This window comes from Pseudomonas sp. Irchel 3A7 (genome assembly GCF_900187565.1).
Lineage (GTDB): Bacteria > Pseudomonadota > Gammaproteobacteria > Pseudomonadales > Pseudomonadaceae > Aquipseudomonas.
The window spans coordinates 1-56230 of record NZ_FYED01000010.1; the positions used below are offsets into that span (position 1 = coordinate 1).

General features: G+C 60.0%; 54 protein-coding genes and 1 pseudogene (1 of these 55 cut by a window edge). 32 read left to right on the forward strand and 23 right to left on the reverse strand.

Going from position 1 to position 56230, the window contains the following annotated elements:
• Positions 1-290: 290 nt before the first annotated feature.
• Positions 291-1355 carry an alpha/beta fold hydrolase gene (locus CKW21_RS17100; RefSeq protein WP_095195129.1) on the reverse strand — a complete coding sequence of 355 codons (1065 nt, stop codon included), beginning with the start codon at positions 1353-1355 and terminating at the stop codon, positions 291-293.
• A gap of 370 nt (positions 1356-1725) precedes the next feature.
• Here CKW21_RS17100 and CKW21_RS17105 point away from each other — a divergent pair, with 370 nt between their 5' ends.
• From CKW21_RS17105 to CKW21_RS17120, 4 genes are all read left to right on the forward strand, one after another.
• Positions 1726-2724: a bile acid:sodium symporter family protein gene (locus CKW21_RS17105; protein ID WP_095195357.1), complete on the forward strand. Its 999-nt coding sequence runs from the start codon at positions 1726-1728 to the stop codon at positions 2722-2724.
• A 115-nt stretch (positions 2725-2839) separates the two neighbouring features.
• Entirely contained in the window at positions 2840-3934 is a 1095-nt protein-coding gene (locus CKW21_RS17110) for an alpha/beta fold hydrolase (protein ID WP_095195130.1), read from the forward strand.
• A 59-nt stretch (positions 3935-3993) separates the two neighbouring features.
• Positions 3994-5049 (forward strand): alpha/beta hydrolase, encoded by a 1056-nt coding sequence (locus CKW21_RS17115; RefSeq protein ID WP_095195131.1) that lies wholly within the window; start codon positions 3994-3996, stop codon positions 5047-5049.
• Between the two features lie 18 nt (positions 5050-5067).
• Positions 5068-6243: a carboxymuconolactone decarboxylase family protein gene (locus CKW21_RS17120; RefSeq protein WP_095195132.1), complete on the forward strand. Its 1176-nt coding sequence runs from the start codon at positions 5068-5070 to the stop codon at positions 6241-6243.
• Here the strand turns inward: CKW21_RS17120 and CKW21_RS17125 are convergent.
• A complete protein-coding gene (locus CKW21_RS17125) occupies positions 6231-7124 on the reverse strand; it encodes a LysR family transcriptional regulator (RefSeq protein ID WP_095195133.1) in 894 nt (297 codons plus the stop codon). The two genes, CKW21_RS17120 and CKW21_RS17125, sit on opposite strands and share 13 nt — an antisense overlap.
• A 251-nt stretch (positions 7125-7375) precedes the next feature.
• On the opposite strand from CKW21_RS17125, the gene CKW21_RS17130 reads away from it, so the two are divergent.
• Positions 7376-8311 (forward strand): phosphatase, encoded by a 936-nt coding sequence (locus CKW21_RS17130; protein WP_095195134.1) that lies wholly within the window; start codon positions 7376-7378, stop codon positions 8309-8311.
• A gap of 538 nt (positions 8312-8849) precedes the next feature.
• On the opposite strand, the gene CKW21_RS17135 is transcribed toward CKW21_RS17130, so the two are convergent.
• From CKW21_RS17135 to CKW21_RS17155, 5 genes are all read right to left on the reverse strand, one after another.
• Entirely contained in the window at positions 8850-9416 is a 567-nt protein-coding gene (locus tag CKW21_RS17135) for an SCO family protein (protein ID WP_095195135.1), read from the reverse strand.
• 3 nt (positions 9417-9419) lie between these two features.
• Entirely contained in the window at positions 9420-10556 is a 1137-nt protein-coding gene (locus CKW21_RS17140; protein WP_095195136.1) for a hypothetical protein, read from the reverse strand.
• A gap of 13 nt (positions 10557-10569) precedes the next feature.
• Positions 10570-12111 (reverse strand): multicopper oxidase family protein, encoded by a 1542-nt coding sequence (locus tag CKW21_RS17145; protein WP_095195137.1) that lies wholly within the window; start codon positions 12109-12111, stop codon positions 10570-10572.
• A 325-nt stretch (positions 12112-12436) separates the two neighbouring features.
• Positions 12437-12673 (reverse strand): hypothetical protein, encoded by a 237-nt coding sequence (locus CKW21_RS17150; RefSeq protein ID WP_170948683.1) that lies wholly within the window; start codon positions 12671-12673, stop codon positions 12437-12439.
• Between the two features lie 121 nt (positions 12674-12794).
• On the reverse strand, positions 12795-13649 hold the full coding sequence (locus CKW21_RS17155; protein ID WP_095195138.1) for a LysR substrate-binding domain-containing protein: 855 nt from the start codon (positions 13647-13649) through the stop codon (positions 12795-12797).
• Positions 13650-13785: 136 nt separating this feature from the next.
• On the opposite strand from CKW21_RS17155, the gene CKW21_RS17160 reads away from it, so the two are divergent.
• The 7 genes from CKW21_RS17160 (at position 13786) to CKW21_RS17200 (ending at position 22499) form a co-directional block, all read left to right on the forward strand.
• Positions 13786-14838 carry an agmatine/peptidylarginine deiminase gene (locus CKW21_RS17160; RefSeq protein WP_095195139.1) on the forward strand — a complete coding sequence of 351 codons (1053 nt, stop codon included), beginning with the start codon at positions 13786-13788 and terminating at the stop codon, positions 14836-14838.
• Positions 14839-14842: 4 nt separating this feature from the next.
• Positions 14843-15751, forward strand: a complete 909-nt coding sequence (aguB, locus tag CKW21_RS17165) for an N-carbamoylputrescine amidase (protein WP_095195140.1) — start codon at positions 14843-14845, stop codon at positions 15749-15751.
• A 1-nt stretch (position 15752) separates the two neighbouring features.
• Positions 15753-16856 (forward strand): extracellular solute-binding protein, encoded by a 1104-nt coding sequence (locus tag CKW21_RS17170; RefSeq protein ID WP_095195141.1) that lies wholly within the window; start codon positions 15753-15755, stop codon positions 16854-16856.
• 167 nt (positions 16857-17023) lie between these two features.
• Positions 17024-18145, forward strand: a complete 1122-nt coding sequence (locus tag CKW21_RS17175; RefSeq protein WP_095195142.1) for an agmatine/peptidylarginine deiminase — start codon at positions 17024-17026, stop codon at positions 18143-18145.
• Positions 18146-18224: 79 nt separating this feature from the next.
• Entirely contained in the window at positions 18225-18605 is a 381-nt protein-coding gene (locus tag CKW21_RS17180; RefSeq protein WP_095195143.1) for a RidA family protein, read from the forward strand.
• 261 nt (positions 18606-18866) lie between these two features.
• The gene (locus CKW21_RS17190) at positions 18867-20864 is read left to right on the forward strand and encodes a U32 family peptidase (protein WP_095195145.1); all 1998 of its coding nucleotides are present in this window, start codon (positions 18867-18869) and stop codon (positions 20862-20864) included.
• A gap of 762 nt (positions 20865-21626) precedes the next feature.
• Entirely contained in the window at positions 21627-22499 is an 873-nt protein-coding gene (locus CKW21_RS17200; protein WP_095195147.1) for a mechanosensitive ion channel family protein, read from the forward strand.
• A 7-nt stretch (positions 22500-22506) separates the two neighbouring features.
• On the opposite strand, the gene CKW21_RS17205 is transcribed toward CKW21_RS17200, so the two are convergent.
• Positions 22507-22911 carry a RidA family protein gene (locus CKW21_RS17205; RefSeq protein ID WP_095195148.1) on the reverse strand — a complete coding sequence of 135 codons (405 nt, stop codon included), beginning with the start codon at positions 22909-22911 and terminating at the stop codon, positions 22507-22509.
• Between the two features lie 141 nt (positions 22912-23052).
• Here CKW21_RS17205 and CKW21_RS17210 point away from each other — a divergent pair, with 141 nt between their 5' ends.
• Positions 23053-23985 carry a LysR family transcriptional regulator gene (locus CKW21_RS17210; protein WP_095195149.1) on the forward strand — a complete coding sequence of 311 codons (933 nt, stop codon included), beginning with the start codon at positions 23053-23055 and terminating at the stop codon, positions 23983-23985.
• On the opposite strand, the gene CKW21_RS17215 is transcribed toward CKW21_RS17210, so the two are convergent.
• Positions 23974-24432, reverse strand: coding sequence for a short chain dehydrogenase (locus CKW21_RS17215; RefSeq protein ID WP_095195150.1), 459 nt, complete (start codon positions 24430-24432; stop codon positions 23974-23976). The two genes, CKW21_RS17210 and CKW21_RS17215, sit on opposite strands and share 12 nt — an antisense overlap.
• Positions 24433-24539: 107 nt before the next feature.
• Entirely contained in the window at positions 24540-25016 is a 477-nt protein-coding gene (locus CKW21_RS17220) for a hemerythrin domain-containing protein (RefSeq protein WP_095195151.1), read from the reverse strand.
• A gap of 350 nt (positions 25017-25366) precedes the next feature.
• Between CKW21_RS17220 and CKW21_RS17225 the strand changes: the two genes are divergently transcribed.
• Genes CKW21_RS17225 through CKW21_RS17235 form a run of 3 tightly spaced genes read left to right on the forward strand, consistent with a single transcriptional unit; the run spans position 25367 to position 27951 of the window.
• Positions 25367-25606: a hypothetical protein gene (locus CKW21_RS17225; protein WP_095195152.1), complete on the forward strand. Its 240-nt coding sequence runs from the start codon at positions 25367-25369 to the stop codon at positions 25604-25606.
• A gap of 11 nt (positions 25607-25617) precedes the next feature.
• A complete protein-coding gene (locus CKW21_RS17230) occupies positions 25618-26991 on the forward strand; it encodes an iron-containing redox enzyme family protein (RefSeq protein WP_095195153.1) in 1374 nt (457 codons plus the stop codon).
• Positions 26992-27006: 15 nt separating this feature from the next.
• Complete coding sequence (locus tag CKW21_RS17235) at positions 27007-27951, forward strand: class I SAM-dependent methyltransferase (RefSeq protein ID WP_095195154.1); 945 nt, start codon at positions 27007-27009, stop codon at positions 27949-27951.
• A 123-nt stretch (positions 27952-28074) separates the two neighbouring features.
• Here CKW21_RS17235 and CKW21_RS31525 read toward each other — a convergent pair whose 3' ends face one another.
• Positions 28075-28230: a hypothetical protein gene (locus CKW21_RS31525; RefSeq protein ID WP_170948684.1), complete on the reverse strand. Its 156-nt coding sequence runs from the start codon at positions 28228-28230 to the stop codon at positions 28075-28077.
• Positions 28231-28321: 91 nt separating this feature from the next.
• Entirely contained in the window at positions 28322-28906 is a 585-nt protein-coding gene (locus CKW21_RS17240) for a hypothetical protein (protein ID WP_095195155.1), read from the reverse strand.
• 197 nt (positions 28907-29103) lie between these two features.
• On the opposite strand from CKW21_RS17240, the gene CKW21_RS17245 reads away from it, so the two are divergent.
• Both CKW21_RS17245 and CKW21_RS17250 read left to right on the forward strand, forming a co-directional pair.
• Positions 29104-29700, forward strand: a complete 597-nt coding sequence (locus CKW21_RS17245; protein WP_095195156.1) for a hypothetical protein — start codon at positions 29104-29106, stop codon at positions 29698-29700.
• Positions 29681-30085 carry a DUF1801 domain-containing protein gene (locus CKW21_RS17250; protein WP_095195157.1) on the forward strand — a complete coding sequence of 135 codons (405 nt, stop codon included), beginning with the start codon at positions 29681-29683 and terminating at the stop codon, positions 30083-30085. Before CKW21_RS17245 ends, CKW21_RS17250 begins: the two co-directional genes overlap by 20 nt.
• 169 nt (positions 30086-30254) lie before the next feature.
• Here CKW21_RS17250 and msrA read toward each other — a convergent pair whose 3' ends face one another.
• The 3 genes from msrA to CKW21_RS17265 are packed head-to-tail and all read right to left on the reverse strand — an operon-like array spanning position 30255 to position 31907.
• On the reverse strand, positions 30255-30761 hold the full coding sequence (msrA, locus tag CKW21_RS17255) for a peptide-methionine (S)-S-oxide reductase MsrA (RefSeq protein ID WP_095195158.1): 507 nt from the start codon (positions 30759-30761) through the stop codon (positions 30255-30257).
• A 52-nt stretch (positions 30762-30813) separates the two neighbouring features.
• Positions 30814-31302: a copper chaperone PCu(A)C gene (locus tag CKW21_RS17260; protein WP_095195159.1), complete on the reverse strand. Its 489-nt coding sequence runs from the start codon at positions 31300-31302 to the stop codon at positions 30814-30816.
• Complete coding sequence (locus tag CKW21_RS17265; protein ID WP_095195160.1) at positions 31302-31907, reverse strand: SCO family protein; 606 nt, start codon at positions 31905-31907, stop codon at positions 31302-31304. Before CKW21_RS17265 ends, CKW21_RS17260 begins: the two co-directional genes overlap by 1 nt.
• 242 nt (positions 31908-32149) lie before the next feature.
• Between CKW21_RS17265 and CKW21_RS17270 the strand changes: the two genes are divergently transcribed.
• The 3 genes from CKW21_RS17270 to nirD all read left to right on the forward strand — a co-directional run bounded on the left by CKW21_RS17270 (position 32150) and on the right by nirD (position 35830).
• Positions 32150-32350 (forward strand): YbdD/YjiX family protein, encoded by a 201-nt coding sequence (locus CKW21_RS17270; RefSeq protein ID WP_095195161.1) that lies wholly within the window; start codon positions 32150-32152, stop codon positions 32348-32350.
• 544 nt (positions 32351-32894) lie between these two features.
• Positions 32895-35456: a nitrite reductase large subunit NirB gene (gene nirB / locus CKW21_RS17275; protein ID WP_095195162.1), complete on the forward strand. Its 2562-nt coding sequence runs from the start codon at positions 32895-32897 to the stop codon at positions 35454-35456.
• Positions 35456-35830: a nitrite reductase small subunit NirD gene (nirD, locus tag CKW21_RS17280; protein ID WP_095195163.1), complete on the forward strand. Its 375-nt coding sequence runs from the start codon at positions 35456-35458 to the stop codon at positions 35828-35830. The genes nirB and nirD overlap by 1 nt, the downstream gene beginning before the upstream one ends.
• Before the next feature lie 149 nt (positions 35831-35979).
• Here nirD and CKW21_RS17285 read toward each other — a convergent pair whose 3' ends face one another.
• Positions 35980-36411 carry a nuclear transport factor 2 family protein gene (locus CKW21_RS17285; RefSeq protein WP_095195164.1) on the reverse strand — a complete coding sequence of 144 codons (432 nt, stop codon included), beginning with the start codon at positions 36409-36411 and terminating at the stop codon, positions 35980-35982.
• 192 nt (positions 36412-36603) lie between these two features.
• Between CKW21_RS17285 and CKW21_RS32335 the strand changes: the two are divergent.
• Both CKW21_RS32335 and CKW21_RS32340 read left to right on the forward strand, forming a co-directional pair.
• Positions 36604-37404: pseudogene (locus CKW21_RS32335) on the forward strand (MCP four helix bundle domain-containing protein); the annotation flags it as partial.
• A gap of 132 nt (positions 37405-37536) precedes the next feature.
• On the forward strand, positions 37537-38262 hold the full coding sequence (locus CKW21_RS32340; protein WP_371917529.1) for a methyl-accepting chemotaxis protein: 726 nt from the start codon (positions 37537-37539) through the stop codon (positions 38260-38262).
• Positions 38263-38394: 132 nt separating this feature from the next.
• On the opposite strand, the gene ilvD is transcribed toward CKW21_RS32340, so the two are convergent.
• Positions 38395-40077 carry a dihydroxy-acid dehydratase gene (gene ilvD / locus CKW21_RS17295; protein WP_095195166.1) on the reverse strand — a complete coding sequence of 561 codons (1683 nt, stop codon included), beginning with the start codon at positions 40075-40077 and terminating at the stop codon, positions 38395-38397.
• A gap of 503 nt (positions 40078-40580) precedes the next feature.
• Between ilvD and mqo the strand changes: the two genes are divergently transcribed.
• Entirely contained in the window at positions 40581-42221 is a 1641-nt protein-coding gene (gene mqo, locus CKW21_RS17300; protein ID WP_095195167.1) for a malate dehydrogenase (quinone), read from the forward strand.
• 1603 nt (positions 42222-43824) lie between these two features.
• Positions 43825-44238, forward strand: coding sequence for a glyoxalase/bleomycin resistance/extradiol dioxygenase family protein (locus tag CKW21_RS17305; RefSeq protein WP_256590261.1), 414 nt, complete (start codon positions 43825-43827; stop codon positions 44236-44238).
• A gap of 316 nt (positions 44239-44554) precedes the next feature.
• Here the strand turns inward: CKW21_RS17305 and CKW21_RS17315 are convergent, their stop codons facing one another.
• The 3 genes from CKW21_RS17315 to CKW21_RS17325 form a co-directional block, all read right to left on the reverse strand.
• Positions 44555-44941 (reverse strand): VOC family protein, encoded by a 387-nt coding sequence (locus CKW21_RS17315; RefSeq protein WP_095195170.1) that lies wholly within the window; start codon positions 44939-44941, stop codon positions 44555-44557.
• 83 nt (positions 44942-45024) lie between these two features.
• A complete protein-coding gene (locus CKW21_RS17320) occupies positions 45025-45447 on the reverse strand; it encodes an MAPEG family protein (protein ID WP_095195171.1) in 423 nt (140 codons plus the stop codon).
• 15 nt (positions 45448-45462) lie between these two features.
• On the reverse strand, positions 45463-46413 hold the full coding sequence (locus CKW21_RS17325; protein ID WP_095195172.1) for a diiron oxygenase: 951 nt from the start codon (positions 46411-46413) through the stop codon (positions 45463-45465).
• 199 nt (positions 46414-46612) lie between these two features.
• Between CKW21_RS17325 and CKW21_RS17330 the strand changes: the two genes are divergently transcribed.
• Positions 46613-47569 carry an AraC family transcriptional regulator gene (locus CKW21_RS17330; protein ID WP_095195173.1) on the forward strand — a complete coding sequence of 319 codons (957 nt, stop codon included), beginning with the start codon at positions 46613-46615 and terminating at the stop codon, positions 47567-47569.
• A 52-nt stretch (positions 47570-47621) separates the two neighbouring features.
• Here CKW21_RS17330 and CKW21_RS17335 read toward each other — a convergent pair whose 3' ends face one another.
• Together CKW21_RS17335 and chrA are read right to left on the reverse strand one after the other, a co-directional pair.
• Positions 47622-49091, reverse strand: coding sequence for a HAMP domain-containing sensor histidine kinase (locus CKW21_RS17335; protein WP_095195174.1), 1470 nt, complete (start codon positions 49089-49091; stop codon positions 47622-47624).
• Positions 49092-49219: 128 nt separating this feature from the next.
• Positions 49220-50425: a chromate efflux transporter gene (gene chrA / locus CKW21_RS17340; protein WP_095195175.1), complete on the reverse strand. Its 1206-nt coding sequence runs from the start codon at positions 50423-50425 to the stop codon at positions 49220-49222.
• A 144-nt stretch (positions 50426-50569) separates the two neighbouring features.
• On the opposite strand from chrA, the gene CKW21_RS17345 reads away from it, so the two are divergent.
• Genes CKW21_RS17345 through arsJ form a run of 4 tightly spaced genes read left to right on the forward strand, consistent with a single transcriptional unit; the run spans position 50570 to position 53984 of the window.
• Positions 50570-50926, forward strand: a complete 357-nt coding sequence (locus CKW21_RS17345) for a metalloregulator ArsR/SmtB family transcription factor (RefSeq protein WP_095195359.1) — start codon at positions 50570-50572, stop codon at positions 50924-50926.
• Between the two features lie 58 nt (positions 50927-50984).
• The gene (gene arsH, locus CKW21_RS17350) at positions 50985-51701 is read left to right on the forward strand and encodes an arsenical resistance protein ArsH (protein WP_095195176.1); all 717 of its coding nucleotides are present in this window, start codon (positions 50985-50987) and stop codon (positions 51699-51701) included.
• Between the two features lie 51 nt (positions 51702-51752).
• Positions 51753-52757: an ArsJ-associated glyceraldehyde-3-phosphate dehydrogenase gene (locus CKW21_RS17355; protein WP_095195177.1), complete on the forward strand. Its 1005-nt coding sequence runs from the start codon at positions 51753-51755 to the stop codon at positions 52755-52757.
• Positions 52758-52766: 9 nt separating this feature from the next.
• Entirely contained in the window at positions 52767-53984 is a 1218-nt protein-coding gene (arsJ, locus tag CKW21_RS17360) for an organoarsenical effux MFS transporter ArsJ (RefSeq protein ID WP_095195178.1), read from the forward strand.
• Positions 53985-54014: 30 nt separating this feature from the next.
• Here arsJ and CKW21_RS17365 read toward each other — a convergent pair whose 3' ends face one another.
• The gene (locus CKW21_RS17365) at positions 54015-54377 is read right to left on the reverse strand and encodes a type 1 fimbrial protein (RefSeq protein WP_170948685.1); all 363 of its coding nucleotides are present in this window, start codon (positions 54375-54377) and stop codon (positions 54015-54017) included.
• Positions 54378-54568: 191 nt separating this feature from the next.
• Here CKW21_RS17365 and CKW21_RS17370 point away from each other — a divergent pair, with 191 nt between their 5' ends.
• Positions 54569-55480: a LysR family transcriptional regulator gene (locus tag CKW21_RS17370; RefSeq protein ID WP_095195179.1), complete on the forward strand. Its 912-nt coding sequence runs from the start codon at positions 54569-54571 to the stop codon at positions 55478-55480.
• Positions 55481-55586: 106 nt separating this feature from the next.
• On the forward strand, positions 55587-56230 hold the 5' portion of the coding sequence (locus CKW21_RS17375) for an LLM class oxidoreductase (RefSeq protein ID WP_095195180.1). Its footprint extends 379 nt past the window's final position; the window shows 644 of its 1023 coding nt (coding positions 1-644); it begins with the start codon at positions 55587-55589; its stop codon lies off the right edge, out of view.

Here is a 56230-nt window from a genome sequence, read left to right on the forward strand (position 1 = left end):
CTGGAGCACGATCTACATCACAGGCAAAAAGCCTAAGGAGCTGCACGGCTTCCAAGTCCCTCCCTCGATGATCAGTCGAGAACTATCGCTCCTGATGGAGCGATAGTCGAGATACAAGGAGCTGCCGCAAGCTGCGATCTTTCGATCTGCCCAAGTGCTTGCCAGACATGGTGTCAAGGTAGTGTCGAGAGGGTGTTTGGAAAACTGAATAATTCAGAAGCTTTTGTTCTTTTTTAGAGAAGATCTCCCGGAATCACCCGTGGCGACTCCGGCAGCAGCAGGCGACGACCTTACAGGTTGTCGGCGTCGATGATGGCCTTGGCAAAGGCTTGCGGATCTTCTTGCGGCAGGTTGTGACCAATGCCGCCGGTGATCAGCCGGTATTCGTACTTGCCGGTGAAACGCTGGCGGTAGTCCTCGGCTTTCGGATGCGGTGCGCCGTTGGCGTCGCCTTCCATGGTGATGGTCGGCACGCTGATGGACGGGGCCTTGGCCAGTTTCTGTTCCAGGGGGTCGTATTTCGTTTCGCCTGGAACCATGCCCAGGCGCCAGCGGTAGTTGTAGATCGTGATGTCGACGTGATCGGGGTTGTCCAGGGCGGCGGCGCTGCGGTTGAACGTGGCGTCATCGAACGCCCATTGCGGCGAAGCCAACTGCCAGATCAACTTGGCAAACTCATGGGTATTCTTTTCATAACCCGCACGACCACGCTCGGTGGCGAAGTAGAACTGGTACCACCACTGCAATTCAGCTTTGGGCGGCAAGGGATTCTTGCCGGCGGCCTGGTTGCCGATCAGGTAGCCGCTGACCGAAACCAGCGCCTTCACCCGCTCAGGCCAGAGCGCCGAGACGATACCCGCCGTACGGGCACCCCAGTCGTAGCCGCCGAGTACGGCTTGTTTGATTTTCAACGCGTCCATGAAATCGATGACATCGCTGGCCAGGGCGGCGGGTTGGCCATTGCGAAGGGTTTTTTCGGACAGGAAATGCGTATCGCCATAGCCCCGTGCATACGGCATCAGTACCCGGTAACCCTTCGCCGCGAGCAGTGGCGCGACCTCGTCATAGCTGTGGATGTCGTAAGGCCAGCCGTGCAGGAGAATGACCACCGGGCCATTGGCCGGGCCGGTTTCGGCATACGCCACGCTCAGCAAGCCGGCATTGACGTGTTTGAGCGGGCCGAACGGGGTGTCGGCGGTGGTTGACGCACTGACGGGTGCAGGTGCTGCGGTGGCAGGGGTACTGGCCTGAGCGTTGACTGCTCCCAGCACACCCAATGTCAGAGCAAGAACGGTGGAACCCACCAGATGGCGGCGATTTTTGTCGGCGTGTTTGTTCAACAAATGCACTTTCATGGTGGAGCTCCTTTTTAAATGTAGGTCGGGCAGGGGAGGCCGTGGTTCACATTTAAGAGCAGGCAGGTATCCGGGCTATTTCAGAAAGGCGTGCGGGTGAAGCGTTTTGTATCGTGGGGAAGTGTAGATACATTTCGATACAGGGCGGGGAAGGTTGTAGGAGCGAGCTCTGCTCGCGATGGACGTTAACGAAAACGCGGGCTGCCTGGATGATCGCGTTGCCTGGACGTTTATCGCGAGCAAGCTCGCTCCTACAGAGGAATGTCGGGTTTGTCCGTTAGGCGCTATCTACTGGCTTACTAGCGTTAGCCGGCAACCGTGTGGCGGAGTAGAGTCGTGGCCACACCCCTGGCAAACCCGGATGATCCCGATGACTCGCCCTCGCTTCCTGCCCGACAACTTCACCCTGACCCTGATCGGCGTGGTGCTTCTCGCCAGTTTGCTGCCTGCCAGCGGGCAGGTGGCGGTGGGCTTTGGCTGGCTGACCAACGTCGCCATTGCGCTGCTGTTTTTCCTGCATGGCGCCAAGCTGTCCCGCGAATCGATCATCGCCGGCGCCGGCCACTGGCGCTTGCATCTGCTGGTGTTCAGCCTGACCTTCTTGCTGTTCCCGCTGATCGGGCTGGCGCTCAAGCCGGTGCTGTCACCGATGATCGGCGCCGACCTGTACATGGGCATGCTCTACCTCTGCGCGCTGCCCGCCACGGTGCAGTCGGCGATTGCCTTCACGTCCCTGGCCCGGGGCAACGTGCCGGCGGCGATTTGTAGCGCGGCAGCCTCCAGTCTGTTCGGTATTTTTCTCACGCCGCTGCTGGTGACCCTGCTGCTGAATGTGCACGGCGAAGGCGGTTCGACCCTCGATGCCATCGTGAAAATCAGCGTGCAGTTGTTGCTGCCGTTCATTGCCGGGCAGATCGCGCGACGCTGGATCGGCGCGTGGGTGGGGCGTAACAAGAATTGGCTGAAGTTCGTTGATCAGGGGTCGATTCTGCTGGTGGTCTATGGCGCGTTCAGCGAAGCGGTGAACGAAGGCATCTGGCACCAGATTCCGTTGCGGGACCTGGCGGGGCTGGTAGTCGCCTGCTGCGTGGTACTGGGTCTGGTATTGGTGGCCTCCACCGTGCTGGGCAAACTCTTCGGCTTCAATCAGGAAGACCGCATCACCATTCTGTTCTGCGGTTCGAAGAAAAGCCTGGCCACGGGTGTGCCGATGGCCCAGGTACTGTTCGCCGGCAGCACCATCGGCGTGTTGATCCTGCCGCTGATGCTGTTCCATCAGATTCAGTTGATGGTGTGTGCAGTGTTGGCGCAGCGCTATGCAAAACGCCAGGAAACGGTGGCGCAATTGATGGGGCAGGTGGACCCTTGATGGCTGTTCATTGGATTTATGCAAACCTGGTATCGGTGCTATCCAATTAGTGCCATTTATCAATCAATCTCGAAGGGTAAGTTGCCGCTCGACGATTTCGAATCGAGAGCAACCCATGCCCCGGAACCTTCTGCGCAAGTACGTCCCCGCCGCCGCGAGGATGAGCACCCTCTGTTTCGCGCTCAGCACCTGTGCGATCGCCAGTGCCAGCGAGCGCGCTCCGCTGGTCATCAAGGATCAGGGAAGCCTGTTCGCCGGCGGTGGGTTGTTCACTCAGCCGGGCACCTTTGATCCCTATAAACCGTTGCGCCCTGACGGCCAGAGCTACCACGGCGACCACGTCTATGCGTTCTACCAGATTCCGGTTGACGCCCGTCCGCTGCCAATCGTTATGTGGCACGGCGCGGGCCAATCGGCGAAATCCTGGGAAACCACGGCCGATGGCAGGGAAGGGTTCCAGAACATTTTCCTGCGTCGCGGTTTCTCCACGTACCTGATCGACCAACCACGCCGTGGCGATGCGGGGCGCAGCCTGGTTGAGGCGACGGTCAAGCCGGCACCGGATGAGCAACTGTGGTTCAACCAGTTTCGCATCGGCCTGTGGCCCTCGACCTTCGAGGGCAGCCAGTTTCCCCGTGGGCCGCAGTCGCTTGAGCAATTCTTGCGTTCAATGACGCCCAACACCGGTCCTTTTGACATCGAGGTGGTATCCGATGGCGTGTCCGCGCTATTGGACAAGACAGGGCCGGCCATCCTGTTCACCCATTCGCAAGGTGGCGGGCCCGGTTGGCTGACGGCGATCAAGAACCGCAATGTGCGGGCCATCGTCGCGTTCGAGCCTGGCAGCAGCTTCGTGTTCCCGGAAGGCGAGGTTCCCGCGCCGATTCCCAGCGCGTTCGACACGCTCTCGGCACATGTCGTATCGAAGGCGCAGTTTGAAGCCCTGACCCGCATCCCCATCCTGATCTTTTACGGCGACAACATCCCCGATAAACCCGTTCGGCTACCGGCACAGGACAGCTGGCGTGCCCGGCTGGAGATGGCGCGGCTGTGGCGGGATGCGGTCAATCGTCATGGCGGTGACGTCAGGCTGATTCACTTGCCGGAGATCGGGATCAAGGGCAATAGCCACTTCCCGTTCTCGGACATGAACAACATCGAGATCGCGGATCTGGTTTCGGCCTTCCTCGCGGAAAAAGATCTGGATTGATCACAAGCACGGCCATGGTTGCCGTGCACCTTGCAAACAGAAGGGGCAGGAATACTCATATGACGCGAACCACGCTGAGGGCCACTTTTCTGGCCGCCATGATCGGGATGTCGGGAGCCGAAGTTAAGGCCGAGGATTACCAGCAGAATCCCTTCACATTGACCTACGGTGGCGCGCTCACCAGGAACGAGCCAGGCAAGGTCAACATTCATCCTGTCACTTACAAACTCAATGGCCTGGATATATCCGCCAACGTTTACACCCCCGCAAACTATGACTCCGCCAAGCAATATCCGGTGGTCGTCGTGGCCCACCCCAATGGCGGGGTGAAGGAGCAGGTCGCAGGCCTGTATGCCCAGCGTCTGGCCGATCAGGGCTACATCACGATCACTGCCGATGCTGCGTTTCAGGGGGCCAGTGGCGGTCAGCCGCGCAACGTCGACAAACCTGCATACCGCATAGAGGATATCCATGGCATGGCGGATTTTATCGCCGGCTACCCGGGCGTCGATCGTTCGCGCCTGGGCTTGCTCGGCATCTGCGGCGGTGGCGGTTATTCATTGAAGGCGGCGCAAACCGACAAGCGCTTCCAGTCCATCGCAACCCTGAGCATGTTCAACTCCGGACTGGTGCGGCGCAATGGCTACCGGGATTCGCAATTGGCCACGATCCAGCAACGCCTGGAGCAGGCATCGGCGGCCCGAGCTCAGGAGGCGGCCGGCGGGGAAATTCTCTATACCGGGGATGCCAAGCTGACGGATGAGCAAATTGCCAAGTTGCCATTTGATCTGTATCGGCAAGGTTTCGAGTACTACGGCAAGACCCATGCTCATCCCAACTCCACGTTCCGATACACCTTGAGCAGCCTTCTGGACCTGATGAGTTTCGATGCCACGGATCAGATCGAACTGATCGACAAGCCCTTGCTGATGATTGCCGGCAGCAAGGCCGACAGCCTGTACATGTCGGAGCAGGCCTTTGCCAAGGCCACAGGCACCCAGGACAAGAAACTGTTCCTGATCGATGGCGCGACGCATATCGAAACCTACTGGGTGCCTGAGTATGTGGACGTCGCCATTGGCCAGTTGAACGCGTTTTACGCCAGAACGCTCTGACTTGAAGGAACCGAGATCATGAAAAACACCCTTCTGGGTATCGCGGTGTGCGCTGCGGCGCCCTTCGCCAGTGCCGCCGGGGCTGAAGCGGGGGCCAGTGAATCCCGGGTCGCCCAGCAGATCAGCCGTGCAGGCACCCAGGCGTCGGCGGCGGGGCCGGCGGATTATTTCACCGGGCGGGTGCGGGTCGATCCCTTGTTTCCCGCCACCCGTGAAGTCAATGCATCGGGCGCTTACGTCACCTTCGAACCGGGGGCGCGTTCGGCCTGGCACACCCATCCCGCCGGCCAGCGGCTCGTAGTGGTTTCCGGTACCGGGCTGACACAGGAGTGGGGCAAGCCCGTGCAGGAAATCCGTCCGGGAGACGTGATCGTTTGTCCACCCGGGGTGAAGCATTGGCACGGTGCCGCACCCACGAGCCCCATGACTCATCTGGCCGTAACCGGTGTGATGGAAGGCAAGAGCGTCCAATGGCTTGAGAAAGTCAGCGATGATCAATACAACGCGCGCAATACCGTGGTGCCGCCTTCAATGCCAGCCGAACACCCCGTGTCCGAGGTGCTGTCCACCAAACAGCAGGCCATTCCATTGATTGCAGCCAGCATGGCCACCAGCAACCTGCCGGGGCTCAATGCTGCCTTGAATCAGGGTTTGGACGCGGGCCTGACCGTCAGCGAGGCAAAGGAAATACTGGTGCAGCTTTACGCCTACAGCGGTTTTCCACGCAGCCTCAACGCGCTCGGCGAGCTGATGAAAGTGGTGCAAACGCGCAAACACAACGGCATTGAGGACGATCCGGGGCGCGAGCCCGGGCGCGTCATTCCCACCGGTAGTGAACTGCTGGCGGTGGGCAAGGCCAACCAGACCCGCATTGCCGGCGCGCCGGTGCAGGGTCCGCTGTTCGACTTCGCCCCCGTCATCAATCAGTACCTGCAAGCGCATTTGTTCGGCGACATTTTCGAGCGCGATAACCTTGACTGGCAAAGTCGTGAATTGGCCACGGTTGCGGCGCTGGCCGTCACCCCCGGTGTGGAATCGCAACTGCGCTCGCACATGGCCGCCAGCCTGAGGGTCGGCCTGAGCCCCGGGCAATTGCGCGAACTGGCCCGGTTGCTGGCTGACCAAGGCCATACCGATGCGGCCAGGCGTGCCGGTGAGGCACTGCAAGCAACTCAGGCAAATCAATCCAAATAGCGCAAGGCTTCACGCAGCAGCGTGAAGGCCGGTGAACTCTGGCGCCGGCTCGGATAGTAGAGATGGTAGCCAGAGAACGGTTCGCACCAATCCGCCAGCACGCGAATCAATCGACCCTGGGCGACGTATTCCTGCACCAGATCTTCCGGCATATAGGCCAGCCCCAACCCCTTGAGGGCGGCCTCCAGACGCATGGCAATGTTGTTGAACACCAGTTGGCCTTCGACGCGGACTTTCAGCTCTTGCCCGTTTTTCTCGAACTCCCAGAGGAAGAGCCCACCGTAGGTGGGCATGCGCAGGGTGATGCAGTTGTGCTGCATCAGATCGCCCGGCACGACGGGTTTCGAATACCGGGCGAAATACGCTGGCGAGCCGACCACCGCCATTCGCATGTCAGGGCCAATGCGCATCGCGATCATGTCTTTGGCGACCTGCTCACCCAAACGGACGCCGGCGTCGAAGCCTTCGGCCACGATGTCGGTCAGTCCATAGTCGACGATGATTTCGATGCTGAGGTCGGGGTTGTCGGGCAGTAGCTTCCCGAGTACGGGTTGCAGGATGGTGATCGCAGAGTGCTCGCCGGCGGTGATGCGCAGTTTGCCCGCCGGCTTGTCTCGGAATTCGCTGAGCAAGGCCAGTTCTATATCGATTTCTTCGAACCTGGGAGCGATCACCCGCAGCAGCTGTTCGCCCGCTTCAGTGGCGGATACGCTGCGGGTAGTGCGTGAAAGCAACCTGACGCCCAGCCGATCTTCCAGTTGACGCATGGCCCGGCTCAAGGCGGGTTGCGACATGCCGAGTCTGGCAGCGGCGCGAGTGAAACTGCGCTCCTGTGCTACAGCGGCGAAGATCGCGAGTTGGTCGTAGCTTTCAGCAGTCATTTATTCGATCCTGGTATGAACCAGTGGCGATTATGCCGATAAAGCAGGAGGTAAGCTGCCGCAAGAAACATCATTTAAAAAATCGCGCCGCCAGGTTCGTGTGTGACGAAAGGGTGGCGTCTCTGATATGGCGAAATTCACCTGTCTGTCATCGTGATGTCACCAACGTCGTGGCAGGATCCTCGCAAACCGCCCTGAGCGACCGGTGCAACGCCGTTCGCGGGCCGATGCAACTGCCAGGAATCCCTCCCATGAAAGATGACGCCTCCCTGTTTGCGGCCATTGACCTGGGCTCCAATGCGTTTCGCCTGATGATTGGCCAGTCGGTCAAACGCAACCAACAACTCATGATTCAGGAAGTGAAAACCCTGCGTGAGCCCGTGCGTTTGGCCGAGGGGTTTCAAGGCGGGGCACTGGACGAATTGGCGCTGGATCGGGGATGGCAGGCGCTGGCGCGCTTCGGCAAGAAGTTGCGCGGATTCGAAGCCGGGCGAGTGCGGGCGGTGGCGACCAGCGCCGTGCGTGAAGCCGACAATGCTCAATTATTCCTGGCCAGTGCGGAGCGCCATCTGGGGTTTCGAATCGATGTCATCTCCGGCCAGGAAGAAGCGCATCTGGTCTACGCCGGTGTTGCCCATACGATTCCGTGTCAGCAGAGCATGCGCCTGGTGGTGGATATTGGTGGCGGATCCACCGAGTTGATTCTGGGGCGCGGCGCCCGGCCACTGGTCACCGAGAGCATTGCCATCGGCAGCGGCACCTGGGGGGCGCGCTACTTTGCGGGCGGCGGTATTACCGCCCAGGCGCTGCTCGAAGCCGAGCGCGTCGCCATGCTTGAGTTTGAAAAGGTAGCCCGCCGTTATCGCACCCAGGGCTGGCAGCAGACCATCGGCTCTTCAGGCACGGCGCGCCTGCTGGCCAAAATACTCAATGCCAACGCGCTCAATGACTTCGGCCAGCGCGGAATTACCTACAGCGGCCTGCTGCGATTGTCGCTACGTCTGCTGGAAGTCGGGCATGTCAAAAAGCTGCGGCTGGCGGGCGTGCAACCCCATCGCCTGAGCATCCTGCCGGGCGGTCTGGTGCTGATGCTGGCGGCGTTCAAGGTCTTCGGCATTTCCCACATGACACCTTCGGAACCGGGGTTGCGGTTCGGCGTATTGCACGGCCTGATGTCCCGGCACTGAACTGCAAAAAACTGCGGGAGCGGGCTTGCTCGCGAAGGCGTCGTGCCAGACGACATCAATGTTGAATGACCCACCGCTTTCGCGAGCAGGCTCGCTCCCACAGGAGGATTGGGTGTGCGCATGTATTTTTGCTTCGACAGATGAACAGTGTGGGAGCGAGCCTGCTCGCGAAGACGTCGTGCCAGACGACGTCAATGTTGAATGACCCACCGCTTTCGCGAGCAGGCTCGTTCCCACAGGAGGATTGGGTGTGCGCATGTATTTTTGCTTCGACAGATGATCAGTGTGGGAGCGAGCCTGCTCGCGAAGACGTCGTGCCAGACGACATCAATGTTGAATGACCCACCGCTTTCGCGAGCAGGCTCGCTCCCACAGGAGGATTGGGTGTGCGCATGTATTTTTGCTTCGACAGATGAACAGTGTGGGAGCGGGGTTGCTCGCGAAGGCGTCGTGCCAGACGACATCAATGTTGAATGACCCACCGCTTTCGCGAGCAGGCTCGCTCCCACATTAGGTTGTGATGTTCAGGAATTTGCTTTCAGCGTCCGGCCGCTGCGTCCGCCAATGCAGCAACCACCTGTTTCTCGATTTCCTTTTCATCCAGTCCGCGCCCGAAATGTTTTAGGTAGCGGCCCTGGCTGTCGAGCAGGAACAGAATTGTCGAGTGGTCCATCATGTACTGCCCTGGTTGATCGCCGGTCGGCACTTTCTTGTAATACACATGGTAGGCGTCGGTGATGCGGGCGATCTCTTGCGCCGAGCCGGTCAAACCAACGAAGTCGCTGGCGAAGTAGTTCACGTACGCCTTCAGCTTTTTCGGCGTGTCACGTTCCGGGTCGATGGTGACGAAGATCGGTCGCACCGTGATGCCTTGCTGCTGTTGCAGTTGCCGACTGATGCGGGCCATTTTCGCCAGGTCCGTGGGGCAAATGGCAGGGCAGGTCATGAAGCCGAAGTACAGCAACGCCGGTTCGCCAAAACTGCGTTCGGTGACGCGCTGGCCATTCTGATTGGTCAACTGGAACGGCCCGCCGATATCGTTACGGGGCGCGGCTGGCGTACTGGCTGCCATTGCCGCCAGAAGCAGCGCCATTAGCCATTTCATTGCTCAATACCCTCCCGAATAGGTCAGCGCCAGGCCCACCAGCTCCGACATTTGACCGTCCTGTTTCTGAGTGCCGGCGGACAGCCCGAGCGTGATCTGACCGGTGATGTTGTAGGTCAGGCTCAGCTCGTTGAGGTAATCCTGGCGATCCGCACCCCCCGTCGATTCGCGATGCTTGTCTGTCCGGGTCGCGCCCAGGGCCCAGTCACCGAAATCGAAGGTCAGCGAGGTGGTCAGGTAACGGGTGTCGTTGCCCTTGATGCCGTCTTCATTGTCGACATCGGCGAATTCGACGAAGGGCACGATATCGAAGTAGCGCCCGGCCAGCGTCGGCTCAAGATCCGTACTCGGTTCATAAGCCCAGATGTAGCGGGCGGAGGCGATCTTGATGGTTTCGTCGTCTTCGCCAGGCGGACTGGGTTGCGTCTGGTCCTCGGCCTTCTTGTTGAACATGTAGCCGGCCTGCATCTCCAGATAAGGCACTGCCGGGATTGCAATCCAGTTCACCGTCACCGCGTAGGAGTCGAGTTTGCCGGTGTTCGAGGGACCGCCGTCGCTGCGTTGCAGTTTTTCGCCATGGCGCAGATAGGGGTGACCGAGAAACGAATTGTCTGCGGTGTACAGGCTCAGGTTGGGCTCGATCATGCCCAGCTTCTGGTCGAAAAAACGATACGCCACCGTGCCGCCGAGCATGCCGTCGAGGTCGTAGGTGCTGACGAAATCCTCGGTATAGAGGCCCGGCGCCTGGTCCTGCGCGCGACCGAATGGCACATGGTACTTGCCGACCGAGAACGCTGAGTTGGCGTTGTTCTGGTAATAGTTCAGGTCGTTGATCACCAGCCCAACGTCTTCGAAAAAACGTTTTTGACCCGGCTCCGGCCCGTCGATGGGATTGATCTCGGTGGACAGCTGAATCTGCTGGTCGTGGGTGAAGCGAAAGTAAAAAGTGGTGTTGATGTCCGGGTAGGCATCGGTGCTGTTGCGATTGCCGCCCTGGGGCACGTCGGCATGCACGTGGTCATATTGAAAGGTCGCGTCGTAATCCATGCCGACGTTGGGGTACTGACCGTCATCGGCCAGGGTCGCTTCGACACCGCACACCGATCCCATCAACAACATTGCCAGGCGATAGTTGTTCATATCGCGCCCACCCTTATTTGATCAACGTCGTCATCGGGCTGGACGCTTTCGGGTCCTGTCCGGTGTTGCGCAGCCAGGAGCACAACTGGTTGTTTTCACCGTACAGCCCGCCCAGGGGTTCGAGCTTGACGGCCTGCTCGTAGTCCTCGGGCTTGACCACCTGGATCGCCTGCATCATGCCGCCGTCCTCGTGTTCGAGGATGTGGCAGTGGTAGACGAACTTGCCGAGGATCACCGGATCGCGAAACGGAATGCGCACGGTGATCGAACCCGTGGCGGGAATGAACACATTGTCCCGATAGCCGCTGAACGGCACCGGTTTGCCGTTGAGTTCGGTGACCTGGAAATCCACTTGGTGAATATGAAACTGGTGCAGTTCCTGGGACGGGTTGAACAGCCGCCACTCTTCCACGTCACCGAGCTTGACCGTGGTGTTGACCCGGTCCAGTTCGAAGCGGGTGCCATTGATCAAGAACGCATTGGAGTCAGTGTCCGAATCCTGGAAGGCGAACTGCCGGGTCTTGTTCACCGCGATCTTGCTGAAGTCCTCGGCCGGTGGATAGGCGCTGGTGATCTGCCGCGTCGCGACCTGCGCACCGCTGGAGCGCAGGACCGCCAGCTTGGCCCCCGGGTAGTCATCGCCCGCCGGCCCGGTATTGCCCGAGCCGGTTTCGACGACGTAGGAGCCGGCCGGTGGCCCGACCACCAACACGCTGAAGCGCGCCGATGGTCCGATCAGCACCTGGTCCGTATCAACGCGGCGGGTCACGGTATTGCCGTCGCGGGACAGCACCTGCATCGACTGGCCGTTGATGCGAATCCGGAAGTACTGGTTGGCGGCGATGTTGATGAAATGCCAGAGCTGGGTTTCTCCGGGCTTGATGTCGATGGTGGGCACTTCCTGGCCATTGATCGTGCGAATCGACGGGGCGCTGGTGATGATTTCGCTGGCGACTTTGCCGGTCAGGGTTTTCTGGAAATTACGCAGGACCAGCACTTGCTCCTTGATGCCCTTGAGTTCGGGGAAGGGGTCGAGCATGCCGTCGACCAGGATCGGCCCGGCAATCCCGGCCGACACCTGTCGCTGGGAGCCGCCATGGAAATGGCTGTGATACCAGTAGGCGCCGGGGCTGTGTTGCAACGGCAACTTGACGTTGTATTCGCCCACCTGATGAGGCTGGGTCACGCGGAAAATATTGTCGCCTTCATCCAGGGGCGACACCTGCATGCCATGGAAATGCAGGTTGGTGATCTCGTCCATGCGGTTATCCAGACGGATCGCCATGGTCCCGCCGGGGCGGGTTCGAATCAGTGGCGAATCGTAATCGCCGTTGAACACCAGGGACACATAGCGCTCATTGCCGACGTTGACCTGCTGTTCGGCCGCCGTCAGCGTGGCACGGGTCACGCCGCCGGCATCGTAAGTGAACTCGGGATTCTGGCGCAGCGGTTGAGAGGCGGGTTCAGCGGAATGCTGTGTCGCGCAACCGGTCAACGCAAGGGCAACGACGCTCGCGCAGAATGCAAAAGGGCGGACGCTGAAAGCTCTGGGCATGATCGCGACCTTCGTGGGCGTGGCGAGGAACTACGGGTGTAGTTCGCCTGGGCGTTGCCGAAGGTGATCAGAAGACACCGCGCAATTGGAATTGAGTCGTATTGCGCGCAACTTTTCGCAGTGTAGAACAGGTGTTTCGGTGCGCCAGTTTTTGGATCCAGTGCATCATATAAAGCGATGAACTGCATGTTTCTCAAATATGAAACACAGCACCGTTTCTGTAGGAGCGAGCTTGCTCGCGATGGACGTCAACGATAACGCGCCCGTTCTGAATGATCGCGTTGTATGTGGGTTTTTCGCGAGCAAGCTCGCTCCTACAAAAGCATCAAAGATGTTTCTTCTCTTCCTTATCCAGATGCTTATCTTCCTTATGCCGTTCCTTATTCAGTTCCTTGGCCTCCTTATCGATATCCTTACCATCGCGGTCGACATCTTTGTCCACATCACGAACATCTTCCCGGACGTCTTTCGCAATATCCCCCTCGGCATTCGCGATGTTCGTATGAGCAATCAGACCTGCGACTAACAGGGAAGCGACAAATACTGCCTTGACCATTCGCATGGGAGAGCTCCTGTGTTTGCTCAACTTTGTCATTGGCTGAGGGAGTAGAAAATAGGTGCAAAGACTGCGTATTTCCAACCCGCTGGTCGATTGTTCATCCTGCGCGCCATTCTGATTCGGCTTATTCGATTTCCAGGTTTTTGATCAGCCACTCACTGAAACTTCGCGCATTGTTCTCACTGTCACGATGGGTCAACAATGCCCAGTTCGGGCCGCGGATGGTTTGCTCTACCAAGGGTTGCAACTGGCCGTTGGCGCGGGCCTGGCGACTCAGCAATTGGCTGACCAGAGCGATACCGAGCCCTGCGCACGCAGCGTCCAGCAGCAGGCCGGGATCGGAAAAGTTCAGCCCCTGATCCTGCTGGCCGACATCGATACCGGCCTCGACCGCCCAATGACTCCAGTCCATTTCCCGTTCGCCGTGCAGGGTAGTGCGTTGTGCCTGCGGCTGTGCCAGCTGGTTCGGGTGACAGGCGGGGTAGAGGCGGTCGGCGTACAGCACCCTGAAGCTGCATTCGGCCTGGGAGCTGATGTCATCGCGCACCGCGATGTCGATGGTCTGGGTGGCCATGTCCGGCACTTCATCGGTACTGAAAATCCACAGATCGACTTCAGGATGCTGACGGCGGAAGTCACCCAGGCGTGGCAGCAGCCAATGGCGGGCGAAGGCCGGGGTGGTGTTGAGTACCAGTTGATTGGGCTTCTGGTATTGCCCGAGGCGACGAATGCCCACGGCCAATTGTTGCAGCATGGCCTGGGTGGTGCTGAGCAGGTCGTGACCGGCATCGGTCAGGCTGACACTGCGGCCACTGCGAAAAAACAACGGCTGTTCCAGGTACGCCTCGAGGCTGCGGATCTGCTGGCTGATGGCCGATTGGGTGAGGTGCAGCTCGGCGGCAGCCTTGTGAAAACTACCCAGGCGGGCGGCGGCTTCGAAGCCGCGGAGGGTACTCAGCGGCGGCCAGTGCTTAAGCATATTGATAAGTTCCTCTAATCACTTCTCTGCAAAATCCATCGTTTGTTTGCCCGTTTTTACAGCCGTAGCATGCGAGCCATGACCAGCAACGCAGCATTTGTTGAACACAATGGCTTAACTGAAAGGGCTTTTTACCATGCAGCAGAATGAAAATCTAAACACCGGTTGGATGATGCCCGCGGAATGGGTTCGCCACGCCGCGACCTGGATGGTCTGGCCGCACAATCAGGCCCTCTGGGAGTCGGGTTGGCGTGTGACCCTGGCGCAGGTGCAAGCGGATTTCGCTGGCGTGGCCAACGCCATTGCGCGTTTTGAACCGGTGAAAATGGTCGTCGATCCGTCTGCTGTCGCCAGTGCCAAGGCCCTGTGTGGCGCCAACATCGAATTGATCGAGTTGCCGGTCAACGACAGCTGGTGCCGCGATTCCGGCCCGAGTTTCGTCTGCCATCCGCAGCAAGGGCTGGCCGGGGTGAGCTGGCGCTTCAATGCCTGGGGCGGCAAGTCGGCCCACGACCTGGACGAAGGCCTGGCGCGCCGTGCCCTCAATCAACTGGGCTTGCCGTGCTTTGGCACGCACCTGAGCAACGAAGGCGGGGCGATTCATGTCGACGGCGAAGGCACGCTGATCACCACCGAATCGGTGTTGCTCAACCCCAATCGCAACCCGGGCATGACCAAGGCCGAGATGGAGGAGATCTTTGCCCGTCTGTTGGGCGTGAAGAAAACCATCTGGCTGCCGGGCGATCCGGACTATGTCACCGGCGACATGACTGACGGTCATGTCGATGGCGTGTGTGCCTTCGCCCGTCCCGGCGTGTTACTGGTGGACGCGACCCACGACCGCCAATCGGTGTACGCCGAAGTGGCCCGGGAAAACCGTCGTGCCCTGGAACTGGCAACCGATGCCAAAGGGCGCAAGTTCGAACTGATCGAACTGTATGAAGCCAGCGAAGCCGTGGACACCGAGGCTGAAGTGTTCTGCGCGTCCTACACCAACTTCTACATCGCCAACGACGCGATCATCATGCCGGCCTATGGCATCGCGGCTGACCACGCGGCGGCCGAAGTATTGACCCGGGCGTTCCCGGGGCGCGAAATCGTACCGGTGCGCATCAACCACCTGGCCCATGGTGGTGGCGGGGTGCATTGCATCACCCAGCAACAGCCGGCCTGGCCGGTGGAGGGTTGATGCCATGACCGTGTTGACCATTGCTGTCACCCAGATGCCCTGCACCTGGGACCTGCAACACAACCTCGATCAGGCCGAGCAACTGGTGCGCGAAGCCGCGGCGAAAGGCGCCCAGGTCATCCTGCTGCAGGAGCTGTTTGCCACGCCGTATTTCTGTATCGAGCAAAGTCACCAGCACTTGGCGCTGGCCCAGGAATTTCGCGACAGCCCCGTGCTCAAGCGCTTTGCCGCGCTGGCCGGGGAGCTGGGCGTGGTGTTGCCGCTGAGCTGGTTCGAGAAGGCCGGCAACGCGTACTTCAATTCCTTGTGTGTAGCCGATGCCGACGGGCGCTTGCTGGGGGTGTATCGCAAGACTCACATTCCCAACGCCATCGGCTACCAGGAGAAGGAATACTTCAGCCCCGGCGACACCGGTTTCCGTGTCTGGGACACGGCGTTCGGGCGTATCGGCGTGGGTATCTGCTGGGATCAGTGGTTCCCCGAGACCGCTCGCTGCCTGGCCTTGATGGGCGCCGACGTGCTGTTGTTTCCCACGGCCATCGGCTCTGAGCCCGGCTGCGCCACGCTGGATTCCCGTGACCACTGGCAAATGACCATGCGTGGCCATGCGGCCGCCAACATCCTGCCGGTGGTGGCGTCCAATCGCGTCGGTCGGGAAGCAGCGACCCTTGATCCGGCCTTGCAGATGAGCTTTTACGGCTCGTCCTTCATCTGCAACCACAAAGGCAAATTGCTCGCCGAGGCCGACCGTGACAGCACCGGCGTGCTGGTGCACTGCCTAGACCTGGCCGCCATGCGCGAAGAGCGCCTGAGTTGGGGCATCTACCGCGACCGTCGTCCGGAGATGTACGGAGCGCTGTTGAGCCAGGACGGTCGCCACATCCATGCACGCTGGAACACTCAAGGGGTCTGACATGCCTACGTTCAACAGACTGTTGCCCGGCGTCCTGGGATTGGCCATCAGTTGTGCGATGCCATCGCTGCACGCCGAGGAGAAAACCCTGCGGCTGTACAACTGGGCCGATTATTTTGCCGAGGACACCCTGAGCCGGTTCACCGCCGAAACCGGGATCAAGGTGATCTACGACGTCATGGAGGGCAGCGAGACGCTGGAAGCCAAGATGCTGGCCGGCGGCAGCGGCTATGACCTGATTTTCCCCGGCGACACCGTGGCCGAGCGCCTCGTGCGCGCCGGCAGCCTGCAGCCGCTGGAGCGCTCCAGACTCACCGAACTGGCCGACATCGAACCCGGCCTGCAAAAGCTGCGCGGGCAGTACGAGCATTCGGGCCAGGCCACCGTCCCTTACACCTGGGGCACCATCGGCGTGACCTACAACGCCGAGCAGATCAAGCAGCGCGTGCCCGATGCCCCGGTCAACAGCCTGGACATGTTGTTCAAGCCTGAATTGGCCGCGAAGTTTGCCGATTGCGGCATCTCGATGATCGACTCACCGGACGAAGTGCTGGCGGTGGTGCTCAACTACCTCGGTCGCGAGCCGCGCAGCGCCAAGCCCGAAGACCTCAAGGCGGCGGGTGCATTGCTGGCCGGGTTGCGACCGTACATTCGCAAGTTCCAGTCGCAACCGGTGACCGACCTGGTGAATGGCAACCTGTGCCTGTCCCTCGGTTACAGCGGTGACATGACCCAGGCCCAGCGCACCTCGGACGCCGCCGGCAAGAAGACCACCTTCCAGTACCGCATTCCCCGCGAGGGCACCACGGTGTGGATGGACACCATGGCGATCCCGGTCGATGCCAAACATCCGGAGTACGCCTATGCGTTCATCAACTTTGTCATGCGCCCGCAGAACATGGCCGCCATCAGTAATTTCACCGGTTACCCGACCTCCAACGCCAAGGCACGGCCGAGCGTCGATGCGTCGATGCGCGACAACCCGGACATCTACATCGATGAAGCCACCTATGCTCGATTGATCCCGGGCAAGGACATTCCCCAGGCCGACATGCGTGCGCGCATGCGCACCTGGACCAAGTTCAAGACGGCCACCGGCCAGTGAAACCAATGCTACATACACCTGCATAACTCTGTGGGAGCGGGCTTGCTCGCGAATGCGGTGAATCAGCCGGCGTAGATGTTGACTGGCACACCGCTTTCGCGAGCAAGCCCGCTCCCACAGGGTCCGTGGTGTTGGCCGGGGCTTTTTTAATTATCAGGAACAAATGCATGTCAACGCGTCGCGAATTCATCAAACAGGCATCGGTTATCGCCGGTGTGGGAGCCGCCTTCATGGGCCTTGGCCTGAGCCCGGTGTCAGCGCTGGCAGCCAGCGAAGGCCGCTGGTACATGCCGGATGAGGGCGACCAGCATGAACAGGCCTTCATTGCGTTTGGCGCACAGGACGCCATCTGGGAAGACTTCACTCCCGACGTGCAAGCGGCCCTCGGCCGGATCGCACGGGCCATCGCCGGTTATGAGCCGGTCACCGTGTTCTGTCGCGAGCGTGAACGGAACCTGGCCGAAGAACATTGTGGTACGGCCAACATCACCTACGTCATCACCGAACTCGACGACATCTGGATGCGTGATATCGGCGCCAATTTTGTCGTCGATGGCAACGGCGAACTCGGCGCCGTGGACTTCAACTTCAACGGCTGGGGCAACAAGCAGCGGCACGGCAAGGATGCACAGGTGGCGAAGCAGGTTGCCCATCGCGAAGAGGCCCGTTACCAGCGCAGTGCATTGGTGGGCGAAGGTGGTGGCATCGAAGTGGACGGTCATGGCACCGGGATCATGACCGAAAGCAGCTGGATCAATGCCAACCGCAATCCAGACTGGAGCAAGGCCGAGGTCGAGCAGGAGCTCAAGGACCGTTTGGGCTTGCGCAAAATCATCTGGCTGCCGGGTATCAAGGGCAAGGACATCACCGATGCCCACGTCGACTTTTATGCCCGTTTCGTCAAGCCGGGCGTGGTGATCGCCAACCTCGACAACGACCCCGAGTCCTACGACAACAAAGTCACCCGCGCGCATCTGGAGATTCTCAAGAACGCCACGGATGCTGATGGCCGCCAGTTGCAGGTGCACACGGTGTCGCCGCCGCTCAATCCGCGCAAGAACAAGTTCAGCCGGGACAACCCGGATTTCGCCGCCGGCTACATCAACTATTTTGTGATCAACGGGGCGATCATTGCCCCTGAATTTGGTGACCGGGCGGCCGATCGCAAAGCCTTTGATCTGCTGTCCGAGCTTTATCCGGAGCGTGAGGTGGTGCAGCTTAATATCGATGCCATCGCGGCCGGTGGCGGCGGTATTCACTGCGTCACCAGCCATCAGCCGTTGGCATAGCCGGTGGTGTTTTGCGGCAGATGCGGAGGTGTCTGGTAAACTCCCGACACAAATTTACCTCCTCAAACAAGAGAGCCCCATGGCCAATCAAGACATCACCTTCACGCCCGATCCTGACCAGGATTCCATTTCATCCGACGTCGCCGCGTTCAACGGCATCCTGATGTCCACCCAGATCCCGACCCGCGCCGACGGCAGCCTGGAACTGGGCGACATTACCCTGCAGAGCGAATGCACCCTGCAAGCGCTCAAGGTCGCGCTGGATCGCGCGGGCAGTTCCATGGACCGCGTCATGCATTTGACCATCTACCTCACCGACATGGCCGACCGCGCCGCCTTCAACGAAGTCTACAAACGCTACTTCGCCAAGCCATGGCCAGTGCGCGCCGCCGTTGGCGTGGCCGCCCTGGCGGTCGAAGGCATGAAGGTGGAAGTCGTCGCCATGGCGGCCAAGGCCTGATTACGTTGCTACATACAACGACATAACCCTGTGGGAGCGAGCCTGCTCGCGAAGAGGGCGGCACATACAACATCAATGCTGACTGACCCGCCGCTTTCGCGAGCAGGCTCGCTCCCACAATGATCATTCGTCGCAGCTAAAATCCGGGCTCCCACAAGGATTTGCTCCATCTGGCTGCCACCCGGCAGCACACGGATGCCCATCAGGCATTTCGCCGCTACAATGCGCCCCTCGACCGTGACAGCCTGACTAAAAAAAACTATGTCCTTGCCCAAGCATCACCTGGAATTGCTCAGCCCCGCCCGCGACGTAGCCATCGCCCGCGAGGCCATCCTGCATGGCGCCGACGCCGTGTACCTCGGCGGCCCGAGCTTCGGCGCGCGCCACAACGCCTGCAACGAAGTGAGCGATATCGCCGGCCTGGTGGAGTTCGCCCATCGCTACCACGCCCGGGTGTTCACCACCATCAACACCATCCTGCACGACAACGAACTGGAGCCGGCGCGCAAGCTGATCCACGAGTTGTACGATGCCGGTGTCGATGCGTTGATCGTCCAGGATCTGGGCGTGATGGAGCTCGACATCCCGCCGATCGAGCTGCACGCCAGCACCCAGACCGACATCCGCACCCTGGCGCGGGCGAAGTTCCTCGATCAGGCCGGTTTCTCGCAACTGGTCCTGGCCCGCGAGCTGAACCTTCAGGAAATCCGCGCCATCGCCGACGAGACCGACGCCGCGATCGAGTTTTTCATCCATGGCGCGCTGTGCGTGGCGTTCTCCGGCCAGTGCAACATTTCCCACGCGCAGACCGGTCGCAGTGCCAACCGTGGCGACTGTTCCCAGGCCTGCCGTCTGCCGTACACCCTCAAGGATGACCAGGGCCGCGTCGTCGCCTACGAAAAGCACCTGCTGTCGATGAAAGACAACAACCAGAGCGCCAACATCCGCGCCCTGGTGGAAGCCGGCGTGCGTTCGTTCAAGATCGAAGGGCGCTACAAGGACATGGGTTATGTGAAGAACATCACTGCCTATTACCGCCAGCGCCTGGATGATGTGCTCGAAGATCGCCCGGACCTGGCTCGTGCTTCCAGCGGCCGCACCGCGCACTTCTTCGTGCCCGACCCGGACAAGACCTTCCACCGTGGCAGCACCGACTACTTCGTCAGCGACCGCAAGATCGACATCGGCGCCTTCGACTCGCCGACCTTCACCGGCCTGCCGGTGGGCGTGGTGGAAAAAGTCGGCAAGCGCGACCTGATCGTTGTCACCCAGGAACCACTGTCCAACGGCGACGGACTCAATGTGCTGGTCAAGCGCGAGGTGGTGGGCTGGCGGACCAACATTGCCGAACCAAGAGGCGAGTTCGAAGAGGACGGCGAAAAGCGTTACCGCTACCGCGTCGAACCCAACGAGATGCCTAAAGGTCTGCACCAGTTGCGCCCGAATCATCCACTGAGCCGCAACCTGGACCACAACTGGCAGCAAGCCCTGCAGAAGACCTCCGCCGAACGTCGCATCGGCCTGGCCTGGGTCGCGCGCCTGGACGAGCAGCGTCTGCAACTCACCGCCACCAGCGAGGAGGGCGTCAGCGCCAGCGTGTCCCTGGACGGTCCGTTCGGCCTGGCCAACAAGCCGGAGCAGGCGCTGGAGCAACTGCGCGACCTGCTCGGTCAACTGGGCACCACCGAATACCACGCCACCGACGTCGCACTGGATGCACCGCAGGCGTACTTCATCCCCAACTCGCAGCTCAAGGCCTTGCGCCGCGAAGTGATCGAAGCGCTGACGGCGGCCCGGCTGCTGGCCCACCCTCGGGGCGGCCGCAAGGCCGAAACCAATCCGCCGCCGGTCTACCCGGAGTCGCACCTGTCGTTCCTGGCCAACGTCTACAACCAGAAGGCCCGTGATTTCTATCATCGTCACGGGGTCAAGCTGATCGACGCGGCGTATGAGGCCCACGAGGAGACGGGTGAAGTGCCGGTGATGATCACCAAGCATTGCCTGCGCTTCTCCTTCAACCTCTGCCCGAAACAAGCCAAGGGCGTCACCGGCGTGCGCACCAAGGTGGCGCCGATGCAGCTGATTCACGGCGATGAAGTGCTGACGCTGAAGTTCGACTGCAAGCCTTGCGAGATGCACGTGATCGGCAAGATGAAGGGCCACATCCTCGACCTGCCGCAACCGGGCAGCGTCCAGCCCGTGGTCGGCTACATCAGCCCCGACGACCTGCTCAAAACCATCCCCCGCGCCCCGCACTAAGGGCTCAAACCCTGTGGGAGCGAGCCTGCTCGCGAAGAGGGCGGTACATCCAACATCATTGTTGACTGACCCACCGCCTTCGCGAGCAGGCTCGCTCCCACAGGGGCATCAGCTGTCGACCCCGAAATCTGAATACACATCGAATCCCTTGTGGGAGCGAGCCTGCTCGCGAGACGGCATCACATTCAACATCATTGTTGACTGACCCACCGCTTTCGCGAGCAGTCCCGCTCTCACAAGGGGCATCAGCTGTCGACCCCGAAATCTGAATACACACCGAATCCCTTGTGGGAGCGAGCCTGCTCGCGAAGACGGCATCACATTCAACATCAATGTTGACTGACCCACCGCTTTCGCGAGCAGGCTCGCTCCCACAGGGGGCATCAGCTGTCGACCCCGAAATCTGAATACACATCGAATCCCTTGTGGGAGCGAGCCTGCTCGCGAAGAGGGCGGTACATCCAACATCATTGTTGACTGACCCACCGCTTTCGCGAGCAGGCTCGCTCCCACAGGGGGCATCAGCTGTCGACCCCGAAATCTGAATACACACCGAATCCCTTGTGGGAGTGAGCCTGCTCGCGAAGAGGGCGGTACATCCAACATCATTGTTGACTGACCCACCGCTTTCGCGAGCAGGCCCGCTCTCACAAGGGGGCATTTGTCGAACCCGAAATCCGGCTGAGAACTCTCCTGCACTGGCAGCCCGGCCCGGCTGTGCTAGCGTTTTGAGGTTGCCCCTCATATGCGAGAGCCACTGCCATGGACGAAACAATCGTTAACGTAACCACCGAGAAATTCAACGCGCTCATTGCCGTGGTGCAGGCTTATGGCGTGGCTTTCGCGGTCAAGATGCTGACCGCCATTGCCTTCTGGATCGTCGGCCGCTGGTTGATCGGCTTTGCCGTCGGCATGGTGCAGAAAGCCTTGGGCAAGCAGAAAGTCGATCCGACCGTGTTGCGCTATGTCGGTTCGGCCATCACCGTGACGCTGAACATCATCCTGGTGATCGCCATCCTCGGTTACCTCGGCATGCAGACCACCACCTTCGCCGCGCTGCTTGCTGCCGTCGGCCTGGCGATCGGCATGGCCTGGTCGGGGCTGCTGGCGAACCTGGCGGCCGGTGCTTTCATCATTGTGCTGCGTCCGTTCAAGGTCGGTGACTTCATCTCGGCGGGCGGGGTTGTCGGCACCGTCACCGAGATCGGCCTGTTCGCGACCGCGATCAACACCCCGGACAACGTGCTGACCCTGGTGGGCAACAACAAGATCTTCAGCGACAACATCCAGAACTTCACCCACAACCCGTTCCGCCGCGTCGAACTCAAGGCGCAACTGTCCGGCGCCGCCGACTGGAAAGCGGCCGCGGCCTTGCTGAAAGAGAAGATTGCCGCCATCCCCAATGTGCTCGAAACCCCTGCGGTCGACGTGGAAATCCTCGAGTTCAACCTGGTCGGGCCGGTGTTGGCGGTGCGTCCGTACTGTCACAACGAGCACTATTGGCAGGTGTATTTCGACACCAACCGCATCATCAAAGATGCCCTCGGAGAGGCCGGTTTCCCGGCGCCGATGCCGGCACAGACCGTGATCTTCCAGCAGGGCGCCGCGCTGCCTGGCGGGCTGGCCAAAGAGTGACCGCCGCTCAGCTTCCCGCGGTTTCGGGAAGCCTGGCGATAACCTTGATCTCGAACTGGAAGCCATAGAGCCAGGTGACGCCGACGGCGGTCAACGTCGGGTGCGGCGCCTGGCCCCAGAACTCGGGTACCACCTTCCAGATCGTCTCGAACCTTGTTTCGGGATCGACGATGAAGACGGTGATGTCTACCACATCATCGAAGCTGCAACCGGCAGCGCCCAGAATCCCATTCAGGTTGTTGAACGCTTGCCGGACCTGGGTCTCCAGATCCGGTTCGGGCGAGCCATCTTCGCGACTGCCCACTTGCCCCGAAACGAACAAAAAGCCATTGGAGCGGATCGCCGGCGAGTAGCGATTGCGCTCATACAGCGCCTGGCGGCCGGGTGGAAAAACAACATCACGCTTTGTCATACAGACCTCCATCAGCGGATCAAAACCGATCCGCGGTTAACGATGGAGGGACTGTAGGTCCACGGGCTTGCCGGATAAACGCGCAACTGCAACTATCACTGTTTGTAAATACCAAACAATCCGCTAGCTATTGGGGCAGGTATGGACCGTTTCGATGCGATGCAGGCATTTGCCCGGGTGGTGGAGGCGGGCAGCTTCACCAAGGCTGCCGAAACCCTGCACATGAGCAAGACCAGCGTGACGCAATTGGTGCAGCAACTGGAGGCACGCTTGCGGGTGAAATTGCTCAACCGCACCACGCGCAAGGTCAACGTCACTGCCGATGGCGCGGTCTATTACGAGCGCGTGGTGCGTCTGTTGGCCGACCTGGACGATGCCGAAACCAGCCTGTCGGGTGCCTCGGCAGTACCCAGGGGCCGACTGCGGGTGGATGTGCCCAGCCCGCTGGCGAGCATGATCCTGGTCCCGGCACTGCCTGATTTTCACGCCCGATATCCCGACATCCAGATCGACATGGGCGTCAGTGACCGCATCGTCGATCTGATTGATGAGAACGTCGATTGCGTAGTACGCGGCGGCGAGCTCAGCGATCAGTCACTGATGGCGAGGCGGGTGGGGGACTTGCAGCTCGGGGTGTTTGCAGCGCCGAGTTATCTGGAACGAATGGGTAAACCCTTGCATCCACGGGAACTGGAAGATTCCGATCATCGTATCGTCGGCTTCCTGTGGGCGCGTACCGGCCGGGCATTGCCATACGCCATGCGCAATGCCAGCGAGAGTGTGCAGATCAGAGGTCGCTACGTGCTGGCCGTCGACGATGGCAATGCGTACATCGCGGCAGGCCTGGCCGGGATGGGGGTTCTCTGGTTGCCCGACTACATGTCCAGGCCCCATTTGGCGCGGGGCGAACTGGTGCCCCTGTTCGAAGACTGGCGCCTCGATCCAATGCCGATCTACGTGGCCTTTCCTCCCAACCGGCATATCAGCCGCAAGGTACGCGTGTTCATCGATTGGGTCGCCGAGCTGATGGCTCAACATGCGCCGATTACCGCCCCGGGTGGTTCAGGAGTCTGAAGCCGATGTCCGGTGATTACGGTTTCGCCCTCGAACGCGATTGATCGCCAGCAGGCAACCGCCGATCAACAACGCTGCGGCGGCCACCAGCAGCGGAGAAGGGCGTTGTACATATCGCTGAACAGGACGGCCATCGATCACTGGCAGGGGTAGATCTGCCTGGGCGCGGAACGGCTCTTCGCTCAATGTCAGGCGCGCGCCATCGGCCAGGGTCAAGGTCAGGTCTTCGATGGTGCCGGCAACCCGGCCGGGAAACACCGGCTCGCCTGTCGGGTCGAGTTGGTCGTACAGAAATTGCTGGCCTTCGAGCCAGCCGACGGCGGTTTGTAATTCGGGCTCCAGGTAGTACTTTGCGTCGAGAAAGAAACCGGGAAAATGATGGGCACGCTCAACGCTTTCGACGATGTAACGCTCACCCGGTTTCATGCCGGTTGATGGGGCAATCATGGTGAAGTCCTCCGTCCTGCGGGTGATAAATCAAGAAACCCGCCATGAAGATAGCGGGCTTCAGGTTTGCAGAAACTGACGCGCCGGAGTGACCAGCGTTGTCGCGGTCAGGCTGCGATGTTGCCGCCGTTCAGTTCTTTTTTACAGGCTGCTTTCATCGTCTCCATCTGTTTGCCCAACTCCTCAAGTTGCGCTTTGCCCAAGAGCTTCCTGGCCTCGGGGAACATCTCTTTTTCCTCTTCTTCGATGTGATGCTCAAGTAGCTCCTTGACCACTTTTGCGCGTCCGGAAAACTCGACGCTGGCGGGATCGGTCATCTTGAGGTCCGGCATGACCAGCGAGTCGACCGTGCGGTGTTCTTCCTTGGCCTCGTAGTACATTTTTTCCTGTTCTTTACCGCCGGCTTTTTTGTAGGCAGGGTAGAGAATCTCTTCTTCGAGCCTGGTATGGATCGTGATTTCCATCTCCAGTTTTGCAAGCAGCTCGGCGCGTTTTTTTACCGCGCGTTCAGTTGAATCTTCCAACTGGGTCAGGATGCCTTTCACTCGTTCATGGTCGGCTTGGAGCATGTCGATGGCGTTCATTATCTTGCCTCACTGTCACGGAAAGTGTTGCGCCGGTCTAAGCCGGCACCCCTGGTTTCCAAACATAGGCAGCATTGACTGTGCCAATCGAATCGTGGGCGTAAATCCCCTTGTAATCAGTGAGTTATTTTCCATGGAGGTTGAGCCGCGCCATGCAGGCTGCACGAATGGCGCTTTGCGCGCATTGCAAATAGCGGGTATCGGATCACTGGAAAAAGGACAGCGCGTCGCGGCGGGCGAGCCATGAAGCGTAGATTGATGCCGCTCGTCAATTCGAATGCACGCCTGCGCCCCCGCCTCTTCAAACCTGTACGACCCGGCGTTTCCGGACCTTTTTTGTAGAGGTGGGTATGACTACCGATTCGACTTTCCAGGACAACATGCAGCGGCAGGATCAGGCGCAGGATTCCGTTCCTTCCCGGCCCGAGCCCGATTCACCGTCGCTCAATCCCGACGACCCGGGCAAATACGATCCGCTGACCACGCCGGATCCCGGTACCGTCCAACGCCCGGAAGACTGGGATGATCTGGCGGGGAGGGAGCTGCCGGAGGCTGATGAGCAAACGCCGCTGTCCGACGATAGACGCTAGAGGAGCGGGTCATGACCGTATTCAATGCCTTGACCGGCTCTCCCTCGCCGCTTGCGGGGTCCAGCGACGTGCGCGAACTGTATGGCGTGCTGTACCGCAATGCTCCGCACGCTCAAGAGCAGGCCGAAGCCTTTTTGCGGCAGCAGCTGGCCCGCGCCGCCCAACTCCCTTGCGATCTGCCCGACACACCGCAACATCTGGCAGCCTGGGCCGAACGGCATTGCGCCGACGTCGCTCGCGACTACGCCGGCTACCTCGTCGAGCGCCAGCAGGGAGCGGGGCGCCGTTATTTTCAGAACAAGGCCCACGCCTTGTATTTCCTGCAACGGGTCGCACCGACCAAAGAGGTCGACGGTGCCTGGCTGCAGGGGGTATTGGAGCACTGGCAGGACTACCGCTTCGATGGCCTGCTGACCACCTACCTTGAAGAGTTGGGCAAGGGTGATCCCCGGCAGAACCATGTGTCGATCTATCGCACACTGCTGGCCGAACAGGGCTGTGACGATCAGCAAGGCCTGAATGACGAGCACTTTGTGCAGGGCGCGATGCAACTGGCGCTGGGCAGTTGCAGCGCCGCCTTCATGCCGGAGGTGATCGGCTACAACCTGGGCTACGAGCAATTACCGTTGCACCTGTTGATCAGCGCCCATGAATTGCGGGAATTGGGTATCGACCCGTACTACTTCACCTTGCATGTGACCATCGACAACGTCAGCAGCGGTCATGGGCGCAAGGCGGTCCAGTCGCTGCTGGAACTGTTGCCCCTGGATGGGGGCAGGGACGAGTTCTATCGGCGCGTGACCCTGGGCTATCGCCTCAACGATCTGGGCCTCGGTTCGACTGCCATCATTAAAGCCTTTGAGCTGGAGCGCGAAGTGATCGCCATGCTTGAACGCAAGCGTGGCTTCGGTCAGCACATGCATTCCGACTACTGCAAGGTCGAAGGGCAAACCATCAACCAGTGGTTGTCGTCGCCTGGTCATATCGAGGATTTTCTCGCAGCCCTGCAGCGCAAGGGTTGGATCAAGCGTCATCGTCCACCGCAGGAAAGTCGATTCTGGCAATTGATCGAGGGCAGTACGGCGGCGATGTTTGGCGTGTTCGATGGTTACGAAAAACAGTTGATCCACGACTGGATCGCCGGTGATGGGCAAGATCCCAAACGGCAGCCAGCGCCGCTACGGGATCACAGCAGCAATAGCGTTGAACGTGCAGGTACGGCGGATGATCCGGAACTCAAGGCGTTACAGGCCAGCCTGCACCACCAGTCGCCGCGCCAGGAACTTGAATCACTGATGCCCTGGCTGTTGGCACAACGGCACCATCGCCCGGCGGGGTTGTTCGCCACCCGGCGCTTCATCGAACTGCGTTCGCGGTTACGCTGACTCAAGGAGTGTTGAATGTCAGTACAACAAATCGCCGATCGCGCGCTACTGGCGTTGGGCAGGCGGCTGATCGCCGAGGGCTATCGTTTCATCACGCCGACCCCTTTGACCCACGAAAGATTCCTCCAGCGCTTCACCACACCGTTGGCGAAGGACCTGCGCGGTGTCTTCGGTTGGTCGATGCCGTTCGATCACGCACTGTTGCCGGCGGATGAACTCACTGCGTTGGAACAGGCGGGCATCGTCGAACAGGAGGGCTTGCTCTGGCGTAGCACTGTGCGCTGGTCGAGCCTCGACGGATTGCTGTTCGCTCACTCGGCATATCCCACCACGCACGCCGACTCGATATTTTTCGGACCCGACAGCTACCGCTTCGCGCAGATGATTGAAGCCCATCTGCAACAGCATTTCGAGCCGATCCGGCGAGTGGTGGACATTGGTTGCGGTGCCGGTGTCGGTGCACTGATCGTCGCCCGCGCCCGACATGACGCCCAGGTGCTGGCCGTGGACATCAATCCACGGGCTCTGCGACTGTCGGCGGTCAATGCCGAGCTGGCCGGAGTCTCCAATGTCACCGTCTACCACAGCGATATCCTGAGCAGTGTCGAAGGCCAATTCGACCTGATCATTGCCAATCCGCCCTATATGAATGACAGCCAGCAGCGCGCCTATCGCCACGGCGGCGGGGCATTGGGGGAGGGGCTGTCGTTGCGCATCGTGCGCGAATCTTTGCCGCGCCTGGACAAGGCTGGCAGCCTGGTGCTCTACACTGGCGTGGCGATGGTCGACGGCCAGGATCCGTTCCTGGAAGCCGTCCTGCCGGAGTTGGCCGGCGATACATTTGGCTGGACTTATCGCGAACTGGATCCTGATGTGTTCGGGGAGGATCTGCTCAAGCCCGGTTATGAGCGGGTTGAGCGCATTGCGGTCGTGGCGCTCACCGTCACCCGTCGGAACTGACAGAGGCCCCAACTTTATGTGGAACCCCATGTGGGAGCGAGACTGCTCGCGAAGGCGATGGCACATCCACAATAAAAGTGCCTGACACTACGCCTTCGCGAGCAGGCTCGCTCCCACGGGGTTTCAATTGCCATCCGCCACCTTGCGTTCGATCTTGTCGATTTTGCGCTGTAGCTCATCTGCTTCCGGCTCATCGGATGGCGGGGTGGCCATGGGTTCATCCGCGCTGTCGGCGTCACGGCCCTTGTCGTCAGGGTTAATACGATCATCTTTATTCATGGCGTTTCCTCCAGTGACTACACATTGGATTAAACGCCATGGCACGAGTTCGGGATTTTTGACCGGGTTCGTTCGCTCTCCGTCGGCTTGTTCAAAACGTGGTGTAGCCGAAATAAACGAATGCGATGACAGCGGCGATGGAGAAAGCCCCCAAGGCCTTCGTCGTCGAACGATTCGAGCGCATCGGGCCGGCGGATCGTTGCTGGTGTATGCCCATATTCATGGTAGGGACAAAAAAACCGTCCATGGTTGCCCTGTAGGTGTGGCGCAAGCCAATCAACAGAAACAGGATGATCAGGCCGAGGGCCAGTGCGCGGATAATCGTCGGGTGAATCAGTGGCTGGGGAGTGTCTTCCGCGCAGGCCGCACTATCGGCTTCAACGATGGAGATCCGTCCGTCATCCATTGACGCCAGCTTATTACCCTCGAGGTTTTTCGCCTGTTGATCGAGGTCCAGCGCCTGATACTTCCAGAGCGTTGCCGAGCCTTCCCGGCAATAGGTGAACGCGCCAGGGTTGGACGCGGCGATGATGCACGCGTCGTTGATGCCGTGTTTCTTCAGGGTTTCGGTGGCAGCCCTGGTGAAGTCCAGTTCAAGGACGGGAATGACTCCGTTGGCACATGCCCCGGCGGATACCAGCAGGCCCCCCAAGAGGCAAAGGGTTGAAATGTTCAAGGTTGAATGTCCTTGTTTTTATCGGCCTGCTGATTGAACCGGCGATTGCTGCCTCGTTGTTGATGAAGTCTAGATCGTCAATGGCCGTTTGATGATTGAAAATGCGCAGTATTCACATTCATTTGCGAACGACCGATGGAGTGGCGAACAGCGCCTTCCTGTGCCTTACTCGGTGATTAAACCGGGGAGGGTTTTCAATGCGACGCAGAGGCGCACAGTTCTGGCTATGGCTCAATAAACGCTTACCCGTCAAAACCTACGAAGACGTATTGAACGACGGTCGGCAGATTGAAGTGCAGGCGCGCATCACGCTGGAGGGGATGACCCAGGTTTTTATCGGAATCTACGACGCCAGTGGTGGCGCCCTGTTCGAAGCCTTTTCGGATCGCAGTTTCCGCGAACCGCTCGCTTCGGCATTGAAATGGGGAGCGCGGCGGGCCCGGGAACTCGTGCTGGAGACCGAGCCATTCGTGGCCCCCCACCGGGCGCAACTGACGTTGAGTCCGTTGATTACCGACGAAGCGGTACTGGCCCTGCGGCGGATGGAGATGACTGAGAGCGAGCGCCTGAAAATCAGAGCCGGCGACGCCCAGGCTGAATATCACGCGGCCCATTCGGCCATGCTCGAATTGATGCGCTCGACGACCTCGGTCGACCCGCTGGTCTGGTCCGAACACCGCGAGCGGCTGCGACAGGCTATCGACCGCAGGGTCTGGATCCAGCGCGGCTACCTGCCTTCAACAAAATCGTCACGCGTCGAGGACACCAGCCCTCATGAAAAAGGAAATCACTGACTCACAGGAAGAGACGGGCTCTGCCTCCGAGCGGATCGACGCGAAAATCCGCGACCTGAACGATTGGCGCGGCCAGACGCTGGCGCGGGTCCGGGCGCTGGTCAGGCAGGCCGACCCCGAGGTGGTCGAGGAAGTGAAGTGGCGCGGGGTACCGGTGTGGTCGCACGGCGGGATTATCTGCACCGGCGAGACCTACAAGAACGCGGTGAAGATGACCTTCGCCAAGGGCGCCGCGCTGGACGATCCTTCAAAGCTGTTCAACGCCAGCCTGGAAGGCAACACCCGACGCGCGATTGATCTGCATGAAGGTGACATCATCGATGAAGCCGCCCTGCAGGCGCTGATTCGCGCCGCCGTGGCGCTCAATACCGCCAAGCGCAAATAACCCGGCAACCGTGGTGCTCAATTCGTCAACGCGTCAATGAACGGGCGGCCTAACCCCTGTAGCAGCGGGCTCGCACGCGATAAACCTGAGCGCGACACGGGGATTCAGACGCCCCGCGTCATCGTTGACATCCATCGCGAGCGAGTTCGCTCCTACAGGGGACCAACCATCAGCGGCGTTTCGGCAGCGTCCAGTTTGGCCGGATGAAGTGGCAGGTATAGCCGCTGGGGTAGTGTTCCAGATAGTCCTGATGCTCAGGCTCCGCTTCCCAGAACGGTCCGGCGGGCTCGATCTCGGTGACGACCTTGCCGGGCCAGAGGCCGGAGGCTTCGACGTCGGCAACGGTATCTTCAGCGATTTGCCGCTGTTCATTACTCAGGTAATAGAGGGCCGAGCGATAACTCGTACCCAGGTCATTACCCTGGCGATTTTTGGTGGTCGGGTCGTGGATCTGGAAGAAAAATTCGAGAATCTGGCGATAGCTGATCTGCTGTGGGTCGAAGACCACTTCGATCGCTTCAGCATGGGTGCCATGATTGCGGTAGGTCGCATTGGGCACATCGCCGCCCGAGTAGCCAACCCGCGTGGCCAGCACGCCCGGGTAGCGTCGAAGCAGATCCTGCATGCCCCAGAAGCAGCCGCCGGCGAGGATGGCGGTTTCAGTGTTCGTCGTCATGGTGCGCACCTCTTATCAGTGACCGGCCTCGTTGATCGAGGCCGTCAGACCCTCAATGCATTTTGCTGTGATCCATTTTGCTGTGATCCATCGCGCCGAGGGAACGGGCCTGGGCCTCGACCTGGATTGTCTCTTTCTCGCCCTTGGCGTTTTCCACGGTCAGGGTCAGGGGCACTTTGCTGCCTTCTGCCACCTGAGCGGTCAGGTCCATCAACATGATGTGGTAGCCATTGGGATCCAGGCTCACCGGTTTGCCTGCCGGTAACTCGACGGACTCGACCTGCCCCATGCGCATCACATCGTCTTTCATGCTCATCTGGTGGATTTGTACCGTCTTGGCGATCGGGGACTGCACGCTGAGCAACTTGCTGTCCGTGTCGGCCTGCAGGGTCATGAAGGCGCCGGTCGAATGCTGGCCGGCCACCGTGGCGCGAACCCAGGCGTCGTTCACCTGGGTTTGCGCGGACACTTGCCAGGCCATGCCGATCAGGGAAAGGCCAAGCACCAGTTGTTTCAGGCGTTTTGAGTACAGCGAAGTCATCAGCAGACCTCCATGACGGTGAGCAGGTCTTCTGCGCACTCTTGAGCGGTAAGGGACGCGGACAGGCCCAGGCGCAAATTGCCTCGGGAGTCGAACACGAAGCTGGTCGCGGTGTGGGACAGGGTGTAGGTATCGCCGCTCGGAACCTTCTCGAAGAATACGCCGAACTCCTTGGCGGTGGCGGCGGTTTCTTCCAGCGTACCGGACAGTGCCTCGAAGCTCGGATCGAAGGCCTTGACGTAGTTGTCGAGCATTTCGGGCGTGTCGCGCTCGGGGTCCAGGGTGATGAAGATCACTTGCAGGCGTTCGCCATCGCGGCCCATCAGTTTCTTCGCCTGGGCCGCGCGGGCCAGGGTCGTCGGGCAGACGGCCGGGCATTGGGTGAAACCGAAGAAGATCATCGGCATCAGCCCCTGGTAGCTGCCCAGCATCCGGGTCTCGCCCTGGACGTCCTTGAGCTTGAAGGAACGTCCCATGATCTTGTCGCTCAGATCCTTGCCGTACTTGAACGACAGCTTGCTGCTGTCATCGCAGCCGGCGAGCAGGCCAAGGCTCAGCAGGCCCATGCCGCGCAGGACCGTGCGACGGGTATACAACGTACTCATGGAAAAAAGCTTCCTGTGTAGCAACCGGGAAAACACAGTGCCTGACGGATCAGACGAAAAAAAGCGCAGGGATGTTAACAAACTGTTGCCCTGTGGCGCTCAATCGATCGCCCGCCGGTCCTGCGCCAAAAGGTCGCGGTCCCGGTGCTACACGAAGATACAAATGCCCTGCGCACGGACACATTGCAGATACATCGGCGCGGTTACATGGGGCCATCCAATCCCCCATAGAGAGCATTGCCATGTTCCATAAACTGAAGCAGGTCGCCCGGTTCTTCCGCCAAAGCGCACAGTCAATGGTGGGTGTTCCCGATTACGATAATTACGTAGCGCTCATGGCGGTCAAATCCCCCGACGAGCCAGTCATGACTTACGAGGCATTTTTCCGTGAGCGCCAGGAAGCACGGTTTGGCCGGGGCAAGTGCAATACGCGGTGCTGCTGAAACACCGAAAAACCTGTGGCGAGGGAGCTTGCTCCCGTTCGACTGCGCAGCAGTCGCAAAACCTGCGCATACGGTTTCAGGGCCGCTGCGCGCCCCAACGGGAGCAAGCTCCCTCGCCACAGTCTTTCTTGCGGCCTGACGATTTGCGACAGCAACATGCACTTTTATAAAGCGCGAAGCCTGCCAGCGTGCACCAGTGCGTAGCGGTTTGCTGATCCATCTTCCCCTCGGCCACGCTCGGCCAGTTGAATACGACTCGCCTTGAAACCCGCCTGAACCGCCGTCCCCCGACCATTTCTCCAGCCCCCATCTTCGACTGGCACAAACCCTGCATTGATCCCCTCAAGCCCCTCTACATAGATGGGCAGCCCGCTCGGTCAACGACGATCGATCAACCGCACAGGTCGTGGGCAATATCGGTGGATCAGGCATGGCCGTCTGGTTTCAACACCGCAAAAGAACAGGCAAAGACGCCTGGAACCGCAAGGTTTCAGGCGTTTTTTTTTGCTTTTTGAACCGTGATGGGCTTGGGCAGGTGTCGTTTATGAATTCCAATGTAGCCACTTTGAACAAACTGCAAACGCTGGTCGTGATCGGCAATGGCATGGTCGGGCATCACTGTGTCGAGCAGTTGATCGAGCGCGGCGCTCTGGGGCGCTATCGCTTGCACGTCTTCAGCGAGGAGCCGATGCGTGCTTACGACCGTGTGCATTTGTCCGAATACTTTACCGGTCGCGATGCCGAGTCGCTGGCGCTGAGTGACGCCTCGCTGTACGAGACGCCCGGCGTCACATTGCACCTGGGTGTACCGGTGCTGGAAATCGACCGCGAACAGCGTCAAGTCATCACCGCACAGGGTTGCGTGCATTACGACAAACTGGTCCTGGCCACCGGCTCTTATCCGTTCGTGCCGCCGATTGAAGGCGCCGAAGGTCATTCGCGGCTGGTGTATCGCACCCTGGAAGACCTCGATGCCATTCGTGCCGCGGCGGCCGATGCGCGCCGTGGTGTGGTGGTCGGCGGTGGCTTGCTCGGTCTGGAAGCGGCCAATGCTCTGAAGAGCCTGGGCCTGGAAGCTCATGTAGTGGAATTCGCGCCACGCCTGATGCCGGTGCAACTGGACGATCTGGGTGGTTTGGCGCTCAAGGCGCAGATCGAACGGCTGGGCGTCGGCGTGCACCTGTCCCGCGCCACGCAATCGATCAGTGCGGGCGAGGACTATCGCTATCGCATGAATTTTGCCAACGATGAATTTCTGGAAACCGACCTGGTGGTGTTCTCCGCCGGCATCCGTGCCCAGGATGCGTTGGCCCGCCAGTGTGCGCTGGAGATCGGCCCGCGTGGTGGGGTGGTGATTGACGACACCTGCCTGAGCTGCGACCCGAACATCTACGCCATCGGCGAGTGCGCTTCATGGAACGGCAGCCTGTTCGGCCTGGTTGCCCCCGGCTACCAGATGGCGCGCAGCGTTGCGGCGCGGCTGTGTGAGGACGTCGCGGAGCCGTTCCAGGGCGCCGACATGTCGACCAAGCTCAAACTGCTGGGTGTCGATGTCGGCTCCATCGGCGATGCTCACGCCAACACGCCGGGCGCGCGCAGTTATCAGTTCATTGACGAGACGACCGCCAGCTATCGCCGTCTGGTGGTGGACGCCAGCGGCAAGCAGGTGCTGGGTGCGGTGCTGATCGGTGACAACAGCTATTACGACACGCTGCTGCAATACATGCAGAACGCGATTGCCTTGCCATCCGAACCGGCTGCCTTGATCCTGCCATCGTCCGAAGGCGCGCCGACCCTCGGCCCTGGCGCCTTGCCGGAAACGGCCACCGTCTGTTCCTGTCACAACGTTACCAAGGGCGCGATCTGCTCGGCCATCGACGGCGGCTGCACCGATCTGGGCCTGCTCAAGTCGCAGACCAAGGCGTGCACCGGCTGCGGCGGTTGCGCCGGCCTGCTCAAGCAAGTCTTCGAACACGAACTGATCGCCCGTGGCGTCAGTGTCGACAAGAGCCTGTGCGAGCATTTCGCCTACACCCGTCAGGAGTTGTATGCGCTGGTGCGGGTGGAAGGGGTGATCACCTTCGAAGAACTGCTGGCCAAACATGGCCGTGGCCACACCGGTTGCGATGTGTGCAAGCCGGCGGTGGGTTCGATCCTGGCGTCGTGCTGGAACCAGCCGATCATGGACCCGTCGCTGGTGCCGTTGCAGGACACCAACGACACCTTCATGGCCAACATGCAGAAAAACGGCACCTACTCGGTCGTGCCGCGCATTCCCGGTGGCGAGATCACTGCCGACAAGCTGATCGCCATCGGTGTGGTGGCGAAGAAATACGACCTCTATACCAAAATCACCGGCGGCCAGCGGATTGACCTGTTCGGGGCGCAATTGCATCAATTGCCGGACATCTGGGGCGAGTTGATTGAAGCGGGCTTCGAAACCGGGCACGCCTACGGCAAATCGACCCGTACGGTGAAATCCTGCGTCGGCAGCACCTGGTGCCGCTACGGTGTGCAGGACAGCGTGCAAATGGCGCTGACCATCGAAGACCGCTACAAGGGCCTGCGCTCGCCGCACAAGCTCAAGTTCGCGGTGTCCGGTTGCACCCGTGAATGCGCCGAGGCGCAAAGCAAGGACGTCGGCGTAATCGCCACCGAGAAAGGCTGGAACCTCTACATCGCCGGTAACGGCGGCATGCGCCCGCGTCATGCCGAACTGTTCGCCACCGATCTGGATGACGCGACGCTGATCCGCTACATCGACCGCTTCCTGATGTTCTACATCCGCACCGCCGACAAGTTGCAGCGCACTTCGGTGTGGCGCGAAAGCCTGGAGGGTGGCCTGGACTACCTCAAGGACGTGATCATCCACGACAGCCTGGGCCTGGGCGCCGAGCTCGAGTCGCAGATGCAACTGGTGGTCAACCGTTACGAATGCGAGTGGGCCAACGCCCTCAAGGACCCGGAAAAACTCAAGCGCTTCCGCACCTTCGTCAACGATAAACGCCCGGACCCGGACATTCACTTTGTCCAGGAACGCGGTCAACGGCGCCCGATCATGGCCGCCGAACTCAATCTGATCCCTGTCACCGAGGAGAGCGCCTGATGAATCATTCCAATACCCAACGCGTTGAAGCCGGCTCGTCTGCCCACTGGCAATCGGTGTGCAGCCAGCAGGACCTGGTGAACGACTCAGGTGTAGTGGTGTGGCTGGACGGCGCGCAAGTGGCGCTGTTCTATCTGCCGGGCATCGAGGGCAAAAACCTCTACGCCATTGACAATCACGACCCGCAATCGGGGGCCAATGTCATCGGCCGCGGCCTCGTCGGCAGCATCAAAGGCGACCTGGTGGTGGCATCGCCCATCTACAAACAGCATTTCCGCCTGGAAGACGGCACTTGCCTGGAGTATCCGCAGCAGCGTCTGCGGGTCTGGCCGGTGCGGTTGAACGAGGGGAGGGTGGAAGTGGGGGTGGCCTGATGGTGGTCAGGAAATAGCAGGAACAATGAATGACCTGTGGCGAGGGAGCTTGCTCCCGCTGGACTGCGAAGCAGGCCTTCTTTTGGGGCCGCTTCGCGACCCAGCGGGAGCAAGCTCCCTCGCCACAGTGTGTGTTGCTTAAACAACTGTCAGAATTTAAACGCCTGTCGTCCTACCAGTAGCCATTTTCCGTGTTGCTTTTGCCAGATCTGAAAGTTCTCGATTTCGGTGGGAATCACCTCGGTGCCCTTGAGGGCCTGGGCCGAGAAGTGGTGGCGGACCAGCGCGACATCACCGGAAACGGTGATGGTCTGGTTCTGCATTTCAAGGGTCTTAAACGCGCTTTTGCCGGTTTCGATGTCGGCGATGAACGCCTGCTTGTCCTGGATCTTGCCGCTGGAATGTCCGTACGTCAGGTTCTCGGCAGTCAGCGCCCGGAGTTGCGCGATGTCCTTGTGCAGCATGGCGTTGGTCAGGTGATCGACGGCTTGCGCGACGTCCTTGTCGCTCGACGAGGCCGCCGCTGCCACGTAGCCGCTGAACAGGCAGAGAAAACCGATCAGCACTTTGACTTTCTTCATGGGTGTTTCCTTGTTGTTGTAGGTTGTCGTACAACCTAACAGGTTTCCTCTGAAATGGAAGATGGGGGGCAGGGATTGCTGGAGGAAGATGACCTACCGCATGTCGACAAAACCGCAAAACCCGGACTCCGGCTGTCAACTACCGCTCGGGGCAGTCGATAACCTCTTCAGCAAATGGGCGTTCTTCAGAGGATGAAGCCGCCCAAACGACAAACGTGCGAAAAGAGGAACCACAGAGTGTCCATAAAACTGCGTTTACTGTTGCTGATCGGCACTGGCGTGCTCACTGCGTTGATCATGGGCATGGTCAGTTACCTGGGAAATGGCCAGATGGCGCAAGCGGTGCAGGACAATGACGTCGGCATGAAGGCACTGAGCAATCACCTCGAAGCCGACATGATGCATGACGCCCTGCGCGCCGACGTGCTGTCGGCGATGCTGGTGGGGCTGGGCAAAAGCACCAGCAGCAAGGTCGAGGTGCGCAGTTCCATCGAGGAACACACCGCGCATTTTCGGGAAATGCTCGGCGAGAACCTCAAGCTGCCGGTCAACGACACTCTGAAAACCGCGTTGAACCGGATCAAGCCCAGCCTCGACACCTACATCAGCGCCGCTGAGCGCATCGTCGGCCTGGCCCTGGAAAACCCCGACGCCGCACAAAAGGAACTGGCCGCCTTCAACAGCGCGTTCAGCCAACTGGAAGACCAGATGGCGGCTCTCAGCGAACTGATTGAACACAACACGCAACAGACCAGCGAAGGCACGCGCGAAGCCATCAGCAACGCCAATGTCGCCCTCGGCACTGTGCTGATCGTCAGTCTGTTGCTGCTGCTGGCCCAGGGGCGCTGGGTGATTCTGAGCATCATGGGGCCGCTGCGCACCGCCAGCCGTATCGCCGACAGCATCGCCCATGGCAACCTGAGCGAGCCGATTGTCGAGACGGACCGCCAGGACGAAGCCAGCCGATTGATTCGCAGCCTGGCCACCATGCAGCGGGATTTGCGCGGCATGATCGAAGTGGTGCGCAGCAACGCCCATGGCGTCAGCGGCATGAGCGAGTTGTTGAGTAACGGTTGCCACGAAGTCGCCGGCAGCAGCCAGCAACAAAGCACCGCGGCCAGCACCATGGCCGCGGCCGCCAGCGAAATGACCGCGAGCATCGAGGAAATCACCCGGCATGCCGAGCGCGCGCTGAACATGGCCAATCAGGCCGAGGCCTTGGCCAAGGACGGCGGACGGGTGATCCATCAGGTGGTCAATGACATGGACGGTATCGCCCGTTCGGCGCAGCAGTCGGCGCAGGTGATTCGTACGCTGGACAAGGAGTCCGAAGCGATTTTCAGCATTATCCAGGTGATCAAGGGCATCGCCGATCAGACCAACCTGTTGGCACTGAACGCTGCCATCGAAGCGGCTCGTGCCGGTGAGCAGGGGCGCGGGTTTGCCGTGGTCGCCGACGAGGTGCGCAGCCTCGCCGGTCGCACCAGCGCCTCCACCCAGGAAATCGCCGCCATGGTCTCGCGCATCCAGCAAAGCACCCGCGAGGCAGTCATCAGCATGGAAGAGGGCGTCGCCCAGGTCGACAAGGGCATGGCCGTGACCGCCGATGTCGAGCGCGCCATCCGCGAAATCCTCGAGGCCACGCTCAACACCACGCAACTGGTCAATGACATCAGCCGGACCATTGGCGAGCAGAGCCTGGCCAGCAATGAAATCGCCCATCAGGTGGAGATGATTGCCGGGATGTCCGAAGGCAACAGCAAGGTGATCGGGCAGACGGCTTCGACGACGGATGAGTTGTCGTCGTTGGCGGGCAAGCTTTCGCAGTCGGTGGATCGGTTCAGACTCTGATACATCCTTTCATATTGCGCTGCCTTTAAGGGCCTCTTCGCGAGCAGGCTCGCTCCCACATTGGTCTTGTGTACACCAATCCACTGTGGGAGCGAGCCTGCTCGCGAAAGCAATCGCTCAGGCAACGCCAGACTAGAGGTATTTATCGGTCACAGCCCCCTCCGAAGCACTGGACACCGTCTTCGCATACTTGGCCAAAACCCCACGCTTGTACTTCGATTCCGGCCGCACCCACCGGGTTTTGCGCCTGGCCAATTCAGCATCCGACACATCCACCGTAATCTGCCGGGTTTCGGCATCAATGGTGATCCTGTCGCCGTCTTCGATCAGCGCAATCGGCCCGCCCTCAAAGGCTTCCGGCGTGATATGCCCCACCACGAACCCATGGGAACCACCGGAAAACCGGCCGTCGGTAATCAGCGCCACGTCTTTGCCCAGGCCCTTGCCCATCACCGCCGAGGTCGGCGAGAGCATTTCGCGCATGCCCGGCCCGCCTTTCGGTCCTTCGTAGCGAATCACGATCACATCGCCCGCTTTCACTTCGCCATTGAGAATCCCGGCCAGCGCGCCTTCCTCACCGTGATAGACCCGCGCCGTGCCGTCAAAGCGCAAACCTTCCTTGCCGGTGATCTTGGCCACCGCGCCGGTGGGTGAGAGGTTGCCGCGCAGGATCACCAGGTGCGAGTCCTTCTTGATCGGCTGGTCGAAGGGCAGGATCACGTCCTGGCCGGCAGGGTAGTCGGGTACGTTTTCCAGGTTTTCGGCGAGAGTCTTGCCGGTAACAGTCATGACGTCGCCGTGCAGCATCCCGGCGGCCAGCATGCGCTTCATCAACGGTTGTATGCCGCCGATAGCCACCAGTTCGCTCATCATGTATTTGCCACTGGGGCGCAGGTCGGCCACCACCGGCGACACCTTGCCCAGTTCGACGAAGTCATCCAGGGTCAGTTCGACATCCACCGCGTGGGCCATGGCCAGCAGATGCAGCACCGCATTGGTGGAGCCGGCGAGGGCGATTACCACGCGAATGGCGTTTTCAAAGGCCTTGCGGGTCATGATGTCCCGGGGTTTGAGATCGAGCTTGAGCAGCTCCATGACCTGCTGCCCGGCGCGGAAACTGTCCGACGCCTTGTCGCTGCCCACGGCATCCTGGGAACTGGAGCCGGGCAGGCTCATGCCCAGGGCTTCGATGGCCGAAGCCATGGTGTTGGCGGTGTACATGCCACCGCAGGAACCGGGGCCGGGAATCGCCACTTCCTCGATCTGCTTGACCTGGATCTCGCTGATGTCGCCGCGCGCATGCTGGCCCACGGCTTCGAACACGGAAATGATGTCAGTGTGGCCGGCCCCCGGGCGGATGGTGCCGCCATAAACGAAGATCGACGGCCGATTGAGCCGCGCCATGCCGATCAGGCAGCCGGGCATGTTCTTGTCGCAACCGCCCACGGTCACCAGCCCGTCGAAACCTTCGCAACCGGCCACCGTCTCGATGGAATCGGCAATCACTTCCCGCGACACCAGCGAATACTTCATGCCTTCGGTGCCGTTGGCGATGCCGTCGGAAATGGTGATGGTGTTGAAGATCACCCCCTTGGCACCGGCGGCATTCGCGCCTTTTTCGGCTTCGATCGCCAACTTGTCGATGTGCATGTTGCACGGCGTGACCATCGCCCAGGTCGAGGCGATACCGATCTGCGGCTTGGTGAAGTCGTCGTCGGTAAAGCCCACGGCACGCAGCATGGACCGGGCCGGTGCGGCTTCGACGCCATCGACCACTTCTGAGGAATACTTGCGCAGATCGTCTTTATCGCTCATGGCGGCTCCTCACATGCTCTATTCGGAAAAAGCAGATTGAGTATAGAGGGCCAGTCGCGCCTGATGCCGATCCGTTCACCATTACGGCCACTGTGCAGGAGCGAGCTCGCTCGCGATGGTCGTTAACGATACCGCTGGGAGCCTGATCCCCCGCGGCGTTCGCGGGTCCATCGCGAGCGAGCTCGCTCCTACAGGGTCGTGAACAGACGCGCGGGTTTGCCATGTCGTGATATTCTTGGTCCCAACTTGGTTTGACCTATTCAGTTTGCGTGTCCTCCAGATGCGCCAACGGAATCACTGTCGCTCAAGTAGCTGAAGCCAAAAAAGATAAAAAGTCAGTTCAGTAGGGACATATAACTTGGGGTCGATGCAGTCAGTCGGCCTTGTGTGCCCACCCTGCGATCCTTATGTGCAAGCCCCGCGACAGCCAGCCTGTCTGTCGCCAACAAGGGGCCTGGTACGGGGATGGCGGGGCGGATGGCGTTTTATCATAGGTGCTACAGATGTTTAAGAAAGTGAACACAGCCCTGCTGGGGTTGGCGTTGTCGTTGGGGATCACGACAGCCCAGGCGGAAGAAGCCAAGAAAGTCGATGTGCTGCTGATTGGCGGCGGCATCATGAGCGCCACCCTGGGTGTGTGGCTCAATGAGCTGGAACCCGGCACTTCGATGCAGATGATCGAGCGCCTCGACGGCGTCGCCCTGGAAAGCTCCAACGGCTGGAACAACGCCGGTACCGGCCACTCCGCGCTGGCCGAGCTGAACTACACCCCGGAAGACGAGAACGGCAAGGTTTCGATCCCGAAGGCCGTTGAAATCAACGAAGCCTTCCAGATCTCCCGCCAGTTCTGGGCCTGGCAGGTTCGCCAGGGCGTGCTGAAGAACCCGCGTTCGTTCATCAACGCCACACCGCACATGAGCTTTGTGTGGGGCGATGACAACATCAAGTTCCTGAAAAAGCGCTACGAAGCCCTGCAAGCGAGCCCGCTGTTCGCCGGCATGCAGTACTCCGAAGACCCGGCTGTGATCAAGAAGTGGGTCCCGCTGATGATGGAAGGGCGTGACCCGAACCAGAAAATCGCGGCCACCTGGAGCCCGCTCGGCACCGACATGAACTTCGGCGAAATCACTCGCCAGTTCGTGGCTCACCTGCAAACCACGCCGAAATTCGACTTGAAACTGTCCAGCGAAGTGCAGGACATCACCAGGAACGAAGACGGCAGCTGGCGCGTCAGCTACAAAAACCTGAAAGACGGCAGCAAAACCGAAACCGACGCCAAGTTCGTGTTCATCGGCGCCGGCGGCGGTGCCCTGCACCTGCTGCAGAAGTCCGGCATTCCTGAAGCCCGGGAATACGCAGGCTTCCCGGTGGGTGGCTCGTTCCTCGTGACCGAAAACCCAAGCATTGCCGAGCAACACCTGGCCAAAGCCTACGGCAAAGCCTCGGTTGGTGCCCCGCCAATGTCGGTTCCACACCTGGACACCCGCGTGCTGGATGGCAAGCGCGTGATTCTGTTTGGCCCATTCGCCACCTTCAGCACCAAGTTCCTGAAAGAAGGTTCGTACCTGGACCTGCTGACCACCACCACCACGCACAACGTGTGGCCGATGACCAAGGTCGGCATCAAGGAATACCCGCTGGTGGAGTACCTTGCCGGTCAGCTGATGCTGTCTGACGAAGACCGCCTCAACGCCCTGAAGGAATACTTCCCGAACGCCAAGGCCGAAGACTGGCGCCTGTGGCAAGCGGGCCAACGTGTGCAGATCATCAAGCGTGACGAAGCCGCCGGTGGCGTGTTGAAGCTGGGCACCGAAATCGTCGCTTCCGCTGACGGCTCGATTGCCGGCCTGCTGGGCGCATCCCCAGGCGCATCGACCGCTGCACCGATCATGCTGACCGTGATCCAGAAAGTGTTCAAAGACAAGGTCGCGACTCCGGCCTGGCAGGAAAAACTGCACCAGATCGTGCCGAGCTATGGCACTCAGCTGAACAGCGATCCGGTGAAAGTGGCAGAAGAGTGGGCCTACACCTCCAAGGTCCTGGAACTGCCTGCGCCGCCGGTGATTGGTCAGGTGGCTCCGGCTGTTGACGCGGAAAAAGCCAAGCCTGTGAAAGAGAATGCTGCGGCTGATATGGCGTTGTAATCCGGTTGTCCCGCCATTGCGGCGGGACTGACTGAACCGCAGAAAAGAAAGCCCGCTGAACCGGTGATGGTCAGCGGGCTTTTTCGTTGGTGGGATATTTGGTTTTTCATGAACTCACCGGTAACAGTGGGAGCTGGCTTGTCGGGTCGCCGCATCGCAGCGATGGCGGCCTCATAGCCGACCTGATTTCACGGATATACCTAATCCATTGTGGGAGCGAGCCTGCTCGCGAAGGTTTTGTGTCAGGCGACATCGTTTTTGATGGTGTACATATCCATTCCTGCGGTAACGGCCACTGGCGGTTTCGCCTTTACGGCGACTCACTTTTTTTCAAACGCCAAAAAAAGTAAGCAAAAAAGGCTCGCCCTGAGCGTCCGGCCCCTCGCTTAGGCTCGGCGTTCCTTCGCTCCGGCATTCATCCGGGGGCATCGCCCTCCGGTTGGCTTCGCTGCACCTGCATGCGATGTGTTCGACTGCGTCGAACGGCGCTGCGCGCCAGTCCCCGGATGAGCGCCTCCACTCAGCCTCCCGAGGGGCGGGTAGATCAAAAGCAAGCGAGGCGAGCTGACACTCGACCTGTCTGCTGTTCGCATTCCCCTGTGGGAGCGCGGCTTGCCCGCGATGACGGTCTGACAGCCGACCAATTCCTTCAGAATGTTCTCAATCTTTGTGGGAGCGAGCCTGCTCGCGAAGGTTTTGTGTCAGGCGACATCGTTTTTGATGGTGTACATATCCATTCCTGCGGTAACGGCCACTGGCGGTTTCGCCCTTACGGCGACTCACTTTTTTTCAAACGCCAAAAAAAGTAAGCAAAAAAGCTCGCCCTGAGCGTCCGGCCCCTCGCTTAGGCTCGGCGTTCCTTCGCTCCGGCATTCATCCGGGGGCATCGCCCTCCGGTTGGCTTCGCTGCACCTGCATGCGATGTGTTCGACTGCGTCGAACGGCGCTGCGCGCCAGTCCCCGGATGAACGCCTCCACTCAGCCTCCCGAGGGGCGGGTAGATCAAAAGCAAGCGAGGCGAGCTGACACTCGACCTGTCTGCTGTTCGCATTCCCCTGTGGGAGCGCGGCTTGCCCGCGATGACGGTCTGACAGCCGACCAATCCCTTCAGAATGTTCTCAATCTTTGTGGGAGCGAGCCTGCTCGCGAAGGCTGTGTCTCAGGCGACCGGAATTTTGGATATGTGCTCGGTCAACAGGATTCAAGTTTGCTACCACATCGCTTTCGCGAGCAGGCTCGCTCCCACAGTTGAACTGGGTGAATCCTTGAACATCAGGTCGGCTGTCCGGCCGCTATCGCTGCGATGCGGCGACCCGACAAGCCAGCTCCCAGAGGGAATCGGGTACATCCGCGGGTTTTTTTCATGCTCAGTTCCCATCTGATCCGTATTTTCCAACGCTTTCTGACTCTGTAATGAACTCAGTTTGCCCCGCACAATAACGGCCAGTTCAGCTGCTTTTGCAGCGGTGCACCGCAAACTCAACGTGTAGGGGGCCTCATGGGCAAGATGGCGATTTTTCTGGGTGGCTTTCTGGTGGTGACTATTTTGATTGGTGTGCTGGCGACGATTTCGCCGGTGTGAGTGATTGAAAGCTGGCTATGATTGACCCGTATTGATTTCGCCTTTGTGCACTCACTGCTTGAGGTCAGCATGCCTTTAACACTTTTGCTGCGTTGCAACGATCTGGACAGCACGCGCCAGTATTACCACGATGTTTTGGGCTTCACAGTCATCGAGTCGGCGCAGTCGACACTCACCGTGACGCGGGAGGATTGCCGGATCACGTTCACTCAGCAGGATCTGTGGGGCAATTCCATTGGGTGTTCGGGCACGATCTATTGTGCGATCAAGCAGGTGGATCGCTACTACGACTTTGTGAAGGGCAAGGCCGACATTGCATGGCCGCTGCAGGACATGCCGTATGGATCGCGGGAGTTTGGGGTGCGTGATTGCAATGGTTATTACCTTGCGTTTGCGCAGCTTGCGGCGGTTGGCCAGGAAGACGTGTCGCCGTAGTCGGCTGATCCTGATTTTGTGTTGACTGGCAGGTCCTCTTCGCGGGCAAGCCTCGCTCCTACAGGGTCATGCTTTGTCATTTAAGCGGATCTTGAGTCAATGAGAAATCTGTGGCGAGCGAGCTTGCTCGCGCCGGGCTGCGCAGCGGCCCCAAAAAATCGGATAACCATTGCGACTTTGTGAGTGCTGCGCACTCAAGCGCGAGCAAGCTCGCTCGCCACAGAGAATGGTAAGACTCAAGACTCTCTTAAGTGACAAAACATGACCCTGTGGGAGCATGGCTTGCCAGCGATAGTGTACGGCTGATCGCCACATTTCAATGCTTTTGCACGATCTGGATCAGGTTGCCGCAGGTGTCGTCGAACACGGCGGTGGTCACCGGTCCCATGGCTGTCGGTGGCTGGGTGAAGTGGACGCCGGCAGCGCTAAGCCTTGCGTACTCGGCCTGGATGTCTTCGACCCCGAAGGACGTGAAGGGTATACCGTCCTGCTTCACCGCCGACTTGAACGGTTTCGCCGCCGGATGGGCATCGGGTTCCAGCAGCAATTCGACGCCATCGGGATCACCGGGTGAGGTGAGGGTCAGCCAGCGAAACGCGCCCATCGGGATGTCATGTTTGAGCTCGAAACCGAGTGTGTCCCGGTAGAAGGCCAGCGCCTTGGCCTGGTCGTCGACCATTACACTGGTAATCACGATCTTCATGGGGCTGTTCTCCCTGGTGAAGCGGCTGCAATGACTGCCGTCCAAGATAATAGTGTGCTTGTCCCATGTCACCGGATGATGTGTCATGCACCGTAAAAGGCGGCTATCCCCATGAGCGCGAAAAAGCAGACCAGTTGAACGCAATAGAAGGCAAACCGAACCGCCACGAACCTGTCGGTTTGCACATGGGATACGTGGACCAGGGACTGGCACACGCGAGCGAACAGGACGATTACGGATAAAAAGTTCACTGTCGGGCTGTCGATACCGAGGGCTGAAGTCACGAACACGATGGCGCCGAAGACTGGCAGGTTTTCCACGCAGTTCGCGTGCGCTCTTGTTCCGCGCCGATACCAATCCTCGCCTTCGGGCTGATCGCTTCGGAAAGAGCCAATCGGAACATTCGAGAACAGGATTCTGACCCAGCGATACACCCCGACAGTTGCCACCAACAACAGCAAAGTCCAGGTCGCAAATCCAAGCAACATCCACATCGGTATCGTCATGGCTGCCTTCCTCGATCAATTCATGATGGGGGACAGTGCGGTCTGAATCCTCGACATCTGTGCGGGGGTTGTCATGCCCGCAAGCAGCCGGCCAAAGTGTGGATGCTGCACGCCTGAAATAGTGTATTGCCAGCGGTAGGCGCCCAGCACGCAGGCTCTGATTTGCGCTGCCTCATCGACCTCGAATGGTGGTGAAACATTGCGCATGAAGTAGTCGGCATCGGATGCCGCCTGGGCCTGCAGGATTGTGTCGACAGCGGCCACCAGCGCAATCAGATCATTCACGGCCTGGTCGCGCTCGGCGGGCGAGCGTTTCGCGTGCTCCGTCTTCCACTCCAGTTCATCGATGACGACGTGCCGACTTTCATCCTTCCAGTGAAACTTGAAGACATCCTTGAACAGGGGGCACAAGTCCTCGCGCGGGGCGATGCTTTGCGAGTAGTGCGTCTGGACAAACAGCTCGATATGACAGGTCAGCGCCAGCACCGACCAGGTACTGGCCGCCAGCACCGCGCGCGCCACATCGTTTGGATCGGCAACTTGACGGTATCCCGCTGGCAACTGCGCAGCCATCATCGTCTCCATGCGCCGAAACAGCTCCTGATGCTTGATCTCGTCGTTGGAAAAACGCACCAGCGCTTCAAGTGCGAGCTGATCGTCAAACACATGGGCCCGACCCTGATCGAGCATTTTGGCACTGATAAAACGCTCCACCAGGCCAAAGATGTACGCATAGGTGCGGCCCTGGATCTGGCTGAGCAAGCGCGCCTCGTCTGCGGTGAGAAAAGACAGGCGGTCGACCCGCGAGAGTCCGTCGGGCAGGAATTTGCGCGAGAAATCGAAGCTGCGGTCCTGTAGCAAATCGCGATCGATCTGCCATTCGGCTTTCTTCGATGATCTGACAAGTTGAGCATAACGGGCGGCGTTGCCCGAATCTGAGCCGGGTATGTGGGCGACGGTGTTCATATCGTTCTCCTGCTTCCCTGGTCGAGTTGGGGTGAGGCTATTACGGTTGACGTCGGAGCCAATGACCCTGGGAGAAGCATCCGGGGATCGTCTCGATCACTGACTCCGCGTTGGTGCTAATCTAGGCCTCGCCGTTCAGGCGGCGAATGACCGGGCCGCCTGATTACATGCTCCGGACTCCGGAAAGGAGGGCTGGCCGGTGTTGGATGCGCTTTCTGATGTCTTGCGTGTGATCCGGCTGTCTGGAGGGGTCTTTCTCGAGGCGGAATTCACGGCGCCCTGGTGCATCAGCGGAAGGCTCTCTGCGGACGATTGCAAACCGTTCCTGGCGGCGCCTCGACATGTCATTGCCTCGCATTTTGTCGCGGCGGGGCACATGCAATTACGAATAAACGGTGGCGCTACCCTGGACGTGGCGGCAGGCGAACTCATTCTGCTGCCTCACAATGACGTTCATTCCTTTGGCAGCGACCTGAGCATTGCGCCCATGTCGGCACGTGAAGTCATTCAGCCGCCAGACGTCGGCGGCATTTCACGAATCAAATATGGCGGGGGCGGCGAGGCGACGCAGCTGTTGTGCGGATTCCTCGGCTCAGAAACACCTTTCAGTCCGTTGCTTTCGTCGCTGCCATCCTTATTGAAGCTGAACGTACGCGCGACGGCTTCGGGCGCCTGGATTGAAAGCTCATTCCGTTTCGCTGTCAGTGAGATCGCCGCGGGCCGCGTCGGCTCGGCAACGATCATCGCCAAGCTGTCCGAATTGCTGTTCGTCGAAGCCGTCATCCAGTATGTCGCGAGCCTCCCCGATGAACGGCGCGGGTGGCTGGCGGGTTTGCGCGATCCGCATATCGGGCGCGCCTTGGCACTGCTCCATGCTCGTCCAACCGAGGGCTGGACGGCGGAAGCCCTGGCGCTTGAAGTGGGCATGTCGCGCTCGGTGTTCGCGGAGCGATTCACGGCATTGGTCGGACAGCCGCCGATGCAATACCTGACACTCTGGCGTATGCACGTGGCGGCTCAACACCTGCGCGAAGGTCGCGGCAATGTGGCGCAAATCGGCTTTGCGGTGGGCTACGAATCCGAAGCCGCGTTCAGTCGTGCATTCAAGCGGCAGTTCGGCACATCGCCTGGCACTTGGCGTAGACAATCAGGGTGATAGCGTCTTATCCGTGCCGTGCTGTTTTTGATGTGATTGGGGACCTTAAAGCTCAGCTCAATACACTGGCCCTTCTTTCCACCACCTTGAAGCTCAACTGCACGGAGGTTCCCTGTTGTTCGTGGTGGGTCAGGCCGGCTTCTCCGCCGAAGCTTTCCATGATCTGTTTCACCATGATCAGCCCGATGCCCAACCTGCCTTGTCGTGTGGTGTAGAAGGATTTGAACGCCATCATTTCCTGCTGCCGCGACGCGCCGTCCCCGGTATCGTCAATGATCAGGTGCAGCCATTGGTGGGCTTCATCGACGCTGGCGTGAATGCTCAGTTTGCCGCCTTCGGGCATCGCCTCGATGGCATTGGCGATGACGCTATTGAGAATCTGCGACAGTAAAAGCGGGTTGCTGATGATCCGGGGGGTGGGCTCATTCTTGAATTCGACCTGGATGTTTGATTGCGTCAGTTGCGGACTGAAGCTGGTCAGCGTGGCCTGCACCACTTCCATCGGCTCCACCAGTTCCGCCTCTCCGCGGATCGGTCGCAGGCACAGCAGCAACTCATGCACCCACTGCGCCATCCGGTCCACCTGGCTGACGATATCGTCGATGTTCTTCTTCGCGGGTTGCCCCTTCATCTCGTTCGCCAATTCTGCGCTCGAGCGGATGCAGGCCAAGGGGTTGCGCAGGCTGTGGGCGACCGCCGTGGACATTTCGACCAGGCCCACGTAGGTCTTGTTGGCGACGAGTTGTGCCTCCTGGGAGGCCAGTTGGTTCGATGCCCGCCGGACAATCCAGTAGAGCCCGAAGTAAAGGAGCAGGCCGCCCACCGCGGTGGATGACCAGATAATCCAGTGACCACGGTCCAGGCGTTCGATCAGGTCGACCGGCTCCTTGTAGATTTCCACCACCGCCAGGGTATTGCCCAGGTCATCGACCAGGGGGATGTAGCTTTCGATGAAGAACATTTTGGGCGGGTGCAAAAATTGCTGTTCGGGACGGACTTCATCGGCATTGCTGTAGCGGGTGGACACCCGATCCTTGGAGCTGAAGGCCGCTTCAAGCGCCTCGTCGTTGAGGAATTTTTTCCCGATCAGCCGCGGATTGGTCGACCACATCACGGTCCGGAGCGGGGAGTAGATGCTGATCAGGAGTGAGTCCGGGAGGTGCGAAAGATGGTCGAGAAACTCGGAGCGGGCACGTTGCCTGTTCTGCGACATTTCCTGCGACAGCATTCCGTAATCGGTGGCCGCCAGGACATCGCCCATCCGCATCCCGGTCAATTCGTGGTGACGTATCTCGCCCTTGGCGATGGTCTGGATGAACTGTGCCGACAACAGCGCGTCGCGCTCCAGGCTTTCAGTGACCAGGTAACGGGTCGATATTGCACCCAGGCCAACCGCGATGGCGCTGATAAGAATGAAGCTGACGATCGAAAACCAGCGCAGGAGGTTCGGTTGTCTGGTCGGCGCAATCGAATCGCTCGCTCCCGGTTGCAGGCGCTTGAGCAATGTTGTTATGGCTTGCATGGGGAGGGGTCCTTTGTGTGCTGCTTGTCCCGATGTAGCAGCGTGCACCACTCACCGAAGCCTAGATGATTACCGGTGAAATCGTGCATTTTGCTTGAACGAAATTGGTTCGAGATGATTTCTCCCCCTCACCACACAACACTCAACAACCATCCCGCGACTCCGCTGCCAATGACGACCAGCCAGGGCGGGAGTTTCCAGAACATCAGCGCCACCAGCGCGACAAGGGCCAGGCCGACGTCTTGTGCCTGGAAAATGGCACTCGTCCAGACAGGCCGATAGAGCGCGGCCAACAGCAGACCGATCACCGCCGCATTCACGCCGGCCAGCGCAGCCTGTGCGCGCAGGCTCTGGCGTAACCGTTCCCAGAAGGGCAAGGCGCCCATGATCAACAGAAAGGACGGGGCGAAAATCGCCAGCAGGCAGAGGAGGCCGCCGATCCAGCCGGACGGGGCGTGGTTCATCGATGCGCCAAGGAACGCCGCGAACGTGAACAAGGGACCTGGCACGGCCTGCGCGGCGCCATACCCTGCCAGGAATACTTCATTGCTGACCCAGCCGGAGGGCACGACCTCGGCTTGCAGCAACGGCAGAACCACGTGACCGCCACCGAATACCAGCGATCCGGAGCGGTAGAAGGCATCCGTCATCGCCAGGGTTTGATTGGGCAGCAACTGGGTCAAGAGCGGCAGACCCGCCAGCAATAGGAAAAACAGTGACAACCAGATCGCCCCCGCCCGATGGCTGATGGTGATCGGGAGCGGATCGTGCCCGTCACGCGGCTTGGGTTTGAACAGCACAAGACCGGCAACACCGGCGGCGACAATCACGCTGACCTGGCCCCAGGCGGACGGTTCAAGCAGGGCGATGCAGGCCGCAATGGTCATGAGCGTGACGCTCGTCACGCCCGTGCACAGGTTTCGTGCCATGCCCCACACCGCTTGGGCGACCACGGCGACGGCCACCACTTTGAGACCGTGCAGAGCGCCGGACGGGATGACGCTGCCGTAGTGGGCAATGCCCAGTGCGAACAGGATCAAAATCACCGCCGAAGGCAGCGTGAAACCGGCCCAGGCCGCCAGCGCACCGCCGTAGCCCGCCCGGGACAGACCCAGCGCGATACCGACCTGGCTGCTTGCCGGCCCCGGCAGGAATTGGCACAGCGCCACCAGATCCGCATAGCTGCGGTCGCTCAGCCAGTTGCGTCGCGTGACGAACTCATCGCGGAAATAACCCAGATGCGCGATGGGCCCACCGAAGGAGGTCAATCCCAGACGCAGGAAGATCAGAAACACCGACCAGGCGCTGCGGTGTTCGCCCTGAGGGTTGGCCATGGAGTCGCTTCCCTGTTCAAACAACAATGGATCGAGATATTAATCTGCCGAAGGCGCTTTAACTTATATGCGAAAAACCATATATTCGGCAAATCGTATATGAAATGAGATTTCAAGATGACCAGCAGCGTCCTTGAGAGCGCCATCACTGACCCTCTGACACCGATCACTGTTTTCAAATGCCTGGCGGACGACACCCGGGTGCGCACGATGCTGCTCATCACCCGCGAAGGAGAGCTGTGTGTTTGCGAGCTGACCTGCGCCTTGAACCAGAGCCAGCCGAAAATCTCCAGGCACCTGGCACAACTGCGAACGTGTGGCCTGTTGGCGGATCGTCGGCAAGGCCAATGGGTCTATTACCGCCTGCACCCCAATCTGCCGGATTGGGTCCATCACCTCCTGAGCACCGTGCTCGAAAGCAACCAGCATTGGTTAAGTCCTGATGCCAAACGCCTTGATGAGATGGGCGACCGTCCTGAACGGGCGCTCGCCTGCTGTTAAAACGGGACCCTTGATTTCGCCTTGGACCACATGAACGCCGCTGCACAGGACAAAGACCATGTTTGATGACCCTATCCCCCAACTCGAAACCGAACTGATTGATCTTCCATCGACAGACAAACTCGGCATCGAAAAGACCTCCGTCCACAAGCCGCGCATTTTGCTGTTGTACGGATCGACCCGCGAGCGCTCCTTCAGCCGTCTGCTGGTCGAGGAGGCCGCTCGACTGCTGGAGCATTTCGGCGCCGAGGCGCGGATTTTCAATCCGTCGGGTTTGCCGCTGCCAGATGATGCTCCTGACGATCATCCACGCGTGAAGGAACTGCGCGACTTAGTGTTGTGGTCCGAGGGTCAGGTCTGGTGCTCGCCAGAGCGTCACGGCGCCATGAGCGCTGTTTTCAAGGCACAGATCGACTGGGTGCCACTGGCCATGGGTGCCGTCCGCCCGACTCAGGGTAAAACCCTCGCGGTCATGCAGGTGTGTGGTGGTTCGCAGTCGTTCAACGTGGTCAATCAGCTGCGCGTGCTGGGCCGCTGGATGCGCATGTTCACCATCCCCAACCAATCCTCCGTGCCGAAGGCCTATATGGAATTCGACGATAACGGACGAATGAAGCCATCTGCGTTCTACGACCGTGTCGTTGATGTGATGGAAGAGTTGGTGAAATTCACGCTGCTGCTTCGCGACCGTCAGGACTATCTGGTCGACCGTTATTCCGAGCGCAAGGAATCGGCGCAAGCACTCATGAAACGTGTCAACCAGCGCTCCATCTGAGGATTTTTCACCTTGTCACAACACCCCTGTTCCGACACAGAGCACAACACCATGACTATCAAAATTGGCATCAACGGTTTCGGTCGGATCGGTCGCCTCGCGCTGCGAGCGGCCTGGAGCTGGCCGGAGTTTGAGTTCGTGCAGATCAACGACCCGGCGGGCGATGCAGTCACCCATGCGCACCTGATCAACTTCGACTCTGTGCACGGTCGTTGGCACAACGAAGCCAGCGCGGAAAACGATCATGTGGTGATTGACGGCAAGCGCATCAAAGTGACCGCGAACAAGGCGATTGCCGACACTGACTGGTCGGGTTGCGATCTGGTGATCGAGGCCAGTGGCAAGATGAAAACCGTGGCGGTGTTGCAGGCTTATCTGGATCAGGGCGTTAAACGTGTGGTGGTCTGCGCCCCCGTGAAGGAAAAAGGCGCGTTGAACGTCGTCATGGGCGTCAATCATCAACTGTTCAAACCGGCTGAACATCGCATCGTCACTGCGGCTTCGTGCACCACCAACTGCCTGGCGCCGGTGGTGAAGGTCATCCACGAGAAGCTGGGCATTCGCCACGGCTCGATCACCACCATCCACGACCTGACCAACACCCAAAGCATTCTCGATCAACCGCACAAGGACCTGCGCCGTGCGCGTGCTTCGGGCATGAGCCTGATTCCCACCAGTACCGGCTCGGCCACTGCCATCGCCGAGATTTTCCCGGAGCTGCGCGGGCGCTTGAATGGCCATGCGGTGCGCGTGCCGCTGGCCAACGCTTCGCTGACGGACTGTGTCTTTGAAGTCGAACGCGCCACCACGGTCGAGGAGGTCAATCAATTCCTCAAGGACGCTTCCGAGCATGAACTGAAGGGCATCCTCGGTTTTGAGGAGCGCCCACTGGTGTCCATCGACTACCGTACCGACCCGCGCTCATCGATCATCGATGCGCTGTCGACCATGGTGGTCAACGGTACCCAGGTCAAACTCTATGCCTGGTACGACAACGAATGGGGCTATGCCAACCGCACCGTCGAGCTGGCCAGAATGGTCGGTGGGGCAGTCTGAGGAGCGGTCATGAAAGCGTTGCCAGCCCTCGCGCCGTCAGTGCGCCAGTACCTGCTCGTCACGGGCAACTATTGGGCCTTCACTCTCACCGACGGCGCCTTGCGCATGTTGGTGGTGCTGCACTTTCACGGGCTGGGCTACAGCCCGTTGCAAATTGCGGCGCTGTTTCTGTTCTACGAATTCTTTGGTGTGATTACCAATCTGCTGGGCGGCTACCTTGGGGCCCGGTTGGGGCTGAACCGGACCATGAACATCGGGCTGGGCATGCAGGTCGCGGCGCTGCTGATGCTGACAGTGCCCTCGGCCTTGCTGACCATCCCCTGGGTGATGGCTGCTCAGGCGTTGTCCGGGATTGCCAAAGACCTGAACAAAATGAGTGCCAAAAGCTCTCTCAAGCTACTGGTTCCTGAAGGGCAGCAGGGCACGCTTTACCGGTGGGTGGCGATCCTCACGGGGTCGAAGAACGCACTCAAGGGTGTCGGCTTCTTTCTCGGTGGGGCCTTGCTGGCGTTGATCGGTTTCAAGGGCGCGTTGCTGGCCATGGCCGGTGTCCTGGCGCTGATCTGGATCAGCAGCCTGATCCTGTTGAAGAAGGACTTGGGCAAGGCTAAAGCCAAGCCCAGGTTTCGCGACATCCTGTCCAAGAGCCGGGCGATCAATGTCCTTTCTGCGGCACGGATGTTTCTGTTTGGTGCCCGCGATGTCTGGTTCGTGGTGGCCTTGCCGGTGTACCTCAGCAGCGTTTTCGGCTGGGACTTCTGGGAGGTCGGCGGCTTTCTGGCGGCCTGGGTGATTGGCTACGGCATCGTTCAGTCTTTTGCGCCCAACATCACCGGAAAGAAGCGTGGGCATGTACCCGATGGCCGTTCGGCATTTCTGTGGGCACTGGCTCTGGCGGGCGTGCCGGCGGCCATTGCCCTCGGGCTGGACAGCGAATCGTCACGGCACATGGTATTGCTGGGCGGGTTGATGATCTTTGGTGCGCTGTTCGCGGTGAATTCGTCGCTGCACAGCTACCTTATCGTGTCCTACGCCAAGGAAGACGGCGTCTCGCTGGACGTGGGTTTTTACTACATGTCGAACGCCTTGGGACGACTGATCGGCACGGTGCTTTCCGGCGGGGTTTATCAGGTCTATGGACTGGGGCCGTGCTTATGGATATCCAGCGCATTCGTGTTGCTCGCAGCACTGATCTCCATTGCATTGCCCCGTCACGCCATGCACTGATCCAGGCTCCCGACGTTCAGTAGCGGTGGGTCAGGGCAGGGTCAGCGTCATCAGGTAATTCCCGGACCGGACCGGCGCGCCTGTGCCGTCCACCAAGGCGTAACGCTGATCGTAATAGCGACCTTGACCACTGTCGGCGAGCAACTTGACTGTGACCTGGGCGGGAGCACCGAGCCGGTCGATGTTGCGCACATGGATAACCGTGGCGCGGCCGAGCGCAGGGCAGGTGTTCAGCTCGACGGTGGCCTGAGTGCTCAGGCCGGAACTGCAGCTGCGTTCGACGATGGCGCCTTCGAACCGGATCGTGCCCGGGGCGGCGGGCGTGGCCGCCCAACATGAACCGCTCAGTGTGAAAACAACGCTGATGGCGACAGGCAGATGCTTGATCTTCATGGCTCACGCTCCTTTGTGATGTAAGGACTACGTCGTCATTCATGGCTGGAACTTGAGGCCTCGGGATGCCCGGCACACTGGCGGGTTTCCTGATGAGCTGAAGTATTTACCCTTGAGTCACTGGCAAACACTACTCTTTGAAGGCTACAAGTCCCGCGACCACCTGGGTCTTTCCTGGAGTCTAGCCAACAATGGAAGCCAACCGATTCGCAGACATTACCGCGTTTGTCGGAGCCGTGAAGAGCGGAAGCTTTACTGCGGCGGCGGCCTCACTCGGCTTGACCCGATCAGCGGTGGGTAAAAGCATCGTTCGCCTGGAAGTGCGGATGGGCACACGGCTGCTCAATCGCACCACGCGCAAACTGAGCCTGACGGACGAGGGGCAGGTTGCGTATGAACGCTGGCGGCAGATTCTCGAGGACCTTGAGGAGGTGGACGCGACCATGGCTTTGCGCCGTGGGCAACCGACCGGCACCTTTAAACTCACGGCCCCACTTTCCTTTGGTCAGCGTCATGTCCTGCCGATCCTTGATGCTTTTTTGAAGCAGTGGCCTGAGTTGCGCGCGGACGTGTGGTTTACCGATCGCTTTGTCGATCTGGTCGAAGAGGGGGTCGATGTCGCCATACGCATTGGTGTGCCCAAAGACGACTCACAATTATTGACCCGCACCGTCGGCTGGCAGCAATTCGCGACCTGTGCCTCGCCGTCTTATCTGGCCCGCTGCGGTGTACCGCAAACGCCCGCTGAACTGACGGGGCATGACACCATCGCGTTCACCAGTGGCGAGCGGACTGGCGTCTGGCGTTATCAGACACCGGCCGGCCTGCATCTGCACGAACAGCCTGGGCGGCTGAACATCGACAGTTCCGAAGCCATGCGGGAAGCGGCGCTGGCCGGTATCGGCCTGATTCATCTGCCGACCTACATTACCGGCAACGACCTGCGCGAAGGCGCGTTGGTGGAAGTGCTCAAACCTTTCCGTGCGCCGCCCGACCCCATAAGAATCGTCTACCCGAGCAAGCGGCACCTGTCCCCACGCGTGCGCACGTTCATCGATCTGCTGGTTGAGCGTTGGGCACCCGGGGTGCCTTGGGAAACGTGACGGCATTGGGGACTCTGCGGACCCGGTAACGGTCGCCGGCAGCGGTTTATCCAGGCTGTGGATTCAATGAGCATGTCAGTCATCGTCACTCAACGGGACTGCCATCATGACTTTCGCCACACACATTGCGCCGCAAGCCCAACCTGCCATCTTGCCGACCCCTCATCCTTCACTTGAGCGTCATCCTGGTTTTCAACGGTTGTTTCAGCCGCAGGCACTCACTGTCGGGTTGATTTTGCCCCTGGAAACCCATGCCGGCCGACCCGCCCCGACCATGCGTGGTCACGTGGAAATGGCACAGCGCGCCGAAGCGATGGGCTTTGGCGCGCTGTGGATGCGCGACATTCCTTTCTATGATCCAGGTTATGGCGATGTGGCGCAGATCTTCGAGCCACTGGTTTATATCGGGTACCTGGCCGCCGCCACGCGCAGCATCGTCCTGGGAACCACGGGCATCGTACTGCCTACCCGCGAGCCCATGTACCTGGCCAAGCAGGCGACGTCCCTGGATCAACTCAGCGAAGGCCGGCTGGTACTCGGGCTGTCCTCGGGGGATCGATACAGTGACTACCCGATGCTGGGCATTGATTATGAAAGTCGTGGCGATCGCTACCGTGATGCCTTTTCCGTGTTTCGCACCCTGATCGAGCAGAGCTTTCCGCGGTTCCGCTCCGAGCGCTTCGGCGGCTCCCCCGCAGCCCTGGATCTGGTGCCGAAAGCGCCGTACGGACGCGTTCCCTCGATTGCTGT

What these genes read in the sequence shown, in the direction of transcription:
- CKW21_RS17100 (WP_095195129.1), bottom strand. Translation starts at nt 1,355, where the DNA reads ATGAAAGTGCATTTGTTGAACAAACACGCCGACAAAAATCGCCGCCAT.
- CKW21_RS17105 (WP_095195357.1), top strand. Translation starts at nt 1,726, where the DNA reads ATGACTCGCCCTCGCTTCCTGCCCGACAACTTCACCCTGACCCTGATC.
- CKW21_RS17110 (WP_095195130.1), top strand. Translation starts at nt 2,840, where the DNA reads ATGCCCCGGAACCTTCTGCGCAAGTACGTCCCCGCCGCCGCGAGGATG.
- CKW21_RS17115 (WP_095195131.1), top strand. Translation starts at nt 3,994, where the DNA reads ATGACGCGAACCACGCTGAGGGCCACTTTTCTGGCCGCCATGATCGGG.
- CKW21_RS17120 (WP_095195132.1), top strand. Translation starts at nt 5,068, where the DNA reads ATGAAAAACACCCTTCTGGGTATCGCGGTGTGCGCTGCGGCGCCCTTC.
- CKW21_RS17125 (WP_095195133.1), bottom strand. Translation starts at nt 7,124, where the DNA reads ATGACTGCTGAAAGCTACGACCAACTCGCGATCTTCGCCGCTGTAGCA.
- CKW21_RS17130 (WP_095195134.1), top strand. Translation starts at nt 7,376, where the DNA reads ATGAAAGATGACGCCTCCCTGTTTGCGGCCATTGACCTGGGCTCCAAT.
- CKW21_RS17135 (WP_095195135.1), bottom strand. Translation starts at nt 9,416, where the DNA reads ATGAAATGGCTAATGGCGCTGCTTCTGGCGGCAATGGCAGCCAGTACG.
- CKW21_RS17140 (WP_095195136.1), bottom strand. Translation starts at nt 10,556, where the DNA reads ATGAACAACTATCGCCTGGCAATGTTGTTGATGGGATCGGTGTGCGGT.
- CKW21_RS17145 (WP_095195137.1), bottom strand. Translation starts at nt 12,111, where the DNA reads ATGCCCAGAGCTTTCAGCGTCCGCCCTTTTGCATTCTGCGCGAGCGTC.
- CKW21_RS17150 (WP_170948683.1), bottom strand. Translation starts at nt 12,673, where the DNA reads ATGCGAATGGTCAAGGCAGTATTTGTCGCTTCCCTGTTAGTCGCAGGT.
- CKW21_RS17155 (WP_095195138.1), bottom strand. Translation starts at nt 13,649, where the DNA reads ATGCTTAAGCACTGGCCGCCGCTGAGTACCCTCCGCGGCTTCGAAGCC.
- CKW21_RS17160 (WP_095195139.1), top strand. Translation starts at nt 13,786, where the DNA reads ATGCAGCAGAATGAAAATCTAAACACCGGTTGGATGATGCCCGCGGAA.
- aguB (WP_095195140.1), top strand. Translation starts at nt 14,843, where the DNA reads ATGACCGTGTTGACCATTGCTGTCACCCAGATGCCCTGCACCTGGGAC.
- CKW21_RS17170 (WP_095195141.1), top strand. Translation starts at nt 15,753, where the DNA reads ATGCCTACGTTCAACAGACTGTTGCCCGGCGTCCTGGGATTGGCCATC.
- CKW21_RS17175 (WP_095195142.1), top strand. Translation starts at nt 17,024, where the DNA reads ATGTCAACGCGTCGCGAATTCATCAAACAGGCATCGGTTATCGCCGGT.
- CKW21_RS17180 (WP_095195143.1), top strand. Translation starts at nt 18,225, where the DNA reads ATGGCCAATCAAGACATCACCTTCACGCCCGATCCTGACCAGGATTCC.
- CKW21_RS17190 (WP_095195145.1), top strand. Translation starts at nt 18,867, where the DNA reads ATGTCCTTGCCCAAGCATCACCTGGAATTGCTCAGCCCCGCCCGCGAC.
- CKW21_RS17200 (WP_095195147.1), top strand. Translation starts at nt 21,627, where the DNA reads ATGGACGAAACAATCGTTAACGTAACCACCGAGAAATTCAACGCGCTC.
- CKW21_RS17205 (WP_095195148.1), bottom strand. Translation starts at nt 22,911, where the DNA reads ATGACAAAGCGTGATGTTGTTTTTCCACCCGGCCGCCAGGCGCTGTAT.
- CKW21_RS17210 (WP_095195149.1), top strand. Translation starts at nt 23,053, where the DNA reads ATGGACCGTTTCGATGCGATGCAGGCATTTGCCCGGGTGGTGGAGGCG.
- CKW21_RS17215 (WP_095195150.1), bottom strand. Translation starts at nt 24,432, where the DNA reads ATGATTGCCCCATCAACCGGCATGAAACCGGGTGAGCGTTACATCGTC.
- CKW21_RS17220 (WP_095195151.1), bottom strand. Translation starts at nt 25,016, where the DNA reads ATGAACGCCATCGACATGCTCCAAGCCGACCATGAACGAGTGAAAGGC.
- CKW21_RS17225 (WP_095195152.1), top strand. Translation starts at nt 25,367, where the DNA reads ATGACTACCGATTCGACTTTCCAGGACAACATGCAGCGGCAGGATCAG.
- CKW21_RS17230 (WP_095195153.1), top strand. Translation starts at nt 25,618, where the DNA reads ATGACCGTATTCAATGCCTTGACCGGCTCTCCCTCGCCGCTTGCGGGG.
- CKW21_RS17235 (WP_095195154.1), top strand. Translation starts at nt 27,007, where the DNA reads ATGTCAGTACAACAAATCGCCGATCGCGCGCTACTGGCGTTGGGCAGG.
- CKW21_RS31525 (WP_170948684.1), bottom strand. Translation starts at nt 28,230, where the DNA reads ATGAATAAAGATGATCGTATTAACCCTGACGACAAGGGCCGTGACGCC.
- CKW21_RS17245 (WP_095195156.1), top strand. Translation starts at nt 29,104, where the DNA reads ATGCGACGCAGAGGCGCACAGTTCTGGCTATGGCTCAATAAACGCTTA.
- CKW21_RS17250 (WP_095195157.1), top strand. Translation starts at nt 29,681, where the DNA reads ATGAAAAAGGAAATCACTGACTCACAGGAAGAGACGGGCTCTGCCTCC.
- msrA (WP_095195158.1), bottom strand. Translation starts at nt 30,761, where the DNA reads ATGACGACGAACACTGAAACCGCCATCCTCGCCGGCGGCTGCTTCTGG.
- CKW21_RS17260 (WP_095195159.1), bottom strand. Translation starts at nt 31,302, where the DNA reads ATGACTTCGCTGTACTCAAAACGCCTGAAACAACTGGTGCTTGGCCTT.
- CKW21_RS17265 (WP_095195160.1), bottom strand. Translation starts at nt 31,907, where the DNA reads ATGAGTACGTTGTATACCCGTCGCACGGTCCTGCGCGGCATGGGCCTG.
- CKW21_RS17270 (WP_095195161.1), top strand. Translation starts at nt 32,150, where the DNA reads ATGTTCCATAAACTGAAGCAGGTCGCCCGGTTCTTCCGCCAAAGCGCA.
- nirB (WP_095195162.1), top strand. Translation starts at nt 32,895, where the DNA reads ATGAATTCCAATGTAGCCACTTTGAACAAACTGCAAACGCTGGTCGTG.
- nirD (WP_095195163.1), top strand. Translation starts at nt 35,456, where the DNA reads ATGAATCATTCCAATACCCAACGCGTTGAAGCCGGCTCGTCTGCCCAC.
- CKW21_RS17285 (WP_095195164.1), bottom strand. Translation starts at nt 36,411, where the DNA reads ATGAAGAAAGTCAAAGTGCTGATCGGTTTTCTCTGCCTGTTCAGCGGC.
- CKW21_RS32340 (WP_371917529.1), top strand. Translation starts at nt 37,537, where the DNA reads ATGGCCGCGGCCGCCAGCGAAATGACCGCGAGCATCGAGGAAATCACC.
- ilvD (WP_095195166.1), bottom strand. Translation starts at nt 40,077, where the DNA reads ATGAGCGATAAAGACGATCTGCGCAAGTATTCCTCAGAAGTGGTCGAT.
- mqo (WP_095195167.1), top strand. Translation starts at nt 40,581, where the DNA reads ATGTTTAAGAAAGTGAACACAGCCCTGCTGGGGTTGGCGTTGTCGTTG.
- CKW21_RS17315 (WP_095195170.1), bottom strand. Translation starts at nt 44,941, where the DNA reads ATGAAGATCGTGATTACCAGTGTAATGGTCGACGACCAGGCCAAGGCG.
- CKW21_RS17320 (WP_095195171.1), bottom strand. Translation starts at nt 45,447, where the DNA reads ATGACGATACCGATGTGGATGTTGCTTGGATTTGCGACCTGGACTTTG.
- CKW21_RS17325 (WP_095195172.1), bottom strand. Translation starts at nt 46,413, where the DNA reads ATGAACACCGTCGCCCACATACCCGGCTCAGATTCGGGCAACGCCGCC.
- CKW21_RS17335 (WP_095195174.1), bottom strand. Translation starts at nt 49,091, where the DNA reads ATGCAAGCCATAACAACATTGCTCAAGCGCCTGCAACCGGGAGCGAGC.
- chrA (WP_095195175.1), bottom strand. Translation starts at nt 50,425, where the DNA reads ATGGCCAACCCTCAGGGCGAACACCGCAGCGCCTGGTCGGTGTTTCTG.
- arsH (WP_095195176.1), top strand. Translation starts at nt 50,985, where the DNA reads ATGTTTGATGACCCTATCCCCCAACTCGAAACCGAACTGATTGATCTT.
- CKW21_RS17355 (WP_095195177.1), top strand. Translation starts at nt 51,753, where the DNA reads ATGACTATCAAAATTGGCATCAACGGTTTCGGTCGGATCGGTCGCCTC.
- arsJ (WP_095195178.1), top strand. Translation starts at nt 52,767, where the DNA reads ATGAAAGCGTTGCCAGCCCTCGCGCCGTCAGTGCGCCAGTACCTGCTC.
- CKW21_RS17365 (WP_170948685.1), bottom strand. Translation starts at nt 54,377, where the DNA reads ATGAAGATCAAGCATCTGCCTGTCGCCATCAGCGTTGTTTTCACACTG.
- CKW21_RS17370 (WP_095195179.1), top strand. Translation starts at nt 54,569, where the DNA reads ATGGAAGCCAACCGATTCGCAGACATTACCGCGTTTGTCGGAGCCGTG.